Raw genomic sequence first — 57671 nt, 5'->3', positions numbered from 1 at the left:
TTACGGACCGCGTCCCGGTGCTTCTTCACGACGACTCGGCGCCATTTCAGGCCCCGTTTGTTTCGTCTTTTCTTCGGCTCGATCTTGCGAATGCGTACGTGGTTCAACAGCGCTGCGGCGAATTCCTCGATACGTGCCGCATCGAGGAAGGTTCTGTATGAACCGCACTGCTCGCACCACTGCCGACTCCGCCCTCTCGCGCAGCGGCGCCATCGGCTCCGGCCGCGACAGCCGTCGCTCGCAGGGAATCGCCCGCCACGGCGGACCGTCGCGCTCGGCCAAGACCGGGCATGCTCGTCGGGGACGCGCCACCGGCGCCCCGCGAGAGTTCGCACTGCCGGTCACCCACACTCCGCCGTTGCCGGCTGTCGAGACGTTCGCCGGCCTCGACATGCCCGACCGTTTGAGGACCACGCTCCGTGCCCATGGCATGAGCGCACCGTTCCCGATCCAGGCCGCCACGCTGCCCAACGCGCTGGCCGGCCGGGACGTGCTGGGCCGGGGCCGTACGGGCTCGGGCAAGACCCTGGCCTTCGGTCTCGCCCTGCTGGCCCGCACCGCGGGGCAGCGCGCCGAGCCGCGGAGCCCGCTGGCACTGGTCCTCGTCCCCACCCGGGAGCTGGCACAGCAGGTAACGGCCGCGCTCACCCCCTATGCCCGCGCGCTGCGGCTGCGGCTCACCACGGTGGTCGGCGGCATGTCGATCAGCCGTCAGGCACGCGATCTGCAGAGCGGCAGCGAGGTGGTGGTCGCCACGCCCGGCCGGCTCAAGGACCTCATCGAACGCGGCGACTGCCGACTGGACCGGGTGGCCATCACGGTCCTGGACGAAGCCGACCAGATGGCCGACATGGGCTTCATGCCCCAGGTGACCCACCTGCTCGACCAGGTACGCCCGGAGGGGCAGCGTCTTCTCTTCTCCGCCACCCTGGACCGCAACGTCGACCTCCTGGTCCGCCGCTATCTGACCGATCCGGTGGTCCACTCCGTCGACCCTTCCGCAGGCGCGGTCACCTCCATGGAGCACCATCTGCTGCACGTTCAGGGAGCCGACAAGCAGGCGACGACCACCCGGATCGCCGCCCGTGACGGACGAGTGATCATGTTCCTGGACACCAAGCACGCGGTGGATCGGCTGACCAGGGACCTTCTGGCGGTGGGGGTACGCGCCTCGGCCCTGCACGGCGGGAAGTCGCAGTCCCAGCGCACCCGCACCCTCGCCGGTTTCAAGTCAGGCCACGCGAACGTGCTGGTGGCCACCAATGTCGCGGCCCGCGGCATCCACGTCGACAACCTCGACCTCGTCGTCAACGTCGACCCGCCGAGCGACCACAAGGATTACCTGCACCGCGGCGGGCGTACTGCCCGCGCCGGCGAGTCCGGCACCGTCGTCACCCTCGTCCTCCCCGGACAGCGCCGCAGCATGAACCGCCTGATGTCGGACGCCGCCATCACCGCACAGGAAACCAGGATCCACCCGGGCGAAGCCGACCTGAGCCGCATCACCGGGGCCCAGGCGCCCTCGGGCATCGCCCTGACCGCCGCGGACACCCAGCCTCCCGAGCGCACCGGCACCGCGCAGCAGTCACGGCGCAGCCGCCCCGCCCGGCAGCGACGCCGCCCCTGAACCAGCAGCCACGGCTCCCTCACGCAGAAAGTGCCGACCAGCGGCGATGCCGTTCGTAGACGGTCTGCCAGGGACCGTAGCGCTCCGGCAGGTCCGGCCGGGGTACCCGGTGCGGGCCCGGAACAGTACCCCGTTGACCACCGTCCGGTGATCCGACCACTGCCCACCCGGCAGACCGTTCGCCGGCAGCAACGGCCTGATCTTCTGCCACTGCGCGTCGCTCAGTTCATGTCGTCGCACCATGCCGGACGCATGCCCTCACCACAGCCTGGTTCACCCTGCTGACAAGAGCCATCAGAAACGACCTAGTCCTTGAGGAAGGCGAGCAGGTCCCTGTTGAACGCCTGCTCGTACTCCCCGGTGAGGCCGTGCGGCGCGCCGGGATACACCTTCAGCGCCGCGTCCTTGACGATCGACGCCGAGTTCTTCGCGGCGGCCTTGATGGGCACGATCTGGTCGTCCTCGCCGTGGGCGATCAGCGTGGGCACGTCGATGCGCTGCAGGTCCGCCGTGAAGTCCGTCGCCGAGAACTGCTCGATGCAGTCGTACGCCGCCTTCATCCCGGCCGCCATGCTCATCAGCCAGAACGCGTCCCGGGTGCCCTGCGAGACGGTCGCGCCCGGCCGGTTCGCGCCGTAGAAGGGCTCGCTCAGCTCGCGGTAGAACTGCGCCCGGTCGCGCAGCAGCCCCTCCCGGAGCCCGTCGAACACCTCGATGGGCGAGCCCTCGGGGTTGGTGTCCGTGCGCAGCATCAACGGCGGTACGGCGCCGAGCAGGACGACCTTGGCGATCCGTGACGTGCCGTGCCGGCCGAGGTAGCGCGCCACTTCGCCGCCGCCCGTGGAGTGCCCGACCAGGACCACCTCGCGCAGGTTCAGGATCTCCAGCAGCCGGGCGAGGTCGTCCGCGTAGGTGTCAATGTCGTTGCCGTGCCACGGCTGTCCGGAGCGGCCGTGGCCGCGGCGGTCGTGCGCGAGGCCGCGGTAGCCCTGCTCGGCCACCAGGCGCAGCTGGCCGTCCCAGGCGTCCGCGTGCAGCGGCCAGCCGTGGCTGAAGACGACGGGCCGCCCGCTCCCCCAGTCCTTGTAGAAGATCTCCGTGCCGTCGGTCGTGGTGAACGTCCCCATGACTGCCTCCAGTTGTCCGGTCCACCGACGTGCGCAGGCAGCACCGAACCTAGACGGCGGTGGGCCCGCTGCCCACGGCCGGACACCGAAGGGCGCGGCGTACTTTGCCTACGCCGCGCCCTTCCGGATCCCGTACCGTCGGCTAGGTCGTTTCTGATGGCTCTTGTCAGCAGGGTGAACCAGGCTGTGGTGAGGGCATGCGTCCGGCATGGTGCGACGACATGAACTGAGCGACGCGCAGTGGCAGAAGATCAGGCCGTTGCTGCCGGCGAACGGTCTGCCGGGTGGGCAGTGGTCGGATCACCGGACGGTGGTCAACGGGGTACCGTTCCGGGCCCGCACCGGGTGCCCTGGCCGGACCTGCCGGAGCGCTACGGTCCCTGGCAGACCGTCTACGAACGGCATCGCCGCTGGTCGGCGGATGGTACTTGGCAGAGGATCCTGGCCGAGCTGCAAATCGAAGCCGATGCCACCGACCCCGACGGCGCCTTGGCCCGCAGCCTGGAACGGGAGTGGGCGGTCAACATGGACTCCACCTCCTGCCGGACCCACCAGCACGCGGCCGGGGCCCGGCACCGACCGCCGCGCGACTTCCCGGAAAAGGGGGCGGGACGCGCGTGGAAGCCGATGGACGAGAAGCGCTGGGACGCTCCAGGGGCGGACTGACCACCAAGATCCATCTGCTGGCCGACGACCGGGCCCGCCCGCTGACCTGGCAGACCACACCAGGTCAGCGGGGCGACAGCCCGATTGCGGTCTGTGCATCGCGCATGTCGGCCACGACCGAATTCTCACTCGGCCTGTCCGCGTCCTTGCACGGCATGACCGCCTCCTTGCTGCGCCATCATCCGCCACCACCTGCTCTTGGGCACTTTCGTCCTTCCGCTGATGCTTCGTGCGGAACTTCGAGAGACTCCTCCCCGGAACAGGCCCGAGGCATGAACCGCGGGTCGGCTCGGATCGACGAGAGACGATCATGAAGACGACGAAGCCGCTGCGGCGGATCGGGAATCTGCCCGCTGAGACGACACGGCTGGTCGGGCGGCAGGCGGAGCTCGTGCAGGTACAGGAGGCGTGCGGGCGGGCGCGGCTGGTGACGCTCACCGGCGTCGGCGGGGTCGGCAAGACCCGCCTGGCCGTGGAGGCAGCGCGGGCCATGCAGCCCCGATTCCGGGACGGAGCCTGGCTGGTGGAACTGTCGCCGCTGCGGCAGGACACGCTGCTGGCACACACCATCGCCGAGGCCCTGCCGCTGGCCGACCAGACGACCCGCCCCATGATCGACGTACTCGCCGACTACCTCGCCGACCGCGAACTGCTGCTCGTCCTGGACACCTGCGAGCACCTGATCGACGGCTGCGCCCTGACCGTTCAGCTGCTGCTGGCGGCCGCGCCGGGGCTGCGCGTGCTGGTCACCAGCCGCCTTCCGCTGGGCCTGCGCGCAGAACGGGTGCTTGCGATCGGCCCGCTGCCGGTACCCGAGGGCGACGGTGGGGACGACGATCCGGCGGCATGGCAGTCCGACGCGGTGGTTCTGCTGAGCGAGCGGGCGGCCGAGACCGTATCCGGGTTCGCGGTCGCCGACGCCGACCGGGCGGATCTGGTACGGCTGGTCCGGCGGCTGGACGGGCTTCCCCTGGCCATCGAACTCGCCGCGGCACGGCTCGGCGAGCTGTCCGTGACCGAGCTGACCGCACGGCTGGAGGACCGCTTCGCCGTCCTGGGCACCACCGACGAGGTGGTGTACGACGCCGATCCTCCGTGGCACCAGGCGCTGCGCACCGCTATCGGGTGGAGTCATGAGCTGTGCACCCCGCGCGAGCGGTTGCTGTGGGCGCGGCTGTCGGTGTTCGCCGGGGGCTTCGATGCGGAGGCGGCGCGCCGGGTGTGTACGGACGAGCGGCTGCCCGACGAGATGATCCCGGCCCTGCTGTCCCGGCTGGCCGCGCATTCCCTCCTGACCCGGCAGCGGATCGGGGACGGGGAGCGCTACGGCATGCTGGACACCATCCGCGAGTACGGCGCGGGCTGGCTGCGCGGCCTGGGCGAGGAACGCACCCTGCGCCACCGGCACCGGGACTGCTTCCACGCACTGGCCCACCGCGCGGATGCCGCCTGGATGGGGCCCGGCCAGATCGCCTGGCGCGACCGGATGACCGCCGAGCACGACAACCTCCGCGCCGCGCTGGACCTCTGCCTCGCCGAGGAAGACGGGCACACCGCACTGGAGATCGGCGGGGCACTGTGGTTCTTCTGGATCGCCTGCGGCTTCATCCGGGAAGGCCGCTACTACCTGGAGCGGGCCCTGGCGATCGACGCCGAAGCCGGACCGGCCCGTGCCAAGGCCCTGTGGGCCTGCGGGTGCGCCGCCTCCGTCCAGGGTGACGACGAGACCCGCCGCCGCCTCGCCGTCGCCTTCGGGCAAGCCGTGGCCGAGGACACCGACGAGACCGCCCGCATCGCCGCTGTCTGCCTTGAGGGCATCGGCCTGACGGAGAGCGGTCGGCAGGCACGGGCGGCCGAGGTGCTCGACGCGGTGCCGCACTCCCCGCCGCCCGGCGGGCGTTACGGCGGGGCGTGGTTCATGGCACGGGGCGGCCGGGCCTTCGTCCACATCCACCTCGGGCAGTTCGACCGGGCCGCGGCCGTCGCCGACGAGCTGTGCGCCGAATGTGACCGGCGCGGCGAGATCTGGTGCCGCGCGTGGGGCGACTACCTGCGCGCCCTCGCCGCGCTGGGAGTGGGACGCACGGAAGAGGCCGCGGTCCATGCCCGCACCGCTCTCGACTGCAAGCACCGTCTTCACGACAGCATCGGCATCGCCATGGCCATCGACCTGCTCGCCTCCACGGCCATCGCCTCCCGGCACGCCGAGCGGGCCGCCCGGCTCCTCGGCACCGCCGAGCATGCCTGGCGCACCCTCGGCACCCCCCAGAAGGGCATGCCCGAACTCATCGCCGCCCGCGAGGCGTGCGAGCAGCAGGCCCGCCGCCTCCTCGGCGACGACGCCTACCAGGCCGCCTTCCGCACCGGCTACGACACCGACACCGGCATCGCCTACGCCCTCAACACGCCCGGCATCGCCCCGCCGCACGCTCCGTCCGACTGACCCGTCGGACAATGCGCGTCGGCCGGGCGCGGGCCCACTGAGAGGTCCGGCTCGATCACCCCGGGCGGGCCGAGGTCGTCCAGATCGTGGTCCGGTATCCGCACCGGACCGCTGTCGTCGGCGGAGCGGGTGGCTGTCACCCGTCCGACCTCAAGGCCGCCCTGTATCCACTCCCCGAACTGCGGTGAGAGACGGCCCGCCTCGACTCCGCCGTGCCGTGACGCTGTCGGTGCGTCAACTTGCGGTGGCGTCCTGCTGGTTGTTGGCGTCGGCAGTCTACGGAAGTCCCCGGTGAGCACGGTCAGCGCGTGGGCCGCGCCCCGGTCCTCAGTGGCGGGATCGTCGCCTGGTTCCGGTCGGCGAGGGAGGAGGCGACGCCCGAGTCGTGGGGTAGGCACCTTGCGAGGGCGGCCTGTTGGTGTGTGGTGAGGTGGCCTGCGGCTCGAACTTCCCGTAGGAGGACTTGAGTTGATGGCGTCTCGCGGCGTGCCTGCCGGCCACGGGGAGAGTGCCGGCTCGCCGCTCCGTTTTGTCGGCTTCGCTCCTGCGCATTCGTAAAGGGATGACAAATTAACTACGGACAGCTCTCAGGTGGCTACGGAAACGGGACCGGCGTTCGGCCGTGGTAGCACCAAGGGACTCGCGCGGTTGTGCGGCGTAGTGCGGACGCGAAACTTCGGAATCAGTTGATCATGAGGGCTTGTGGTGGGCTTTTCGCGCTGCCAATCTCATTCGCGTCGCGACACACCACCACTGGCCGACGCAGCAGCGAAGGGTCGAACGTGCATTTCGAGACACTCAAGGCCAAAATCCATCGCGCCACCGTGACTCAGTCGCATCTCAATTACGTGGGTTCGATCACCATTGACGCGGATCTCATGGAGGCCGCCGGTATTCGCCGCCACGAAAAGGTGGACCTGGTGAACGTCACCAATGGCGCCAGGCTTTCGACATATGTCATCGAAGGCCCCCGGGGATCCGGTGTCATAGGCGTGAACGGGCCATCGGCGCGGCAGGCCCAGGTGGGTGACATCGTACTGATCGTTTCCTACGCCAATGTCACGCCCGAAGAAGCCGAGACATTCGAACCCAAGGTCGTCTTCGTCAATGGCGAGAACAAGATCACAGGGTTCGGCGGAGATCCGGCCGAAGTGCCTCCCGGGAGCGGTCTCGTGCGTGGAGACCAGGTGGCCGGCGCCTGAGACACCGGCCCCGTTCCGCACGCCGTACGGCGTGCGGAACGGGGCCCGTCCTTGTCGGGGCCGGCCGATGCCCTGGTCCGGCTCCCGCACCGTCTTCTGCTCCGTCCCGGCGGCCGCCCTCGTCCTGCCGCCCCCACGTCTCGTATCGAAGGCCCCTACGCCTCGCATTGAATGGGAACCCAGTGGTCTCACCCCCTCCCGCGACCGTGATCGCGAAGAACGCACTGACGCAGTACCACGCCGAACTTCACAGGGCTCTGGCGGTGCTGGAACACGATCGAGCCGAAAGCCTCGAAACGTTCTCGCCCGCCTTCCGGCTGCCGGAACCCAGCCCGGCACTGGAGGAGTACTTCTCGGTCTCGGACGTTGCCGTCACTGACCTGCCCGCGTACCGCGACCGCCGCCTGAGGCTGCTCGACCTCATGCGCAACCCGGGGACGCATACCACCAAGACACTCGCCTCATTGATCATCGTCGCTCGGGCCGTCCGGCACATCGCCGAGACCGGTGAGCGCGTCATGATCGTCACCCCGTCGTCCGCGAACAAGGCCACGGCCCTGCGCGACGCGGTAGGACGTGCCATCGCCGCCGGACTGGTGACCGAGGACCAGCTGCAGATCGCAGGCATCGTGCCCGCTGTGTCCACCGCGAAGCTGTGGTCGTCGCCGTTGAGCGAAAGCGCCCCGCTCCGTGACCGTAACCCCTTGGTGACGCACGAGTCCGACGAGCCGGCGAAGGTCAAGGAGCTCGCCTCTGCATTCATGGCCGAGCACGCCGAGCGCCTGCACGGGAAATACGGCGTCCGCTTCTGGTACACGCTGGATCTGGACAATTACCGGGCCGCCGACATGGTCCGGGCATTCATCGAGCGCGACCTCCTGCCGGCCTCGGACACCCGGGTTCATGTGCACTCGGTGTCGAGTGCCTTCGGTCTCCTCGGCCACGATCTCGGCCACCGTTGGCTCACCGGAGAGTGCGGCCACGAGCTGCCACAGGCACGCTATTTCCTCGTACAGCACCTGGGCACCCCTGACATGGTGCTCAGCCTCCGCCATGGCACACACGACCGCCGCAACCTGCCCGCATACCGGCTGGACACCGCGGACGGCCTGTACCGGCAGGACGAGGACCCCCACTTCCCGGCCACCACATTCGACCCGGACGAGCAGCTCGACCCCACCTTCTATACGCGCCGCCCGCAGACCTCCGCCCGCATGGACCCCATCATCGCCCGGCACGGCGGAGGCGGCATCGTGGTCTCGCTGCACGAGTGCCTGAAGCGGTACGGCGAAGTCCGGCGGCTGCTGGCATCGGCCGTGGAACTCCCGTCCGACCCCCGGCGGCTGCGCGAGTGGTCCCTCGTGATGGCGGTCACCGGCACGCTCAATGCCATCGACCGCGGACTCCTCCCGGACGGCGACGACGTGCTCATCCATGGCTCCGGCAGTTACGCGGACCAGGACTACCGGCCGGTACCCGACGCACACCGCCGCACTGCCGACACCGCTGACGAACTCGCCGGCCACATCGAGGCAGCGATCCGGGCGGCTTCGGTCCGCTGAACACCCTCCACCGGACGACGACCAGAGCAGAAAGGAACAGCCATGCCCAAGCAGCCGGACAGCCTGCTTTCGCTCACCACATTCAACGGGACGCCGCTCTCCGACGACATGGCGCTCACGACATTCCACAGCCTGATGGACCGGCACGGGTACGTTCTCATGAGGAACGTACCGGAAAGCTTCGACCCCGTGGCATTCTGCAAGGGGCTGGGTGACTTCGTTCCCCAGTACACCGGCGTGCTGGTCGGTGACGTCACTCCGGAGCCCGGAATGGACGAGTTCTACCACGCTGGAAATACCAAGCCTCTCTACCCGCATTCCGAGGGCTACGACTTCGAGGGGCTCCCGCCGCGCTACCTTGCCTTGTGGTGTGAAACGCCCAATACCGGAGCCGGTGGCGAGACCACGCTAGCCGACGCCCGCACCTGGGCTGAATCCCTCGATGAAGAAGACCGGACCTATCTGCGTGAGCGCATCTTTGAGTGGCAGACCACGGACGCCATGCGGAACCTCGGCCTGGACCTGCACCCGGAGCATCCGGTGATCGAGGACCATCCCGACGGCACCATCGTCCGGTATTCCTTCAACAATCTGAACCGCGGGGACGACGAGCGCATCGGGCCGCTGCTCGCGAGCGCGAAGGAATATTTCGAGCGCGAGCACGTGGCCATTCAGTACGAGCGCAGGGACATGCTCGTCTTCGACAACTGGCGGATGCTCCACGCCCGTAACGCATTCACCGACACGGGCCGCCACCTGCGCCGCATCCAGATCGCGCACCGGTCCGCCGCATGACCGGCACCGCTCTTCGGGGAGCCGCCGTGGTCGGCGGCGGCTCCCTCGCCCGCACCATCTGCTATTCACTCGCCACACAGACCGAGCAGCCGATCGCCGAGGTCACCGTCGCCGCGCGCTCCGCGCAAGCGGCCCGAGAAATCGCCGCGATTGCGAACGCAAGGGCAGCCGTGTCCTCGTGTCCCACCCGTTTCACCGCCGACGTCCTCGACGCCGCGCAGCCCACGGCGGTGGCCCGGTTCCTGGAACACGTCCGGCCCGGCATCGTGGTCAATTGCGCCTCCCTGCAGTCCCCGTGGGAGAGCGCGCAGGCCGCCTCCGCCTGGACCCGGCTGCTCGCCGAGGGCGGATTCGGCATCGGACTTCCCCTTCATGCCGTCCTCGCCAGGGAGCTGGCCTCCGCGATCAGGCGGAGTGGCCTGCCGACCGCATTCGTCAATGCCTGTTATCCGGATGCCGTCAACCCACTGCTGGCTGCCGAGGGGCTACCGGTGCTGTGCGGCGTGGGGAATGTGGCCACCCTGGCGGCCACACTGCGCGCCGCTCTGCGGACGCGCGACGGCGAACAGCTGCGGGTGATGGCCCACCATCTCCATCTGCACCGGCCCGCCGATCCCGCCGACGAAGTGCGCGCGTGGCTCGGGAAGGACCCGGTGCCGGATGTCGGGGAGCTGCTCGCCGTTCATCGGTCCTGTTCCCGGGCTGAACTGAACGAGGTCACCGGACATGCGGCAGCCCAATTCCTGGCCCGGTTGTCGGCCGGCCAGGACATCCGCACGGACTTGCCCGGCCCGCTGGGGCTTCCGGGCGGTTACCCCGTCCGTGCTCAGGGGCGGCAGATCACCCTCGACCTGCCGGACGGAGTCACCCGGAGTGAGGCCGTCTCCTGGCAGCAGCGCATGGCGGAACAGGACGGCGTCGTGGTGAGCCCCGCCGGCGAGATACGGCTCGGCCCGCAGGCCGCCTCGGCCGTCGCCACTCATTTGCCGGGCCTTCCCGAGCACTACGACATCCGGACGTTCCGGAAACTGACCCGTGAACTCCTCCTGCTTCGCGAGAAGTTGAGGACGACTCCCGCGTGAGGCCGGGGGTCGCATTCCCCGCCGGGGCGCGAATGCAGCCCGCGCCCCGGACGGGATGACAGCGAAGAACGATCTACTGCGGCCCGCTCCGGCGCGCCAGAAGGATGGAGGGTCTCACATCAATCAGCTCACTGCCCGCCGCGCGAGGACGGCGGAAAGGATCGGCCGTGGCTTGACGGCGGTACCAGCGCCGGGCCTCGTCATCGGCGGGATGGTCGGATTGCAGTGCGGGGCCGCGCTCACCACCTCTTTGTATCCCGTCGTGGGGCCGGCGGGCGTGGTCACCCTGCGGCTGGCCATCGCAGCGGTCGTACTCATCGCCCTGTGGCGCCCGGGACTGCGCTGGGACCGAGGGACATGGGGGATCGTGGTGGCCTCCGGGACCCTGCTGGCCGGCCACCACCTCAGCTACTACGAGGCGGTCGACCGCATTCCGCTGGGCGCGGCCACCACCGTGGAATTCGCGGGACCGTTCCTGATCGCGCTCGCCGGCTCCCGCCGCGTCACCGACCTGCTGTGGGCCTGTGCGGCAGCCCTCGGCGTGGTGCTCCTCAGCTACTCCGGAACCGACCTGAGTCTGGCCGGCCTGGCGTTCGCCGCGTTGGCGGGCTGCTGCTGGGCCGGTTACATCCTGGTCGGGAAGCGCCTCGCCGAACGCGTCCCCGATGGCCGCGGCCTCGCACTCGCCGTGGCCTGGGGCGCCCTGCTGAGCCTCCCGTACGGAGTCGCCCAGGCGGGTTTCCGGCTGCTGGACCCGAGCGTCCTCGCGCCGGCCGTGGCGGTGGCCGTCCTCTCCAGCGTGCTGCCGTACTCCTTCCAGCTGGAAGCCCTGCGACGCCTTACACCGCGGGTCTTCGGCGTGCTCACCAGCCTCGAACCCGCCGTAGGGGCCCTGGTGGGCCTGCTGTTCCTGGGCCAGCACCTCGCCCTGCTCCAGTGGCTGGGCATCGCCGCAGTGGCCCTGGCGTCGATAGGCGCCAGCCGCGGCACGTCCGAACGCGGGCAACGGCCAGCGACCACCGATGTAACGGAACCGCAGATCACCGTCGGAAACATCGACCCCTGACGAATTTTTCTGAACAGCCACCACATATGCCCGCACAGAGGAGTCACGTGAACACCATGACGTCGGAAGTGGACCTGTCCACCCGTCTCGCAGAGCTGCTCACCGAGCGGTTCTCCCCGTTCTTCGGAACCCCTTGCGGCATCCTCGCACCGCTGTACGAGTCCCTGGAACGGGACGCGGCGTTGCAGACCATTCCCCGCGAGGACACGGCAATCGGCGTGGCCGCGGGAGCGAGTATCGCCGGACACTCTCCCGCAGTGCTCATGCAGAACTCCGGACTCGGCCAGTCGGTCAACGCCCTCGCATCGCTCGCGATTCCGTACGAGATTCCCATGCTGCTCGTCGTGAGTCTTCGCGGCATCGCCCCTGACCCGACCCCGGAAAACCGCGTCATGGGACGGATAACCGAATCCCTGCTGAGCGACCTGGACATCCCGGCAGTCCGGCTCGACGCCGCACAGTCGGCCGCTCAGGTCGACTGGGCCCACCGCATGGTCAGCGAGCAGCGTCGCACGGCTGCGCTGCTCGTTTCCCCGGAGCTCTTCGGATGGAGCGCATGAACAAGACTTCCGCCATCAAGACGATCATTTCCGTCACGTCCGATCAGCCGGTTGTCTTCACCACCGGCTACGCCTGCCGCATCGCCAAGCATCTCGCCGACCGGCCGGGCCACTTCTACATGACCGGCTCCATGGGGCTGTCGGCCTCGATCGCCACGGGCATTGCCTTGTCCACCGGGAAGACTGCCGTTGCCGTCGACGGCGACGGCAGTCTCCTCATGAATCCCGCATCTCTCATCACCGCAGGTGCGATACCCGACCTGCCGCTCGTGCACGTCGTCCTCGACGACTCCGCCTACGCATCGACAGGCGGCCAGGCGGCTCCGTCTGCCGGCACCGACTTCGCCGACTGGGCCCGGGCCTCCGGATATCCGGCGGCATCTCGTGCGACCGATGGCGACGAACTTACGCAACTGCTCCGCGGCGCGATCTCACGTTCCGCCCCGACACTCATCCACTGCACTCTGAACGCGCCGGACGACGAGGTGCCGCCACGTATCGATCTCGACCTCGCCCGACACCGCCGCCGAGTCAGCCGGCACATCCGTGCCCACAGCCGACCGAACCCCCGGCTGGGGCATCGCACAGTGCAGTGCCCCAGCGCGCGGTAGATCGCGCGTGGCCAGGGTCGGCGAAGTCCTCGGGGCGCAGCCGGCCTGATGCAGGCGCCCGGCGTGCTTGACCTTCGGCTGGCCGAGACCGCTCACCGGCCGCTGGAGCGGTGAGGGCGGGCCTCGTGAGGTGACGGCCCGTCATGTCGGCGGGCCGTCGCATCGGGAGCCGGTCGGGTGCGCCCGTTCCGGTATGGGCGTCGAGAAATTCCGTGCATGCCTCTTGCCCGTTGACGGTTACCGGCTAGTACTCTCACGCCACCCCTCGATGACACCGGTGTTCCTCCCCGTGCGACCGCGACGAACCAGTCACTCGGTATGCCGCCGCACGTCCGTAGACACGGCTCCCGTGATCCGGGAACGCCCCAGCGCTGCCCTCTGTCAGAACGCGCCATCGAGCGCTGTCCCGAACTCACTCGAGGTCCCTCATGAACAAGACCCTCGCGAGCGCAGTCGCGGCCGTGGCCGGTGCCCTACTCGCCGTGCAGATGCCCCTTCCCGCCCAGGCGGCGAGCACCTCGGCCTTCAACTCGGCCAGCAACCCCGTCCTGTTCGTGCACGGCTACACCGGTGACGCCAGTAACTGGAACACCATGGCGGGCCGCTTCAGAACCGACGGCTGGCCGTCCTCGTACCTCGACCAGTGGTCCTACGACTGGCGCCAGTCCAACGCCACGACCGCCCAGCAGCTGTCCACCGAGGTCGACCGTCTCCTCGCGGCCACCGGCGCCGGCAAGGTGGACATCGTCAGCCACTCCATGGGAGGGCTTTCCTCGCGCTACTACCTGAAGAACCTCGGCGGAGCCTCGAAGGTCGACGCCTGGGTGTCACTGGGAGGGCCGAACCACGGCACCGACAGCGCCAACACCTGTTTCGGCACCTCCTGTACAGAGATGCGGATCGGTTCCAGCTTCCTCGCCGACCTCAACTCCGGTGACGAGACGCCTGGTTCACCCCGTTACGCCACCTGGTGGTCGCCCTGCGACACGGTGATCAACCCGGACACCTCTGTCTCTCTGTCCGGCGCGGCCAACACCCGGACCGCCTGCATCGGTCACACCGACCTGCTCACCGACGCAACGGTCTACGCCCAGACCCGGGACGTCATCAACTCCTGATCCGAACTCGGAAACGGCGGGCGCCGCCCCTCCCTGGGACGGGGAGGAGCGGCGCCCGGTGATGCGGTTCCGTCAGACGAGCCAGCCCACGAAGTGGATGACGCCGGCCAGCACGTTGGTGAGGAAGTCCATCGGGTTGTTCTCCTTGTACATGGTGCTTTTCTGGGACACGCTCCCGCTCCGGAAAGGGACTTCGGCCGGGAGTGGCGCCGTTACGGTCTGCAGCCCGTCGCTTGCGCCCCGTAAGAATCGCCTGCCTCAGGCAACCAAGGGAAGCGCTTTGGGGGTTGATCACGCGTTTCGGGGAACAACCGCTCCCGTGTTCGTGTGTTCGGTGCTGGAGGGGTGGAGCGGGGTGCGGAGGCCCCGATCGGGGGCGGGGAGGTAGCCGAGGAGGACGTCTGTCGGGCCGTGGATCTCTACTCGGCCGAGCGCTGCGGGGAGCAGTAGGGTTTTGGCCCGGCCGAGTGGCTCGCTTCCCGTGGCGTGCACCACGGTTGTCGGCGGGCCCACGTTGCTCAGCACGGTGGCGGTGTTGAACGAGTGGACCAGCGGGGCCGGGGCGCTCCCGGTGCTCCCGGCCCGCGTTCGCCAGCGCTCCAGCGCGAAATAGGGCCCGGCGCAGAGCAGCCGGCGCTCGACGTCGTCGGGTGACGGCAGCCGCACTCCCGGGTGGAACTCCGGTCGCGGCTCCGGCTTCCACTCGTCCAGCAGCGCCTCGATGTTCGCCCGCCACTCCGCCTCGGTCAGCGGCGAACCGTCCTCCATGCGGTGCCGCATCGCGTGCTGCTGCAGGTCCGAGGTCTGCTCGATCTCGTACACCAGCGTGTCGGGCCCGAAGCGGTGCAGCGTCCCGGCCGGTACGTACAGGGTGTCGCCCGCGCGGACCGGCAGTCGGCGCAGTACGGAGGCGAAGTCCTGGTCGAGCAGCGCCTGCCGCAGCCGTGCGCGGACCACCCCTGGGTGCACGCCCGCGAACGCGGTGGCGCCGGGCGGGGCGTCGAGGACGTGCCACGCCTCGGTCTTGCCGTTCGGCTCGCCCTCCCTCTCGCGGGCCGCGGCGTCGTCGGGGTGGAGGTGGACCGGGAGCGGGTGGTGGCCGTCGATGAACTTGGTCAGGAGCGGGAAGCGCGGGCCGCCGCGCCAGTCCCTCCCGACCAGCTCGCCGGGGTGCTCGAGGGTCAGCCGCCGCAGGGACCACCCGGCGAAGGCACCGTTGCCGATCCGCGCGCCCTCCCCGTCCACGTCGCTGACCTCCCAGGTCTCGGCGACCGGCCCCTCGGGCAGCCCGCCGCGCCCGAGCCCGTCGGGGATGGCCCGGCCGCCGAAGACGTGCTGCTTCACGGGCGTGGTCAGCCGCAGGGGGTACCAGTCCATGTGCCCAGTGTCACGCCGCGGCCATAGCCCCGCACGGCCGGGTGCCGCCGCCCCGCACAGCCAGGTGCTCCCGTCCGGGGAGGCCGCCCGGCCTTCCGCCGACACCCGCCGATACACCCTCCGACACCCCCTTCCCGCGGCATTCGACGCCGCACCCCATAGCCCCCTAGGGTCGTCCCCTACAACGTGTAGGAGGGAACACCGCGGTCATCGCCGAGGAGGTCACGTGGGGCAGCGCTCGCCGGACACGCAGGGGGACACGCAGGGCACGGGACGCGATCCGTTCTTCGACAACGCGAAGCTGCTGGCCATGGTGCTGGTGGTGGCCGGGCACGCCTGGCAGCCGCTCAAGGACAGCCACGCCGTGTGGTCCGGCTATCTGTTCCTTTACATGTTCCACATGCCGCTGTTCATCGTGATCTCCGGCTACTTCTCGCGGAGCTTCGCCTTCAAGCCCGAGCAGGGCAAACGGCTGATCACCGGGGTCGCCGTGCCGTACCTCGTCTTCGAGGCCGCGTACACCCTCTACGGCAACGCCGTCGACGGCCGTCACAACGACCTCAGCCTGCTCTCCCCGTGGTACCTCACCTGGTTCCTCGCGGCGCTCTTCGTATGGCGGCTCACCGCCCCGGTGTGGCGTGCGATGCGCTGGTACCTCGCGGTCGGCCTGGCCCTCGCCGCCGCGCTGATCGGCGCGGCCACCCCGTTGAGCGGCGTGCTCAACCTCGCCCGCGTGCTGCAGTTCCTGCCGTTCTTCGTGATCGGGCTCGTGCTGCGCCCCGAGCACTGGCAGCTGCTGCGGGCACGGTGGGTACGGATCGCCTCGGTGCCGGTACTGGTGGGCGGCGCGGCCATGGCGTACTGGGTCAAGGGCCGGATGACCGCGCAGTGGGCCATGCACAACCACAGCTGGGAGGATCTGCACGTCTCGTGGCCGGTCGGGATGGCGATGACACTGGCCACGACCGCCTGCTCGCTGGTCCTCGCGGCGGCGTTCCTGGCCTGGGTCCCGCGCCGCCGCACCTGGTTCACCCAGCTCGGCGCCGGCACCCTCTGCGCCTACCTGCTGCACGGCTTCTTCGTGCGCACGGCCGCCTGGAAGGGCTGGTTCGACGCGCCCTTCTGGCACATCCCGGCCGGCGAGCTGACCGTCACCGCCTTCGGCGTCGCCCTCGCGCTGGCACTCACCTCGCCCCCGGTCCGCCGCTTCTTCCGGCCGGTCATGGAGCCGCGGCTGGACTGGGCGTTCCGCCTGCCCGGGGCCGCGCCCGACCGCCCCAGGTCCCGCCCCGCCCCGGATCACGCACCCGAAGAGGCCCGGGTACCGGCCGCGAGCCAGGGGAGCCGCACGACGTCCGGCTGAGGCCGGCGGCGTTCGCGCACGTTCGGCCGGGCCACAACTCCCCGGTATGTCCGCGGTGTTGCGGCCGCGTGGCCGGTATTGCAGGTTCGTGGCCAACTGCCGTACGGCCTTCCAGGCGTACCGCACCGCGTTCTACGGTCCGTGGCACCGGTCCATGAACGAGTGCGGCAAGGGCCCTGCCGCCGCCGGTTCCGCCCCCGAGCGTGCGAGGCCAGACATGAGCAGCCAGCCCATCGATTCCGTGACCGCGGGACACACCCCGAACGACGGCTCCCGGCAGGAGGACCCCGCCGCCGGCTGGTCCTTCGAGACCCGGCAGATCCACGCGGGCGCCGCGCCCGACCCGGCCACCGGCGCCCGCGCCACGCCGATCTACCAGACGACGTCGTTCGTCTTCCGCGACACTCAGCACGCGGCCGACCTGTTCTCGCTCGCCGAGCCCGGCAACATCTACACCCGGATCCACAACCCCACGCAGGACGTGCTGGAGCAGCGGATCGCCGCGCTGGAGGGCGGTGTCGCCGCCGTCGCGCTCGCCTCCGGACAGGCCGCCGAGACCCTCGCGATCCTGACCCTGGCCGGCGCCGGGGACCACATCGTCGCCGCCAGCTCGCTCTACGGCGGTACGTACAACCTCTTCCGGCACACGCTCCCGCGGCTCGGCATCGAGGTGTCCTTTGTCGACGATTCGGATGATCTCGACGCCTGGCGGGCCGCCGTCCGGCCGCACACCAAGGCGTTCTTCGCGGAGACGCTGGGCAATCCGCGCGGCAACGTCCTGGACGTCCGCGGTGTCGCCGACGCGGCGCACGAGGCCGGGCTGCCGCTGATCGCCGACAACACCGTGCCCACCCCGTACCTCCTGCGGCCCATCGAGCACGGCGCGGACATCGTGGTGCACTCGGCGACCAAGTTCCTCGGCGGGCACGGGACGACGATCGGCGGTGTCGTGGTCGACGCCGGTACGTTCGACTTCGGCGCGCACGCCGAGCGGTTCGCGGACTTCCAGGCGCCCGACCCCAGCTACCACGGCCTGCGGTACTGGCCCGACCTCGGCCCCGGCGCGTTCGCCGCCAAGCTCCGCGTCCAGCTGCTGCGCGACCTCGGCCCCGCGCTCTCGCCGCACTCCGCCTTCCTGCTTCTGCAGGGCGTCGAGACGCTGAGCCTGCGCCTGGAACGGCACACCGCCAACGCGCTCGCGCTCGCGGAGTGGCTGGAGCGGCGCGACGAGGTGTCCGCCGTGCACTACCCGGGCCTGCCGTCCAACCGCTGGTACGAGGCGGGGCGGCGCTATCTGCCGCGTGGCGCCGGAGCCGTGCTCGCGTTCGAGCTGCGGGACGGCGTCGAGGCGGGCAAGCGGTTCGTGGACGCGGTCGGCCTCTTCAGCCACCTCGCGAACATCGGCGACGTCCGCAGCCTGATCATCCACCCCGCCTCCACGACGCACAGCCAGCTCGACGAGGAGCAGCTGGCGGCGACGGGCACCGCGCCGGGGCTGGTGCGCCTGTCGGTCGGGCTGGAGAACGCGGATGACCTCAAGGCCGACCTGGAGGCGGGGTTCCGGGCCGCGAAGGCGGCGTCCTGAGCACGGCCGCGGCCACCGTTTCCCTCCCGCCGGCCACAGGCGCCTGGCGGGAGGGGGACCCGCCCGGCCGCCGCGCCTGGGTGACGCTGCCGCGGGCGCTGCCCCTGGAGGCGGGCGGGACGCTGGCGGGCGTACGGATCGCGTACGAGACCTGGGGGCGGCTCGCCCCGGACGCGTCCAACGCCGTACTGCTCCTGCACGCGCTGACCGGCGACAGCCACGCCGCCGGTCCGGCCGGTCCCGGACACCCGTCCGCGGGCTGGTGGGACGCCCTGATCGGGCCCGGCGCGCCGCTGGACACCCGCCGCTGGTACATCGTGGTGCCCAACGTGCTGGGCGGCTGCCAGGGCAGTACCGGCCCGGCCTCCCTGCGCAACGCCACCGAGCGGTGGGGGCCGGACTTCCCGTACCTGACCCAGCGCGACCAGGTGGCCGCCGAGGCGGCGCTCGCCGACGCGCTGGGCGTCCGGCGCTGGGCCGCGGTCATCGGCGGCTCCATGGGCGGGATGCGCGCGCTGGAGTGGGCCGTGAGCCGCCCCGAGCGCACGGGCGCGCTGCTGGCGCTCGCCTGCCCCGCCGCGTCCTCCGCCGAGCAGATCGCCTGGGGCTCGATCCAGACCGCCGCGATCCGCGCCGACCCGGGGTGGCGGGACGGGCGGTACCACGACGCGCCGCCGGGCGGCGGGCCGCACCGCGGCCTCGGCCTCGCCCGCCGCATCGCCCATGTGACGTACCGCAGCGAGCCGGAGCTGGCAGCGCGCTTCGGGCAGACCCCGCAGCCCGGCGAGAACCCCTGGCGGGGCGGGCGGTACCAGGTCGCCTCCTACCTCGACCATCACGCCGCGAAGCTGGTCCGCCGCTTCGACGCGGGGAGTTACGTCACGCTGGTCGACGCGATGAACGGCCATGACATCGGCCGCGGCCGGGGCGGCACGGCGGCCGCGCTGCGCCGGGCCCGGATGCCGGCGCTGATCGCGGGCGTCGACTCCGACCGGCTCTACCCGCTCGCACAACAGGCGGAGCTGGCGGCCGCCCTGCCCGGCGCCGACCACCTGCGCACCATCGAGTCGCCGTACGGCCACGACGGCTTCCTCATCGAGACGGAGCAGGTGGGGGCGCTGGTGACGGAGCTGCTGAGCCGGGCGTGACGGCGCCGGGACGCGCTCAGCCCGTGGTGCCCACATTGCGGCCCGACACCGGGACCTCCAGCGGGCGGGCGAGGCCGATCACGCCCTCGTCGAGGCGCTGGAGGTGGCGCAGGACGCGGAAGGTGACCGTGCCCGAGGCGGGTCCGGCGGTGCCGTTCGCCTCCAGTACCGAGGCGATGCTCGCGCCGGAGGAGACCTCGCCGCGAGTGCTCTCGTCCACGACGCGCGCGACGATGATGTCGATGTTCCGCGCGATGCGCTTGCCGGCCCGCTCCAGCCGCGGATCGGCGGCGACGTTCTTGCTGTACGGCACGAGCTCGGCCGTCGCCGCCAGCGAACGGGCGTGGTACGCGCAGGTCTCCAGCAGCGCCACCAGATAGCGGGCCGTCTGCCGGCGCCCCCGCAGCGGCGTGATCGGGTGCGTCAGCGGCTGCGTGGAGGCACGCAGATCGTCCAGCGCCGAGTCCAGGTCGCGCGCCATGTCCAGCAGGTCGGCGGCGGGGCCGCCACTGAGCTGCGACACCGCGGCCGTCACCACGTCGCGCAGCCGCTCCAGCACCGTGCCCAGCAGCTCGTCCGTGCGGCGGTCGGTGTGCACCGGCAGCACCAGCACCGCGGCGATGATGCCGCAGGCCGCGCCGAGCGCCGTCTCCTCGATGCGCAGCACCAGCACGGCCAGGCTGTAGGTGTTCAGCAGCGTGTAGAGCAGGCCCAGCATCGCGGTGACGCAGAAGGACATCAGCGCGTACGACAGCGGCGCCGTGAAGAACATCCCGAAGATGAGGAGCAGTACGAGGGCGAACGCGAGCCAGGTGTTGTTCCCGACGAGCCCCGCGAGCGCGACACCGGCGACCACGCCGAGGACCGTGCCCACCAGCCGGCGGTAGCCCTTGACCAGGATCTCGCCCGTCGAGGCGGTGTTGAGGAAGACGACCCAGCAGGTCAGCACCGCCCAGTACCAGCGCTGGCTGGAGAGGAACTCACCGCCGATGATGGCCAGCGTCGAGCCCACCGCGACCTGGAAGGCGGCCCGCGTGGTGGGCCGCTGCAGTCCGGTGCGCTCGTCGGCGGCCTCCTCGGCCGCCTCGTCCAGACCGGCCATCGCGACGTCCTCGGCGTCGAACTCCTCGCGGGAGCGGGCCGTCGCGGGCGTGTCGTCGGACGCGTCCTGCGGACCGTCCAGCGCGAGCCGCAGACCCAGCACGGCGCGCGCGGCCTCACCGATGCCGCGGAAGACGTCCTGCACGGCGGGCGAGGCCGCGGGCAGCTTGTCCTCGTCGCGGTAGCCGAGCAGTCGGTTCCGTACGTGGGCCAGGGCCATGCCGCGGTCGTCGGCACCGCGGCGCGCGATCAGCAGGTGCAGCGCGCCCAGATCCCGGCGCAGGGTGCGGGTCGCGGCGTCCTCGCTCGGCAGCCGCTCGGCGGCGACCTGCACCGGCGCGTGCGGCAGATGCATCGTGATGGTGTCCGCGCGCTCGGCGCTGCGCGCGTTGAGCAGGATGACGCCCAGCCGCTCGGCGGCGATCTCGGCGTCGGCGATACGGCGCTGCAGCCGCGCCGCCGTGGCCTCGTCCCGGGTCCCCTCCTCCAGCCGGCCCTGGATCATCAGGGCCGCCTCGTGCAGCCGGGCGGTGCGCCGCCGCAGACTGTCCAGGACCTTGTCCAGGTCGTCGTCCGGAGTGGCGTCGAGCAGCTCCATCTGCGCCGCCACCAGCTGCGCGAGCCGCGCCCTGAACGCCTCGCGGAGCCGCCGCAGGGTGCGCTGGGGCGTCTCCGGTACGAGGGCGAAACGGGCGACCGCGCTGCACGCGAACGCGACGGCCAGCGTCAGATACAGCTCCGGCAGCGCGCCGACGGTGGCCTGCACGAACAGTGACACGAAGTAGACCTGGAAGCCGATCAGGCCGAGGGCCGTGCCGCGGTCGCCGAACCGCCGCCCGTACACCGCACCGAAGATCAGCAGGACGAAGAAGATGTCACCGGCGATGATCCGGGTGTGCAGCAGCGCCCCCAGCGACATCGCGGCGAGCGCGACGAGCAGGCCGCACGCGAGCGTGACGGCCTGGCCGCGCACCTCCTTCTCCTTGATCGCGAAGGTGGCGACCATGGCCGCCATGGCGCCCGCCACCATGTGCGTGACATCCGTGCCGAGCAGCGCGAGGACGGCCAGGGCCAGCACGATCGCGCCGACCGTCCGCAGCCCCGCCATCAGCCGCAGCAGTCCCGGGTCGGACGCCGCGAAGCGGTCCCAGGTACGAATGCCGGCCCGCCGTGTCGCTGCTATCACGCTGCCGTACTCTCCCGATGCTCGCCATGATCCAAGGAGGCCCCAGCATCGCATGAGTCACGCCCCGGTACCGAGGTCGGCGTTCCGGCGACCGCCGACGGCCGCGAGCATCAGGAAGGTCGGCGGAGGGCCGGGCATTTTCGTTCGGATCATCGGGCTGACCGCAGGAAGATACCGGCGATGTGGAGTCCGGCCTGTTGGCCGGCCCGTTCCGGAATCACCGCGCGGACGCCGCGCTTGCGTGGATGACCGCCCCGGACTGTCACCCGGAACGACCGTGACCTCGCGCCTGCCGGCTCACACAAAACCGCCTAGTCGTGGAAGGCCGTGGTCGACTCGAGTGGGGCCCGCTCGGCCTTGACCCGATTCACCGGCGCCGTCTCGTCGGCGTACCCGAAGGAGATGCCGACGAGCAGCTTCCCTCCAGTGACGCCGAGTTCGGTGCGGACGGTGTCGGCGTAGAAGCTCAACAGTCCCTGCGGGCAACTGTCCACGCCGTAGGCGGTCATCGCCAGGAGCAGTGTCTGCATGTAGGCGCCGACATCCGCGGCCAGTCGGGCCTCTCCGTCACCGTGGACGAAGAGGAAGGCCGCGTGCGGCGCGCCGTAGAAGCGCAGGCTTTGCGCGTCGTAGGCCGCACGTGCCGTGTGATCGTCGGGGCCGATGCCCAGCGCCCCGTACAGTTCGGCGCCGAACGCCGCCCGACGGGTCTGGTGCACCGGCGAGTACATCCCCTCGGAATACGGGAAGTCCACCGAGGTGCGCCGTTCGGCGTGGGCCGTCTGCAGGGCACCGGCCAGGCGCTGACGTGCCGCGCCGCTCACCACCTCCACCTGCCACGGTTGGGCGTTGGAGTTGGACGGCGCGGTGCCGGCCAGCGAGAAGATCCTGCGCATCGTGTCCTCGGGCACGGGTTCCGGGCGGAACGCGCGGGTCGCGTGACGGCCGCGTATCAGCTTCTCCGCGCAACTGCTCAGCTCAGTGGGGACGGACCTGCTCATGGAACTCCTTGATGACGAAAGAGCTTATGTAAACGGTTGCGTTTACATGCGAGGTCACCGTAACGCGCCAGACCGACCTAAGTAAACGCGTGCGTATACTTACTTCATGAACACGACCGTGAGTACGACGGCCACGGGAGCCCGGCGGCGAGGGCGCGGCGGGCGGGAGCGCATTCTGGCTGCCGCCGCCCGGCTGTTCGCGACCCAGGGCATCAGCGCGACCGGCATGGAACAGGTCGCCGAGGAAGCGCCGGTGTCCAAGCGGACGCTCTACCTGCACTTTCGGACCAAGAACGATCTGGTCGTCGCCCACTTGCAGGGCCTCGCACTGTCGGGGGCCACCCTCGAAGGCGTGCTGACCCGCGAGGACATCCCTCCGCGTGAGCGGATCCGCAGGTTGTTCGATCCGCCGGTGGCGGACGCGGCTCCGGTGCGTGGGTGTCCGTTCATCGATGCCGCCGCGGAGTTCCCCGACCCGGAGAGCGCGGTGCACTCCTACGCCCGGGAGCAGAAGCTGCGCATGGTGCAACTGATCGTCGCGGTGGTGACGGAGCTGGGCTGCCGCGAACCCCTCCCACTCGCCGAGCAGCTGGCCACCCTCGCGGACGGGGCGGCCAGCCGTGCCATGGTGCTGGACGATGCGGACTACGGTCGGCATGCGCGGGCGGCGGCGGAAGTCCTCCTCGATCAGGCTCTGCAGGGAAAGACGGGAAAGGGCTGACGCGGAAGACGGCGGGGCAGGCGGCCGGGGCCCGCAAAGGGGGCCCCGGCCGGCGAACCGGCCTGAGAAGACAGCCACGGTCTACCTGGCCGGTCTCCACGTCGCAGGCGTCTTCCTCCGGCCCGCGCGGTGAACCGAACGAAAGCCCCTAGCGGGTGTCCCGCCGCGTCAGGACCGTCCGGCGGACGCGGTGGGCCGCCGCGACCAGGTGCTCCAGTGACGTACGGGTCTCCGGCCAGCCCCTGGTCTTCAGGCCGCAGTCGGGGTTGACCCACAGCCGCTCGGCGGGAACGGCCGTCAGCGCCGCGCGGATCAGGGCCTCGATCTCGTCGGGGTCCGGGACGCGCGGCGAGTGGATGTCGTAGACACCCGGGCCGACCTCGCGCGGGTACCCGGCGGCGGCCAGCTCGCCCGCCACCCGCATATGGGAGCGCGCCGCCTCCAGGCTGATCACATCGGCGTCGAGGTCGTCGATGGCCGGCAGGATGTCGCCGAACTCGGCGTAGCACATGTGCGTATGGATCTGGGTGTCGGGCCGCACGCCGCCGGTGGCGAGCCGGAACGCCTCGGTGGCCCAGGCCAGATACGCCGCGTGGTCGGCGGCGCGCAGCGGGAGCGTCTCGCGCAGCGCCGGCTCGTCCACCTGGATCACCGAGGTGCCCGCAGCCTCCAGATCGGCCACCTCGTCGCGCAGCGCCAGCGCGACCTGGCGCGCGGTGTCGGCGAGCGGCTGGTCGTCGCGGACGAAGGACCAGGCCAGCATGGTGACCGGGCCGGTGAGCATGCCCTTGACCGGCCGCCCGGTGAGCGACTGCGCGTACCGGGTCCAGCGCACCGTCATCGGCTCCGGGCGCGAGACGTCACCGGCCAGCACCGGCGGGCGGACGTAACGGGTGCCGTAGGACTGGACCCAGCCGTGCCGGGTGGCGAGGTAGCCGGTCAGCCGCTCGGCGAAGTGCTGCACCATGTCGTTGCGTTCCGGCTCGCCGTGCACCAGGACGTCGAGCCCGGCCTTCTCCTGGAAGGCGACGACCTCGCGGATCTCCGCCGCGATGCGCTCCTCGTACGCGGCGTCGTCGATCCGCCCGGCGCGCAGGTCGGCGCGCGCGGTGCGCAGCGCGGCCGTCTGCGGGAAGGAGCCGATGGTGGTCGTGGGCAGCGGCGGCAGGCCGAGGTGGGCGCGCTGTGCGGCGGACCGCTCGGGGTACGGCTGGGAGCGCCGGCAGTCGGCGGCGGTGACGGCCGCGGCGCGGGCCCGGACGGCCGGGTCGTGGGTGAGCGCCGCGCCGCTGCGGGAGGCGAGGTCGGCGCGGTTGGCGGCGAGTTCGGCGGCGATGACGCCGGTGCCGTGCGTCAGCCCGCGGGCCAGGGTGACGAGCTCGGCGGTCTTCTGCCGGGCGAAGGCGAGCCAGCGGCCGATCTGCGGGTCGATGTCGCGCTCGGCGGCCGCGTCCAGCGGGACGTGCAGCAGCGAGCAGGAGGCCGCCACGTCCACCCGGTCGGCCAGGCCCAGCAGCGTGCCGAGGGTGGCGAGGGACTTCTCGTGGTCGTCGATCCAGACGTTGCGGCCGTTGACGACGCCCGCGACCAGCCGCTTGCCGGGCAGCCCGCCGGCCGCCGCGAGGTCGTCCAGGTTGCCGGCCGCCGCCTCGGTGAAGTCCATCGCCAGCCCCTCGACGGGGGACTTGGCCAGTACGGGCAGGGCCTCGCCGAGGCGGCCGAAGTAGGTCGCGACGAGCAGTTGCGGGCGGTCGGTGAGGGCGCCGAGGTCGCGGTAGGCACGGGCCGCCGCGTTGAGTTCGGCCGGGGTGCGGTCCTGCACGAGCGCCGGCTCGTCCAGCTGGACCCACTCGGCTCCGGCTGCCCGCAGATCGGCGAGGACCTCCGCGTACACGGGCAGCAGCCGGTCGAGCAGGGTCAGCGGCTCGAAGCCGGGGTCGACACCGGGGGCGGGCTTGGCGAGCAGCAGGTAGGTCACGGGACCGACCAGGACGGGCCGTGCGGTGTGGCCGAGCGCGCGGGCCTCACGCAGCTCGCCGGCCTGCTTGCGCGAGTCGGCCGAGAACACCGTGTCCGGGCCCAGTTCCGGCACCAGGTAGTGGTAGTTGGTGTCGAACCACTTGGTCATCTCCAGCGGCGCCGCGTCCTGCGTGCCGCGGGCCATGGCGAAGTACCCGTCCAGGGCGTCCGTTTCGACGGCGGCGCGGTGCCGGCCGGGGATCGCGCCGACCATGACGCTGGTGTCCAGCACATGGTCGTAGTACGAGAAGTCGCCGGTCGGCACCTCGTGCAGGCCCGCCTCGGCCAGCTGTCCCCAGACGGAACGGCGCAGGTCCGCGGCGGTCTCCCGGAGCGCGTCGGCGGTGACGCGGCCCTTCCAGTACCCCTCGACCGCCTTCTTCAGCTCCCGGTCCGGACCCTGCCGGGGATAGCCGTACACGGTGGCCCGTACGGCCGTGGCGGTGTTCTTGCTGGTCACGTTGCTCTCCTTCGCGAGCGTGTCTCCGAGTGCCCGGCGACGGGCACGAGAGCGCGAAGGGAGTGCACAGCGGACGGGCCGTCACGCACTCGTGTGCCGCGTCCCTGCTGTACGCCGACCCGCCCTCGAGGTCACCGGGAGGCCGCACACGACAGGTCGCGTGCGGGCAACGGGCAGGTCTTCGGACTCACGAGCACGTCCGCGCCCAAGGCACGGACACCTACTGGCCGTCGCTTCCCGGACCCGGTCGGTCCAGTGCGTATGACGGCGGTCGTTCCCGCTCACCGCTGCGGGGCAGTCCCGGATTCCCACCGGGTTCCCTCTTGCGACGCGCCTGTCTGGCGGACAGGGCGAACCAGCTGCACGGGTCAGGCTATGCCCTGCCCCCGTCCGCGTGCCATCACCCCCCCGGTCCGGGCGGCGCACGCCTCGCCGCCCGGCGCGCCACCCGCCGGGCCGACTGTCCGACAAGCTGACCTGACGTGTCGTCAGGCAGAGTGCCGGAATATGTCGCATGTCCCCCTTATCTTGCGCGTATGAGTAGCGTGCCTGATTCCACCTTTAATGACCGGATCGCCATCATCGGTATCGGCTGCCGCCTGCCCGGCCATGCCAACGACCACCGGACGTTCTGGCGGAATCTGGCCGAGGGCCGGGACTGCATCGTCCCGACCCCGGCCGACCGGTACGACGTCACCACCCTGGGCAGCCGGGACCGGGCCAAGCCCGGGCGGCTGGTCGGTGGCCGCGGCGGGTACATCGACGGCTTCGACGCGTTCGACCCGGCGTTCTTCGGCATCAGCCCGCGCGAGGCCACGCACCTCGACCCGCAGCAGCGCAAGCTCCTGGAGGTCTCCTGGGAAGCCCTGGAGGACGGCGGGCAGCGCCCGGCCGGCCTGGCGGGCCGCGACATCGGCGTGTTCATCGGCGCCTTCACGATGGACTACAACATCCTGCACTACGCCGACCTGGACTTCCTGACGGCACACACCACGACCGGCACCATGATGACGATGGTGTCGAACCGCGTCTCGCACGCCTTCGACTTCCGCGGCCCCAGCGTCTCCCTCGACACCGCCTGCAGCTCTTCCCTCGTCGCCGTGCACCTCGCCCGGCAGAGCCTGCTGCGCGGCGAGACCGACCTCGCGCTGGCCGGCGGCACGCTGCTGCACTGCGCGCCGCACTTCACCATCGCCGAGTCCAAGGGCGGCTTCCTCTCCGTCGACGGCCGGTCGCGCGCCTTCGATGCGGCGGCCGACGGCTACGTACGCGCCGAGGGCGTCGCCGTCGTGGCACTGAAACGGCTGGCCGACGCGGTGCGCGACGGCGACTCGGTGCACGCCGTGGTGATCGGCAGCGGGGTGAACCAGGACGGGCGGACCAACGGCATCACCGTGCCGCGCGAGGACGCCCAGGTGGACCTCGTACGGAAGGTGTGCGCCGAGGCGGGCATCGCGCCCGGCAGCCTGCAGTACATCGAGGCGCACGGCACCTCCACCCCGGTCGGCGACCCGATCGAGGCCCGGGCGCTCGGCCGCGTCCTGTCCGCCGGACGACCGCCCGGCGCTCCGTGCTACGTGGGCTCGGTCAAGACCAACATCGGGCACACCGAGGCCGCCGCCGGCATCGCGGGGCTCCTCAAGACGGTGCTCGCTCTGAAGCACGGGAAGATCCCGCCGCATCTGCATCTGGAGCGGCTCAACCCCGCCCTCGACGCGGCCGCGCTGCCCTTTGACATTCCGGACCGGCTGGTCGACTGGCCCGCGCACGACGGGCCCGCCCGGGCGGGCGTCAACTCCTTCGGCTTCGGCGGCACCAACGCCCACGTACTGCTGGAAGAGGCACCGGCACCGGCGCCCGCAGCCCGCCCCGAACCGCCGCAGCGCGACCAGACGATCCTGCCGCTGAGCGCCCGCCACCCGGAGGGGCTGCGCGCACTCGCCACCGGCATCCGGGCCGAGCTCTCCGGCGCGCACGGCACCCCGCCCGCCCTCGCCGACCTCGGCCACACCCTCGCCCACCGTCGCGAACACCACGCGCACCGCCTCGCGGTGGTGTACTCGCCGGCCGCGCCCGACTCGCTGGACGAGGCGCTGGCCGCGTACGAGCGGGACGAGCAGCACCCCCGCGTCGTCACCGGCCACTGCCGCGAGCGCCAACACGTGGGAGCTGCTTGGGTGTTCACCGGAATGGGGCCGCAGTGGTGGGGGATGGGCCGCAGACTGCTGGCGGCCGAACCGGTGTACCGCGCGGCCGTCGAGGCGTGCGACCGCGAGATCCGCGCCCAGGCCGGCTGGTCCCTGCTGGACGAACTCGCCAAGGACGAGGCCGAGTCCAGAATGGGCGAGACCTGGCTCGCGCAGCCCGCCAACTTCGCGCTCCAGACCGGCCTCGCCGCACTGTGGCGCAGCCACGGACTCCGGCCCGACGCCGTCGTCGGCCACAGCACCGGCGAGGTCGCCGCGTGCTACGAAGCCGGGGTCCACACCCTCCCCGAGGCCGTCACGGTGATCCTGCACCGCAGCCGTCTCCAGCACCGGCTGGCCGGCACCGGCACGATGCTGGCCGTCGGGCTGACCGAGGCCGAGGCGGGCCGCCGCGTCCGCGCGCTGCGCGACCGGGTGTCGGTCGCGGCGGTCAACAGCCCCCACGGCGTCACCCTGTCCGGGGACGCGGACGCGCTCCGCGCCCTCGCCGCCGACCTGGAACAGGAACAGGTCTTCGCCCGCTTCCTGGCGGTAGACATCCCGTACCACAGCGTGCGCATGGACCCGATCAGGGACGAACTGCTGGTGGCACTGGCGGATCTGAAGCCGCGCCCGCCCGAGGTACCGCTGTACCTGACGGCCCGCCAGGACGCCACGCCCAGTGACGCGCCGGACGCCGCGTACTGGTGGGAGAACGTCCGCGAGCCGGTCCGCTTCCGGGCGGCCGTCGACCGGCTGGCCGAGGACGGCCACCGCCTCTTCCTGGAGCTCGGACCGCACCCGGTGCTCGGCCACTCGATCACCGAGTGCCTGGAGGCCACGGGCATTGAAGGCCGGACGCTGGCCTCGATGCACCGCCGGGAGGACGAGACCGAACGGTTCCACCGCACGCTCGCCGAACTGCACACGCTGGGCGTCGAGTTGGACTGGGACGGCCTCCAGCCGGGCGGCCGGGTGGTCCCGCTGCCCCGCTACCCCTGGCGCCAGGAGCGGTACTGGTCCGAGCCCGAGGGCATCGCACAGCTCCGGCTCGGCCGCCTCGACCACCCGCTGCTGGGCCGCCGCACCACACACACCCGGCCCACCTGGGAGGTCCGGCTCGACACCGAACAGCTGCCGTACCTCGCGGACCATCGCATCCAGGGCAACGTCGTCTTCCCCGCCGCGGGCTATCTGGAGATGGCGGCACAGGCGGTACGGGCCCTGACCGGCGGCGGCCCCGCGGTGCTGGCCGACATCCGGCTGGCCAAGGCGCTCTTCCTCGACGACGCGCGGCCGACGGCGGTCCAGCTCTCCTTCGCCCCGGATGGCGCGGACTTCACCGTCGCGACGGGCGCGACCGAATCCGCCGTGCACGCCACCGGCGTCGTCCGCGCAGGCCAGCGCCGTGCGCCCGGCCCCGCACTCGACCCGGACGAGGTCCGCTCCCGCACCCGCCGCAGGCTCTCCGGCCGCGAGACGTATGCGGCGCTGGCCGGGCAGGGGTACGAGTACGGCCCGGCGTTCCAGGGCATCGAGGAGGTCTGGACCGGGCCCGGCGAGGCGCTGGCCCGCATCCGGCCGCCGGCCGCGCTCGACGGCGGCGCGGCGGACAGTCACTGCCACCCGGCCCTGCTCGACGCCGCCTTCCAGACCCTGCTGACGACTCTGCTGACGGAGGACGACCGTGCGTCCGGCGGCATCCGTCTGCCGCTCGCGATCGCCGAGGTACGCCTCGACCCGGTCGGCGACCGCCCGTTCTGGGTGCACGCCACCCTCACCCGCCAGGACGCCGACGAGATCACCGGCGACCTCGCGCTGTACGCCGAGGACGGCACCCCACTGGGCGGGATCACCGGTTTCCGAGCGGCGGACGTCGAACGCGCCGCGGCCTCGGTCGGCCTCGGCACGATCGACAACTGGCTGGCCGAGGTCGTCTGGACCGACGCCGAAAACCTTCCGGAGAACACCGACAGCCTTCCGGAGGACACCGACAGCCTTCCGGAGGGCACCGGCAGTCTTCCGGAGGGCACCGACAGCCTTCCGGAGGGCACCGGCAGTCTTCCGGAGGGCACCGGCAGTCTTTCGGAGGACGCGGATCGCCCCGGTGACCTGCTGGTCTTCGCCGACGAGGGCTCGCTCGCCGAGCAGTTGGCCGGGCTCACGCGGGACCGCGGCAAACGCTGCCACCTGGTGCGGCCCGGTACGCACTACACCCACGGCCCGACGGAATCCACCGTCCCGCCCGACTCGGCCGAGGACCTGACCCGCCTCTTCGCCGACCTCGACACCCCCTTCGACGCCGTCGTCCACCTGTGGAACCTGGACCTGCCGGCGCTGGACGGGGCCACCCGTACGGAACTGGACCGGTACGCAGAGATCGGGACGTACTCGCTGGTCCGCCTCGCGCAGCTGCTGCCGGACGCGCAGCCCGGCGCCCGGCTGCACATCGTCACCCGCGGCACCCAGGCCGTGGCCGCAGGCGACCCCGTCGAACCGCTGGGCGCCGCCGCCTGGGGACTCGGCCGGGTCCTGTGGCAGCAGGAACTCACCGCGCAGCGCGGCAAGTTGATCGACCTTCCGGCCGAGCCCGCCGAGGGGGAGGCCGAGGCGCTCTGGCGCGAGCTGGTGGACACGGGCGACGAGGAAATCGCGCTGCGCGGCGGCCAACGACGCACCAGCCGGCTCCGCCCGCCCGCCGGCCTCTCCCGCCCGCTGCCGCTGCGGCTGCGCCCCGACGGTGACTACCTCGTGACCGGCGCGTTCGGCGCACTCGGCCGGGTGCTCTGCCGCACCCTCGTGGAGCGCGGCGCCCGCCGGCTGATCCTGGTGGGCCGCACCCCGCTGCCCGACCGCACACAGTGGCACCGCACCGACCCCGGCACCCCCGCCGGTCAGCGGATCGCCTTCCTCAAGGAGCTGGAGGCGCTCGGCGCCCAGCCGGTCCCGGCCCCGCTGGACATCACCGACGAGGCGGCGCTGACCGCCTGGCTGGCGGACCGTGCAAGCCGCCAACTCCCGCCCATTCGCGGGGTGTTCCACCTCGCGGGCGAGGTCAGGGACGCACTGGTACCGGAGATGGACCGTGCGGCATTCGACGCCGCGTACGCGCCCAAGGTGGCCGGCGGCTGGCTGCTCCACCACCACCTGCGCGACGAACCGCTGGACCACTTCGTCCTCTTCGGCTCCATCGCGGCCCTGCTGACCACCGCCGGGCAGACCAACTACGCGGCCGGCAACGCCTTCCTGGACGCGCTCGCCCACCACCGCAGGGCCCGCGGCCTGCCCGCGCTCAGCCTGGCCTGGGGTCCCTGGGAGGCCGGCATGATCGAGGAGCGCGGCCTCGCGGAGCACTACCGCACGGCACGCGGCATGAGTCCGCTCTCGCCCGCCGCCGGCATGGCCGTACTGGAGCGCACCATCGGCCAGGAGCGGGCGCAGCTCGCCGTCGCCACCGTGACCGACTGGCGGACCGCCACCGCCTGGTACGCCGCGCCGCCCCCGCTCGTCGCCGACCTGGCGGCGGCCGCCGCCGACACCCCGGCGACCGAGGCGCGCGGCACCTTCCTGGAGACCTTCCACGCGACGGAGGGCGAGGAGGCCCGCCGCCACCTGATCACGGAGCGGTTCAGTGAGCTGGTTGCCGCTGTGCTCGGCGTACCGTGCGAAAGCGTCGACCCGGCGGCCGGGCTGCTCGCGCTGGGCCTGGACTCCCTGCTGGCGATGGAGCTGCGCGCCAGGGCCGGCACGGAGCTGGGCGTCACGGTCCCGGTGGTGGCGCTGCTCAGCGGCGAGCCGGTCGAAGCGCTGACCACCCGGCTGTACGAAGGGCTGCTGGCGGCCGGCGGGCCCGAGGCCGCGCCCGCGGCGGAGCAGCACATCGACGAGGAGCGGTACCCCCTCACGTACAACCAGAAGGCGCTGTGGTTCCTCCGGGAACTCGACCCGGACGCGTACGCCTACAACATCGGCGGCGCGACGCTGGTGCACAGCGAACTCGACCCGGACCTGTTCGTCACCGCCTTCCGCCTCCTGGTGGAACGGCATCCGTGCCTGCGGACCACCTTCGTCGCGGAGGAGGGACGTCCCGTGCAGCGCGTCTCCCCGGAGGCGCGCGTCGACGTGGCCGTGGTCGACGCGCAGGGCGAGGACTGGGACGCCGTACGCGAACAGCTGATCCAGGAGTACCGCAGGCCGTACGACCTGACGCGCGGCCCGCTGGTCCGGCTCCGCCTCTACAAGCTCGCCCCGGACCGCTGGGTGACCCTCAACGGCGTCCACCACATCATCTCCGACGCCCACTCCGTCTTCACCTTCGTCGAGGAGGTGTTCGCGCTCTACGACGCGCTGCGGCACGGCAGGCCGGCCGAACTCCCGCCGCTGCCCGCCCGCTACCTGGACTTCCTCAACCAGCAGAACAGCCTGCTCGCCGGACCCGAGGCGCAGCGCATGCTCGACTACTGGCGGGCGCATCTGCCGGCGCGCATCCCTCACCTGGAACTGCCCACGGACAAGCCCCGCCCCGCGGTGGCCACCCACCGTGGCGCCTCCGAGTTCTTCGAGATCGACGCCGCGCTCGGCGCCCGGGTGCACGCGCTGTCGCTCCGTCACGGCGTCACGCCCTTCATGGTGCTGCTGAGCGCGTACTACCTGCTGCTGCACCGCTACTCGGGCCAGGACGACCTCATCGTCGGCAGCCCCGTCAGCGGCCGCACCCGCCCGGAATTCACCCCGGTGTACGGCTACTTCGTCAACCCGCTGCCGCTCCACGTCAGCCTGGCCGGGGACCCTTCGGTGGCCGAGCTGCTCGCCCGTACCCGCGACACGGTGCTGGGCGGCCTGGACAACGGGGAGTACCCGTTCGTCCTCCTGGTCGAGCAACTGGGGCTGCCGCACGACGCAAGCCGCTCGGCCGTGTTCCAGTCGATGTTCGCCCTGCTCACCCACCAGCTCGGCGAGGAGCTGTCGGGATACCGGGCGGAGAACATTCAACTCCCGGAGCAGGAAGGGCAGTTCGACCTGACGCTGGTGGCCTGCGAGGAACCCGCGGACGGGCGCTTCACCTGCGCGCTGAAGTACAACACCGACCTGTTCCACGCGGCGACGGCCCACCGGATGGCCGGGCACTACCTGAACCTGCTGGACGCGCTGACCCGCGCCCCCGCCGAGGCACCGGCCGCCCGGCTGCCCCTGCTCGGCCCCGAGGAGCGCGACCGCATCCTGACCCGGTGGAGCGGGACGGGCCGGACCGCGGACCACGATGTGCCGGTACCCGACCTCATCCGGCGGCGCGCCGCCGAACGGCCCGGAGCCGTCGCCGTCGTGGCCCCCGTGGCAGCCGGCGAAACCCACCGGCTCACCTATGCCGAGCTGGACGAACGGTCCCGCGGGGCGGCCCGCCGGCTGCGCGCACTGGGCGTGCGCGACGGCGCCGTGGTGGCCGTCCGCATGGCCAAGTCGCCGGAGCTGATCGTCACGCTCCTCGCGGTGCTGCGGGCGGGCGGCTGCTACCTGCCGCTGGATCCCGGGCACCCGGCCGACCGGACGGCCCGCCTGGTCGCGGACGCGGGCGCCGTCCTGCTCGTGGCGGACCGGGCCGCCGAGCCCGGCGGGAACGGGCCCGCGGTGGTCACCCCGGACGACCTGGACGCGCCGGCGCCGGAGGACAGCGGTACCTCGGCAGCCACCGAGCCGCCGATCGACCTGGACGCGCCCGCCTACGTCCTCCACACCTCCGGCTCGACCGGCCGCCCCAAGGCCGTCCGGGTCAGCCACCGCAACCTCGCCGCCGTGCACGCCGCCTGGCGCACCGAGTACGGCCTCGACGACGGGGCCGGCGTCCACCTCCAGATGGCCGCCCCCTCCTTCGACGTCTTCACCGGCGACCTGGTGCGCGCGCTGTGCTCCGGCGGCACCCTGCTCCTCGCCGACCGCGATCTGCTCTTCGACACCCACCGGCTCTACCGGACCATGGCCGAGGAGCGGGTCGACTGCGCGGAATTCGTCCCGGCGGTCGCCCGCGGCCTGATCGGCCACTGCGAGGCGGCCGGACTGCGGCTGGACTTCCTGCGCCTGCTCATCGTCGGCTCGGACACCTGGCGGGCGGGCGAGCACCGGCGGCTGCACGCCCTGTGCGGACCGCGGACCCGACTGATCAACTCGTACGGGCTGACCGAGGCCACCATCGACAGCGCGTACTTCGAAGGCCCGGTGGACGGCCTCGCACCGGGCGCGACCGTCCCGATCGGCCGCCCGCTGCCCAACAGTGAGCTGTACATCCTCGACCGGTACGGCGAGCCGGTGCCGCCCGGCGTGACCGGCGAGCTCTTCATCGGCGGCGCCGGCCTCGCGACCGGCTACCTCGGCGACCCGGAGGAGACCGCGCGCCGCTTCCCGGTGTGCGTGCTGGACGGCACTCCGCGCCGGCTCTGCCGCACCGGCGACCTGGCCCGCTGGTCGGCGGACGGCACGGTCCATCTGCTCGGACGCGTGGACCGCCAGGTCAAAGTGCGCGGCCACCGCGTGGAGACCGGCGAGGTCGAGGACCGGCTGGCCCGCTGCGCCGCGCTGCGCCAGGTCCACGTCACGACCCGCCGGACCGACGGCGGCGACAACACCCTGTGCGCCTACTACGTACCGGACGAAGGGGCCCGCGTGGACCGGGGCGAGCTGCGCCGGCGGCTCGCCGAACACCTCCCCGCCTACATGATCCCCTCGCACTTCGTGGCGCTGCCCGCACTGCCGCTGACCGCGAACGGCAAGGTCGACGCCGCCGCACTGCCCGCTCCCGTCCACGAGCCGGAGACCCGGGCCCCCGAAGCCCCGGCCACTCCCTACGAGGTACGGATGGCCGTGCACTGGCAGGCCCTGCTCGGCCGCGAACGCCTCGGCCCGCACCACGACTTCTTCGAGGAGGGCGGACACTCGCTCGCCCTCATCGAGCTGATCCACCACCTGCGCATCGAGTACGGCACGGAGATCCCCGTCGGCCCGCTGTTCAAGGACACCACGCTGCGCGGCATGGCCCGCACGGTCGAGCGGGTGGTCGCCGGCACATCGGGCGAGGCCGTGCCGTACGTCTGCTTCGGCCCCGACGACCCGGTACCGGACCGGACGCTCTTCTGCTTCCCGCCCGCGGGCGGCCACGGCGCTGCCTACCGCGAACTCGCCACTCACCTCCCTGACTTCCACGTCGTCGCGTTCGACTACCTCCCCGGCGAGGCCAAGGTCGCCCGCTATGCCGATCTGATCGAGGGCCGGCAGCCGGAAGGGCCGTGCGCTCTCCTCGGCTACTCGCTCGGCGGCAACCTCGCCTTCGAAGTGGCCAAGGAGCTCGAACGCCGGGGGAGGGAAGTGTCCCGGCTGGTCCTGCTGGACTCCTATCGCTTCACGGAGGCCGGGCCGCTGGGCGCCGAGCAGCTGGCCCGCTTCGAGGAAGGGCTGCGCGACCGGCTGGGGGAGCGGGCCGGCGCCGGCCCGCTCGCCGAGGAGACCATCGGCCAGGCCCGGGACTACCTCAACTTCTGCTGCCGCACGCCGAATCTCGGCACCGTCGCCGCACCGATCACGGTGATCGCCGCCGAGCGGAGCGGACTGCCGTACGTACTCGGGAAACGGGCCGGCTGGCAGGAGAGTTCCCGTTCCGGCGCGGTCCGGCTCGACGGCTCCGGCACCCACGACGAGCTGCTCGATCCCGCGCACCTCGGCCACAACGCCCGGCTCGCCCGCGAGGCCCTGGCGGGCGCGGAGTGCGGGGTGCCCGCGTGACGCGCCGTACACCGCCGCTGATCCCGGGCCGCAACACCGCGGCGACCACCGGTGACCTGGTCGTCTTCGTCGTCGGCATGCGCATCAACAGGTTTCGCTCGCCGCGGGACTGGGTGCCGGTGAGCCGGGCGACGGGGCCGGTGATCAGAGAGCTGATGACCGCCCGGGACAGTGGCCTGCTGGGCTCCCGGACCCGGCTGGGCCTGCCCCGGGTGATCGAGGTGATCCAGTACTGGGAGTCGCAGGAGAAGCTGCTCGCGTACGCCTCGGACGCGCGGCGGCAGCACCGGCCCGCGTGGGCGGAGTTCAACCGGCGGGTCCGGGAGAGCCGCGGCGCCGTGGGCATCTTCCACGAGAACTACACCGTGTCGGCGGGCGCGTACGAGACGATCTATGTCGACATGCCGCTGTACGGGCTGGCCGCCGCCACCGGAATCCGCCCCGTCGGCGAGCGCGGCGACACGGCGGCCGCCCGGCTGGGCCTCCGGTGAGCCTCGAGCGGTAAGCCTTGAACGGGTCTCCTACCGCCCGGCCTCGCCGAGCAGCGCGGTGGAGAGCCCGCACAGCGCCGTGATGAGGTCCTGCCCCAGCAGCCGCCAGCGCGCCTCCGCCTCCCGCTGCTCGATCCGGCCGTTGGCCAGGTCGTACTCCAGCTCCGCGAAGGCGTGCACGCTGAGCTGCCGCACCATCGCGCTGTACCGCTGGAACAGCCCGGGCGGGAAGTCCTTCCGCCGCACCGCGCCGTGCGTGTTGAGCATGCGGATCGACGGCGTGTTCAGCTGCTCCTGGATCACGTACTCCCGCAGCGCCGGTTCCACGATCGCCTGGGCGAAGAAGCGCGCGCCCCAGGTCGGCGCGGCCGCTTCGATGTGGTACTCGACGCCCGGCAGGATGAGGCACGCGTAGTGCTCCTCCCGCGTCACCGGCCGCTCCGTGGCGAGCAGCGTCTCCACCATGGCGATGCGGCGCTCCTCGATGACGTCCGTGTAGCTCGACAGGATCGCCTTGATGAGCTCGTCACGGCCGTTGAAGTGGTACTGCACCGCGGAGTTGTTGCGCTGGCCGGCCGCCTCGCTGATCTGCCGGACCGAGACGTTCGCGAAGCCCTTCTCGGCGTAGAGCCGCTCCGCGGTGCGCATGAGCTTCTGCCGCGCGACCGCGGAGCGGGAGGACGGCGGGGCGGCCGGTGCTGGCGTCATCATTCCGCGAGTCGGATGGCTCCGGTCGGGCACCCCGCGGCCGCGGCGCGCACCTCTTCGAAGTCCTCGGGCGACGGCGCTTCCGCCAGGAGCATCACGACACCGTCCTCCTCCCGCTGGTCAAAGACCTGATCGGCCCTGAGCACACACAATCCGCTGCCGCAGCACGCTTCCTGGTCCACGGTGATCTTCATGCTACCTCCTCGTTCCCCGCCGCCCCGGTGCTCCAAAACCTCACCAGGTGACCCACAGTTCCTCCAGGCCGCCGGCCGCGACGCCGTCCCGGGGGCGCAGCTCCTCCGGCTTGTCCCGCAGCCGCAGGCCGGGCAGCCGCCTGGCGAACGTGCCCAGGACGACCTGCAGTTCCACCCGGGCCAGCGTCTGGCCGACGCAGAAGTGCGGACCCGCGCCGAAGGTGACGTGCTGGCTGTTGTTCTCGCGGCGCGGGTCGAACCGGTCGGGCTCGGGGAACTTGCGCGCGTCCCGGTTGGCGGCCGCCATGTTGACCAGCAGGTTGCTGCCCGCGCCGACCGGGACCCCGCCGACCTCGGTGTCCTCCGTGATGAACCGGGGAATGCCGACGCCCGCGAGCGGGTCCATCCGCAGGGACTCCTCCACCGTGCCCCGGATCAGCTCCGGGTCGGCGACCACCGCCTCGTAGCGCTCCCGTTCGGCCAGCAGCAGCGCCGTCATCTTCATGATCATGTTCGAGGTGGTCTCGTGGCCGGCCAGCAGCAGGCCGCGCGCCGTGGAGACCAGCTCGTCGTGGCTGAGCCGGCCGTCCTCGCTGTCCGAGATCAGCGTCAGCTCGCTGAGCAGATCGTCACCCGGGTGCGCGCGCTTCCGCTCGACCAGGTCCGAGGCGTAGTCCAGGAACGCCTGCTGCGCCGCGTCGACCTCCTCCTGCGTGTACTTGGTCAGCGTCAGCGCCACCTCCGACCAGTACGCGAACTTCTCCTGGTCCTCGCTCGGCGCGCCCAGCAGGGCGCAGATGACCTGGACCGGCAGCGGCAGCGCGAGGGCCGTGCGGAGGTCGGCGGGGGAGCCCCCGGCCAGCATGGCGTCCACCAGCTCGTCGGCCATGCCCTGGATGCGCGGCCGCCACGCCTCCATCTTCTTCACCGTGAAGGCGCGACTGAGCAGCCGGCGCCAGCGCTGGTGGCCCGGGCCCTCCTGGATGTCCGTGGCGCCGGGGTTGCGCCGGCTGAACATCCCGCCGTCCTCGGTGTTCGACAGGCGCGCCCCGCCCTCCCGCGCGAGGTTGCGGCTGAACCGCGGGTCGGCCAGCAGGGTGCGGACCTCGTCGTATCCGGTCAGCAGCCCGACGACGTCGCCGCTGGGCATGCGCACGTGCGCCACCGGGCACTTCGCGCGGTTCTCGGCCCACTCCTGCGGCGGCTCCAGTACGTGGGGCTGGGCGAACGGGTAGTCGGGGATCGGTGTGGCGGCCTCGTCGGTCATGGGGGTCTCCTCCGGGCATCGGCAACCCGGCCACCGTAAGACGCGTGTCTTACTAAGGCAATCGTCTTAAGTTCGATTGGCTGATACCGAACGCCAGTTGAGTGGTAGAGACCACTTGTCGGCGACCTTCGGCGCCCATATGATCCCGCCAGGTTGTGCAGAGCGAAACGTCCATTGCGTATGTTGCAATGACGCGGGCTCCGGTCCGCCATGTGTGGCAGCGCTCGATCTGTAGGGGTGCCGATGACCGCGTATGCCCGAATAGCCGCTCCACTGGCGGGGCTTGTCCTCGCCGGCCTCGCCGTCACCGGCTGCGCTCCGCAGACCTCGGCGAGCGGCGGGACCAAGGACGAGAAGAGCGGGACGCTGCGCGTGTGGCTGTTCCGGGAGGTCGGCAACAAGCCCAAGGAGAAGGTCGTCGACGCGGCCGTCGCCGCGTTCGAGAAGCAGCACAAGGGCACCGACGTGCAGGTCGAGTACATCCCGGTCGACACCCGCGCCCAGCGCATCAAGGCCGCGTTCAACGACCCCGCGAGCGCGCCGGACCTCATCGAGTACGGCAACACCGACACCGCCGGCTACGTCAAGGACGGCGGCCTCGCCGACGTCACCGCCGAATACACCGCCTGGAAGGAAGCGAAGGACACCGACCCCACCGCGAAGCAGTCCGTGACCGTCGGCGGCAAGGTCTACGGCGCGCCGCTCTTCGTCGGCGTGCGCGCGCTGTACTACCGCACCGACGTCCTGAAGGACCTGGGCATCGCCCCGCCCGAGTCCCAGGCGGAGCTGGTCGCCGCCGCGAAGAAGATCCACAAAGCCCGGCCCGGCCTCTACGGCCTCGCGGTCGGCGGCGCGTACACCTACGGCGCCCTGCCCTTCCTCTGGGCCCAGGGCGGCGAACTCGCCGTACAGCGCGGCGACACCTACCGGGCCGCCGTCAACACCCCCGAGGCCCGCAAGGGCATCGAGACGTACGCCGCCCTCTTCGGCGACGCCAACTGCCCGGCCGACAAGTGCGCCTCCATGGGCGGCAACGCCACCGTCACCGCCTTCACCTCCGGCAAGGCGGCCATGGCGATCGGCGGCGACTTCAGCCACGCCGCCGTCGAGGCGAGCAAGGCCAAGGGCAAGTACGCGGTCGTCCCGCTGCCCGGGGCGAAGAAGGGATCGATCGCCCCGGCCTTCGCGGGCGGCAACAACATCGGCGTCCTGAAGAGCACCTCGCACCGCACCCTCGCGGTGGCCCTCATGAAGTCGCTGACCGGCAAGGAATCCCAGCGCCGGCTCTTCGACGCGATGGGCTTCCTGCCGACGTACACCGACGTACTGGACGAGGCCGCGAAGAAGCAGCCGTACGTCGCGCCGTTCGTCAAAACCCTGCACGCCGGCGCCAAGTTCGTCCCCGCCTCACCGGCCTGGGGCCAGATCGACGCCTCGCTGATCCTCCCGACCATGTACCAGGAGATCGTCAGCGGCCGTAAGAGCGTGGCCCGGGCGTCCGACGACGCGGCGAAGAAGATGGACGCCGCGTTCTCCGCCGCGCAGTGAGGACGCACCGTTGACCGCCCTGCGCCGCCCCGGCTGGACCCCCTGGCTCTACCTGCTGCCCGCGCTCGTCCTGCTCGCCGGACTGCTCGTCTACCCGATCTACCAGCTCGGCCTGATCTCCTTCCTGGAGTACACCCAGGCCCAGGTCAGCGGCGGGCAGCCGACCTCCTTCCAGGGATTCGGCAACTACGCGGCGCTCTTCGGCGACGGCGAGTTCTGGCGGGTGCTCCTCGCCACCGTCCTCTTCGCCGCCGCCTGCGTGCTCGCCACCCTCCTGGCCGGCTGCGCCCTCGCCGTCCTGCTCACCCGCGTCCGCGCGCTGCCCCGGCTCGTCCTGATGCTGGCCGCGCTCGGCGCCTGGGCCACCCCCGCCATCACCGGCTCCACCGTCTGGGTCTTCCTCTTCGACCCCGACTTCGGCCCCGTCAACAGGGTGCTCGGGCTCGGCGACTTCTCCTGGACGTACGGCCGGTACAGCGCGTTCGTCCTGGTCCTCCTCGAAGTCGTGTGGTGCTCGTTCCCGTTCGTGATGGTGACCGTGTACGCGGGCATCCGCGCCGTCCCCGCCGAAGTGCTGGAGGCGGCCGCGCTCGACGGCGCCTCGCAGTGGCGCACCTGGCGCTCGGTCCTGGCGCCGATCCTGCGGCCGATCCTCGTCGTCGTCACCATCCAGTCGGTCATCTGGGACTTCAAGGTCTTCACCCAGATCTATGTGATGACGGGCGGCGGCGGCATCGCCGGACAGAACCTCGTGCTCAATGTGTACGCGTACCAGAAGGCGTTCGCCTCCTCGCAGTACAGCCTCGGCTCGGCCATCGGCGTCGTCATGCTGCTGATCCTGCTGGCCGTCACGCTGGTGTACCTGCGCATCGTGCGGCGCCAGGGGGAGGAACTGTGAGCCTGCCGATCATGAGGGCGGTCCGGCGGCCGGGACGGCTGGCCGCCGAGGCCGCCGCCCTGGCCATCGCCGCCCTCGTCGCCTTCCCGCTGTACTGGACGGTCCTCTCGGCCTTCAAGCCGGCGAACGAGATCCAGTCCACCGACCCCCGCCCCTGGACCCTCGCCCCCTCCCTCGACGCCTTCCGCCGCGTCTTCGAGCAGCAGGACTTCGGCCGGTACTTCCTCAACAGCCTGTTCGTGGCCGGTACGGTCGTCCTCGCCTCCGCGCTGATCGCCTTCCTGGCCGCCACCGCGGTCACCCGCTTCCGCTTCCGGTTCCGCACCACCCTGCTGATCATGTTCCTGGTCGCGCAGATGGTGCCGGTCGAGGCGCTCACCATCCCGCTGTTCTTCCTCATGCGGGACTTCGGGCAGCTCAACACCCTCGGCTCGCTGATCCTGCCGCACCTCGCCTTCTCGCTGCCGTTCGCCATCTGGATGCTGCGCGGCTTCGTCAGGGCGGTGCCGGACGCGCTGGAGGAGCAGGCCGCGATCGACGGCGCGAGCCGCACCCGCTTCCTCTGGCAGATCCTCTTCCCGCTGGTCTTCCCCGGCCTCGCCGCGACCAGCGTCTTCTCCTTCATCTCCACCTGGAACGACTTCCTGTTCGCCAAGTCCTTCCTCATCAGCGACACCTCGCAGTCCACCCTGCCCATGGCACTGCTGGTCTTCTTCAAGCCCGATGAGAACGACTGGGGAGGGATCATGGCCGCCTCTACCGTGATGACCCTCCCCGTCCTGGTCTTCTTCGTACTCGTACAGCGCCGACTGGTCTCCGGACTGGGCGGCGCGGTCAAGGACTGATGCCATGAACGCCCAACTGCTGCCTATTCCACGCCACTTGGATGTCACCGGCGGTGCCGGATGCGTCCTGGAGGCGTCCACCACGCTCGCGGCCGGTCCCGGCACCGAAACCACCGAGCGCTGGCTGCGCGGCACGCTGGGCGCCGCGCTGGGACTGACGCTCCCGCCGGGCCCGGCCGACGCGTCCGGCACGATCACCCTCGCCGTCGAGGACGGCTTCCCGCCCGAGGACTATCGGCTCGACACCACCGGCGGCGCCGTACGGATCACCGGCGGCGGCCCGGCCGGCGTCTTCTGGGGCGCCCAGACCCTGCGCCAGCTCCTCGGCGCCGACGCCTTCCGTCGCGCCCCCCTCCACGCCGAGGCGACCTGGGGCCTGCCCGCCGTACGCATCGGGGACGGCCCCCGCTTCTCCTGGCGCGGCATGATGCTCGACGTCGCCCGGCACTTCCTCCCCAAGGACGACGTGCTGCGCTACCTCGACCTGCTCGCCGCGCACAAGCTGAACGTCTTCCACTTCCACCTCACCGACGACCAGGGCTGGCGCATCGAGATCAAGCGCCACCCGCGCCTCACCGAAGTCGGCTCCTGGCGCGCCCGCACCAAGTGGGGCCACCGCGCGTCGGAACTGTGGGACGAGACGCCGCACGGCGGGTACTACACGCAGGACGACGTCCGGGAGATCGTCGCGTACGCCGCCGAGCGGCACATCCGCGTCGTCCCCGAGATCGACATCCCCGGCCACTCGCAGGCCGCCATCGCCGCCTACCCGTGGCTCGGCAACACCGACGTCGTCGACACCGCTGCCCTCCAGGTCTGGGACAACTGGGGCGTCAGCCCGCACATCCTCGCCCCCACGGACGCCACCCTCCGCTTCTACGAGGGCGTCCTGGAGGAGGTACTGGAGCTCTTCCCGGCCGACGTCTCACCCTTCGTGCACATCGGCGGCGACGAGTGCCCCAAGGACCAGTGGCGGCGGTCCCCGGCCGCGCAGGCCCGCATCGCGGAGCTGGGCCTCGCCGACGAGGACGGACTCCAGTCCTGGTTCATCCGCCACTTCGACCGCTGGCTGACCGCGCGCGGCCGCCGCCTCATCGGCTGGGACGAGATCCTGGAGGGCGGCCTCGCCGAAGGCGCCGCGGTCTCCTCCTGGCGCGGCTACGCGGGCGGCATCGCCGCCGCCGAGGCCGGGCACGACGTCGTGATGTGCCCGGAGCAGCAGGTGTACCTGGACCACCGCCAGCACGGCGGCCCCGACGAGCCGATGCCCATCGGCTACGTACGCACACTGGAGGACGTCTACCGGTTCGAACCCATCCCGCCGGGCCTTTCCCCCGAGGCCGCCGGGCACATCCTCGGCACCCAGGCCAACGTCTGGACCGAGGTCATGCAGAACCGCTCCCGCGTCGATTACCAGGTCTTCCCCCGGCTCGCCGCGTTCGCCGAGGTCGCCTGGTCCGCGCTGCCGAGGCCGGCGGAACGGGACTACCCGGCCTTCGAGGCGCGGATGGCCGGTCACTACGCGCGACTGGACGCACTCGGCGTCGACTACCGCCCGCCCGGCGGTCCGCTGCCCCGGCAGCGCCGGCCCGGCGTGCTCGGCCGGCCGATCGAGGGCGCACCGCCGGAGGTGTGACACCGGCACCGCTGTACGACGTGACGTACCGGCACACCGCTCTACGGCCTGATGTACCGCACACCTCAGAAGGGCATACGGGAGCGGCCCCTACGGCCGGCGCGGCCGCTCTTCCCCACCGCCCGGTTGCTGCTGCGGAACGGCGCGCTCAGCAGCCGCCCCACAAAGCCGGGAGCCTTGCCCGCCCCACGCGCGCCCGCACCGAGCGACTTCTGCGTGCCCCGCTGCGGGCGCCGGGACAACCTCGGTACGACGAACCCCAGGACCAGCATGAGCACACACACGACAGCGATGACCGCTACCACCATCACGCTCTCCTCTCCGCTGCGGGCTGTCCCACCCCTCCCGACTACCCCCGGGAACGGACCTCACGGCCATTACCGCGCCGACGGCCGGTTTCGCCCACTGGCCGCCGCTGCCGGAATTACCGGCTCCGTCTTTCGGTGATCCGGCCGAACATCGCCTACGCTCGACGGATGGCGAAGTACTTTGACGTGCACCCCGAAAACCCGCAGCCGCGCACCATCGGCAGTGTGGCCGACAGCATCCGCTCGGGCGCGCTCGTCGCCTACCCGACGGACTCCTGTTTCGCCCTCGGCTGCCAGCTGGGCAGCCGGGACGGCATCGACCGGATCAAGTCCATCCGGAACCTCGACGACCGCCACCACTTCACCCTGGTGTGCCAGAACTTCGCGCAGCTCGGCCAGTTCGTCCAGATCGACAACGACGTGTTCCGGGCCATCAAGGCCGCGACGCCCGGCAGTTACACCTTCATCCTCCCGGCGACGAAGGAAGTGCCGCGCAAGCTGCTGCACGCGAAGAAGAAGACGGTCGGCGTCCGCATCCCCGACCACGTCGTCGCGCAGGCGCTCCTCGCCGAACTGGGCGAGCCGCTGCTCTCCAGCACCCTGCTCCTGCCCGACGAGGACGAACCGCTGACGCAGGGCTGGGAGATCAAGGAACGGCTCGACCACGTGGTGGACGCGGTGGTCGACTCGGGCGACTGCGGCACCGAGCCGACCACGGTCATCGACTTCTCCGGCAGCGAACCCGAGATCGTCCGCCGGGGAGCGGGCGACCCGACGCGGTTCGAGTGAGCGCTGTTACCGGCTGAGCCCCCGCACCTCAGCCCGCGCCGGCCGGGGACGCCCCCGGCCGGCGCTGCGACGCAGCCCGGCTCAGCCGATCTTGACGGACCGGATTTGAACGATCGGCCACCACGTCTCACTGGACGTTCCCGTCGCACCCGGCAGTACGGCATGGCCCTCGTCCCCCGAGCAGTTGTCGAAGGCGTACCAGTGGATCGTCCTGTTGGTGTTGTTGGTGACTCTCTTGTCGCCGTAGTCGCCGACCACGACGTTGTAGCACTGGCCGTCCTTGGGGTCGGTCAGCTTCTGCACGCCCGGTCCGTAGAAGTCCAGGGTGCCCGTGGCCGCGTGCGCCGTGCCCGAACCGAGGATCGCGAGGGAGACGGCGGCCGCCCCCATCGTGACCTGCCGCACCACGTTCTTGACTCGCATCGCCATCGCCATGTCCCGTCTCCAGAAGATGAGTTGTCCGGAGGGAAAGGTAGACGGCGGCTTTATGCAGCGCGTATCGGGCTGTTGTCGCGACGCCCGGAACTCGCCTCCGCCGGACGGACTCCGGACGGGAGCCCTGCGGCCCTGCCCGCCCTCGGCTCCAGCAGCTGCCGGATGTCGCGTGCGGCGGCGCGGCCCGCCCGGTTCGCGCCGATGGTGCTGGCCGAGGGGCCGTAGCCGACGAGGTGGACCCGGGGGTCGCGGACGGTGCGCGTACCGTCCATGCGGATGCCGCCGCCGGGGTCGCGGAGGCGGAGCGGGGCGAGGTGGTCGATGACCGGCCGGAAGCCGGTCGCGAGCAGGATGGCGTCGGCCGCGTAGCCACTGCCGTCGGCCCAGCGGACGCCGTCCTCCGTGATCCGGTCGAACATCGGCCGGCGCACGAGCACGCCCCGCTCCCGGGCCCGCCGCATCGCCTCGGTCATCGGCAGGCCGGTGACCGAGACCACACTGCGGGGCGGCAGGCCCTGGCGGACGCGGTCCTCGACCTGGGCCACGGCGGCGCGGCCGCGCTCCTCGTCGAAGGGGCCCTCCCGGAAGACCGGCGGCCGCCGGGTCACCCAGGCCGTGTCCGCCGCGACCTCGGCGATCTCCATCAGGTGCTGTACGGCGGAGGTGCCGCCGCCGACCACGACGACCCGCTGCCCGGCGAACTCCTGCGGGCCGCGGTAACCGGCGGTGTGTAGCAGACGCCCGCGAAACCGCTCCTGACCAGGGAAGTGCGGCCAGAAGGGACGGTCCCAGGTGCCGGTCGCATTCACCAGCGCCCGGGTCGCGTACGTCCCCTCGGAGGACTCCACGAGCAGCCGGCCGCCGGGCTCGGAACTGTCCGGCTCGGGGCCCTCCGGGCGTACCGCGGTGACATGCACCGGCCGGTGCACCCGCAGCCCGAAGGTCTCCTCGTACGTCGTGAAGTAGTCCCCGATCACCTCGGCGGAGGGCCGGCCGGGGTCGGCACCGGTCAGCTCCATACCCGGCAGTGCGTGCATGCCGTGAACCCTGCCGTACGTGAGCGTCGGCCAGCGGAACTGCCACGCGCCGCCCGGTCGCGGCGCGTGGTCGAGTACGACGAAGTCCTGATCCGGTACGTAGCCCAGCCGCCGCAGGTGGAAGGCGGCGGCGAGACCGGCCTGACCTGCACCGATCACCACGACCTCGACGTCACGCACCCCGCTGGTGTAGTTCATATTTCTACTAACGGTGCGGGGCGCCGCCGTCTTCCCGACGCCGTGCTGCCGCCGTGGCTGCTACCACGGTTGCTGTGCCGTGATTGCTGCCTCAGCCGGGCCCCTCAGCCGGGCCCCTCAGCCGGGCCTCAGCGGGTCCTCGGCCGAGCCTCAGCCGTCCTTACCGTACGTACGCGGACGCGTGCTCGACGGCGGCAGATCACCGTTGAACCGCGTATCGACGAAGTCGGCGAAGGAGTACTTCCGGGGGATCAGCCCGATGTCCGCGAAGGTGTTCACGATCTGCTGCTCGGAGGCGACGGCGGCCTTGTCGACCGCGACCGGCACGGCCGTACCGCGCGTCCGCTTGACCGCGTCCAGCGCAACCTTCTCCGGCAGCCCGGTCTCCTTCGCCCACACCTCGGCCCACTTCCGCGGGTGCTTGAACACCCAGTCCTGGGCGCGCCGCAGCCGGTCGTTGTAGTCCTTGACCACCTCGGCCTTCTTCTTGTCCTTCAGCGCGGCGGGCGCGGCCACCTGGAAGCTGAGACCGTTGACGACGCCCTGCCCGGTGGTCAGCAGGCGCGCGTCGGCCTGGTCCAGGGCCTGGGCGGTGTACGGATCCCACACCGCCCAGGCGTCCACCCGGCCGCGGGTGAACGCGGCCAGCGCGTCCGCCGGCTGCAGATAGCTGAGCTTGACGTCCTTCGTCGTCAGCCCGGCCTTCTTCAGAGAGGCGACGAGCTGGTAATTGGCCGAGCTGCCCTGTGCCACCGCGATCGTCTTGCCCTTGAGCTGGGCGGTCCGCTTCAGCGGCGAGTCCTTCTTCACCAGGATCGCCTCGCCCTTGGAGGAGCTGTGCGAGGCGGCGATCACCTTGAGCTTCTGTTGCGCGGCCGCGGCGAAGACGGGCGGTGTGTTGCCGACCCCGCCGATGTCCACGGCGCCCGCGTTCAGCGCCTCCAGCAGCGGCGGCCCGGACGTGAAGGTGGACCACTTGATGCGGTACGGCAGGTCGTCCAGCTCGCCGGCGGCCCGCAGCAGCGCCTCGGAGCCGCCCTTCTGGTCACCGACGTTCAGCGTCACGGAGCCCTTGCCATCGGTGCCACTGCCCGTACCACCGGCGGAACCGTCCGCCCGGGACGCGCCGCCGCACGCCGTCAGCAGCAGCGCGAGCGGGAGCAGCAGGGCGGCACCCGGTACGAGGGCGCGGGCCGGTCGGCGTGGTCTCATCACAGTTCCGTTCGTTGTGTTTCGGTGGATGGTTCTCTGGGTGGTTCGTTGGGTGTTTGTTCGGGGTGTTCAGGCCGCGTCGGCCAGCTCGTCCGCCGCCTCCGTGCCCTCCACTCCCAGCTGGTCCAGGAGCCGGGCGCGCAGCGCCGCGAAGCGCGGGGACGCGATGTCCCGCGGCCGCGGCAGATCGATGGGCGTCTCGTACGCGATGACGCCCTCGTCCATCACCACCGCCCGGTCCGCGAGCAGCAGCGCCTCCTCGACGTCGTGGGTGACCAGCAGCACCGCGCAGCCGCGCCGCCGCCAGAGCTCGCCCACCAGTCGCTGCGCCTTGATACGGGTCAGCGCGTCCAGCGCGCCGAACGGCTCGTCGAGCAGCAGCAGATCGGGCTCGCGTACCAACGCCCGGGCGAGCGAAGCGCGTTGGGCCTCGCCACCGGAGAGCGTCTTCGGCCAGGCGTCGGTACGGTGCGAGAGGCCGACCTCGCTCAACGCCTGCTCCGCTACCGCCCGTTCGGGGTGCCCGGGCAGCCCGAGGAGGACGTTCCGCCACACCTTCTTCCAGGGCATCAGCCGCGGCGCCTGGAAGGCGACGGCCGACCGGCGCGGCACCGACACCTCGCCCTCGATCTCCCGGTCGAGCCCGGCCAGCACCCGCAGCAACGTCGACTTCCCGCACCCACTGCGCCCGAGCAACGCAACGAACTCGCCCGGCCGCACGGTCAGTTCAAGACCGTCAATCACCGCCCGCCCGCCAAAGGAACGGGTAAGCCCGGCCACCCGCACAGCGGCGGAGGCATCGCGAGAGGTACTACCGTCAGCAATCTTCGGGCTCACTGCCCCGTGAACGTCGGTCGCCATTGCAGCAACAGCCTTTCGAGAGTACGGACGAGGAAATCGGCGAGCAGTCCGAGCAGCGCGTACACGATCAGGCAGACCACGATCACATCGGTACGGAAGAACTCCCGCGCCTGATTCATGAGGAAGCCGATGCCGTCATCGGCGTTGACCGACTCGCCGAAGACCAGTGCCAGCCACGCGGTGGCCAGCGAGTACCGCAGCCCGGTCATCGCACCCGGCAGCGCGCCGGGCAGTACGACGTGCCGGACCAGTCCCCACCGCCCGAGCCCGAGCGAGGACCCCGCCTCGACCAACTGCGCGTCCACGCCCCGGATCCCGGCGTACACGTTCAGGTAAAGGTGAAAGGCAACCCCGAGCGCGATCAACGCGATCTTCGGCGCCTCGCCGATCCCCAGCCAGATGATGAACAACGGGATGACGCCCACCCACGGGATGGACCGCAACATCTGCACGGTCGCGTCCACCAGGTCCTCACCCAGCCGCGACAGCCCGGAGGCAAGCGCCAGCGCAACACCGGCGATACCGCCCAGCACCAGCCCGACCAGAACGCGCTGCACGGACACCAACATGGCCGACGGCAGCGTCCCATCCGAGACGAGCCCCGCAGCCGTACTCGCGATCGTGCCGGGCGAGGCGAGCACATCAGGATGCAACACCCCCGACGCACTCAACACCTGCCACAACACCACCAGCCCCACCGGCCCGGTCGTACGCCGCAACCACCGCGGCACCGACCGCCGCCGACCCGAAACCGGCACCAGAGTGACCAGCTCGGGCCCCTGCGAGCCATCGGGCGGTGGCGAGGATGACGATGATCGATATCGATCAATTACAGCCTGATCAGGCGTCATGAAGACTCCGCAAACGGAAGAAGGCCACACCGCACGCAAGCACGGCAAACCACGCGCAACGACAAGAGGCGCACGCGAAAGAAAATGGGTGAACCGAAGAGATGAACCGAAGAAGAGGTGAAACGAAAAACCCTCGTCAGCAGCCGTGGCCGCAGCAGCAGCAGCGGCAGCCGTCGCCGCGGCGACAGGCGGCAGAAGCCACCCGCAGCAGGTCGATATGACCGCGCGTGGTGAGCAAGGCTGACGTAGACATGTCGCTGAACGTAGCCGCGTGGCCGGAACCAGGTCAATCGCCGTCTCGGCCAGTGGTCCTTTATTGCGGCCGTGTGTCAGGTTCCGCGCCCCTCCACCGATCGTCGATCATGGTGGTATGTCGAACCCCTTCACCACCCGCGTACTGAACATCACGACCGGCTCCCACGAGACCGTCCACGACCTCACGAGCGACTGCTCGGCCTTCCTCACCGAGGCGGCGGCCGGCCGCGACGGCCTCCTGAACGTCTTCGTCCCGCACGCCACCGCCGGCATCGCGATCATCGAGACCGGAGCCGGCAGCGACGACGACCTCCTCACCGCCCTCGGCGACCTGCTTCCCGCCGACAACCGCTGGCGCCACCGCCACGGCAGCCCGGGCCACGGCCGCGACCACGTCCTCCCCGCCTTCGTCCCCCCACACGCCACCCTCCCCGTGGTAAACGGCCACCTGGAACTGGGTACGTGGCAGTCGGTATGCCTGGTCGACACGAACACCGATAACACGGACCGTCGGGTTCGATTGAGCTTCCTGGGGTGACTTTCCGGTCTTCCGAGGAGCAGTCCTCCTGCGCATGATGCGAACCATGTGATGAGGGCCTGTCACGCCAGCGTGGATGTGATCCCACAGGTGTACCGGTGACGGTAAGCCATCGCGTCCCGCTGCACGTCCGCGAGCACCTCGCACACTGGCAACGTCTGCGTCGGCTATTGCAGTCTCCTCCTGACCAACACCAGCACCTGATTTCCCGGCGGTTACGCAACGCCCCGTCCGTGCCCCTCGCGCGCCCCCTGTGCGCACTTAGGCGGCCTGTTCGCCTCCAGCAATCTGTGTCTGCGGTGATCCACCGAGAGACCACAGTCTGGAGGGGGACAAGGTGCTGGATGAGTGGGTACGAGCTCGCGTGGCGGATTTCGGATCCGAGTGCAGGGAGCGTCTGCGGGTCAGCGACACGGAGGCGTCCATCAGCCTGCCGGTGGCGAAGCTGGTGGAGGCTTTCGGTGCGCGCTGGAAGCTGAGTCCTCGCCTTCACCCCGAGTACCCCTTGCCCGAGGCCCGGGTGCGTCCGGACTACGCGGTGGAGACCGCGGGGCGCATCACCGGCTTCCTGGAGCTGAAGGCCCCTGGGCACGACGTCACACCCGACGGCTTCACGAAGCGGGACCGCGAGCAGTGGGAGCTGATGCGTCGGCTACCCAACGTGCTGTACACCAACGGCCACACCTGGTGCCTGTACCGAGGTGGTTCGCGGCCTCTCCGCATGGTCCGGCTCGACGGTGATCTCTACCGGTCCGGCAGGCGGTTGCGTACCAGTGAAGCCGCCGGCGGTGCGGCGTTTCGGCATCTGCTGCGGGAGTTTCTCGGATGGCAGCCGCAACGCATCACCACCGTGAGTCAGTTGGTGTCGTCCATTGCTCCACTGTGCCAGTACCTGCGCGAGGAGGTGCTGGAGCAGCTTGCCCTCGAACGCAGAGCACCAGACGGTCCCCACAACCGACAGCGTGTACCCAAGCCCTTCACCGCTCTTGCGCACCACTGGAGCAAGGTGCTCTTCCCCTCGACCGATGGACAGGACCCCGAACACCTCTTTGCCGACCGCTATACCCAGACGATCGCCTTCGCCCTGCTGCTGGCCCGTATCGAGAACGTACCGCTGGCCGGCCGTAACTTCGGTGACGTTGCACGTGAGTTGAAGGCCGAGAACACGGTCATGGGCCGAGCCCTGCAGCTGCTGACGGAGACAGTGGACGCCGAGTTTGCCCGCCGCATCGACACGCTCGTGCAGGTCATCGACGCTGTCAACTGGGAGGCGATCCGAGCCCAGAATCCCGACGCCCACGTTTATCTCTATGAGAATTTCCTCCAGGAATACGACCGTGAGCTGCGTAAGCGCTCTGGCACGTACTACACCCCGCCCCGTCTCGTGAAGGAGATGGTCCGCTTCACCGACGCCGTACTGCGCACCCGCCTGGGTTGCCTGGAGGGGTTCGCCGACGAACAGGTGACGATCGTCGACCCCGCCATGGGCACGGGCACATTCCTCAGCGAGATCATCGACAGGGTCGCCGAAGAACGTTCCCGCCGCGGAGAGGGATTCCGCGGCGAAGCGGTGGAACAGCTGGCGGGTCGGCTGATCGGCTTCGAGCGTCAGATGGCCGCCTACGCGGTCGCCCAGATGAGGATCACCCAGACTCTCCGCGACCAAGTCACCGATACTCAACTCGGCGATCTGCGACTCCATCTGGCCGACACCCTCGCAGACCCCTTCGAGAGGGCCACGCTCTTCACGTTTCTGCCCGATGGCGATCCTCTGGTCGAGAACACTCGCAAGGCAGACTGGATCAAGCGTGAGCAAAAGGTCACCGTCATGATCAGCAACCCCCCGGACCGGGAGAGAGCCGAGGGGGAGGGCGGCTGGGTGGAGAAAGGCCGCGAGGGCGAGGACAAAGCACCTCTGCTCGATGACTTCCGCCTCGGTGGCAGAAACGGAGTGCACGAGAACAAGCTCAAGAACCTGTACGTCTACTTCTGGCGCTGGGCCACCTTCAAGGTCTTCGAACAGCATCGTTCCGAGTCGGACCGCGGAATCGTCGCCTTCATCAGTACCGCGGGCTTCCTCAACGGGCCCGGTTTCCGAGGGATGAGGAAGTACCTGCGTGAGACTTGTTCGGAGGGCTGGATCATCGACCTCAGCCCGGAAGGCATCCAGCCACCGATGCGGACACGCCTCTTCGAAGGCGTCCAGCAACCACTGGCGATCGCCGTGTTCGTTCGCAGCAGGGCTGAGACCGAACTCGCCCACATCAGGTACGTCGCCCTGGATGGCAGCACCCGTGAGGAGAAGTACACGCAGCTCGAGACTCTCGGGCCGGACAGCGACCAGTGGCGGTCGGTGCGTCAGGACGCCCACGCCCCGTTCACGCCCGCGGCACAGGGGGCATGGGATACATATCCCGCATTGGATGATCTGCTGCCATGGACAGTGCCCGGCATCTTGCCGAAGCGGACGTGGGTCTACTCCCCGGACTCCGACATGCTGCGCTCCCGGTGGCGGAGGTTGACCGCCGAGACGGATATCGCCGAGAAGCGTGCCTTGTTCAGGGAGACCCAGAGCCGTACCGTCGACCGGCAGGTCAAGCCGCTCCCGGGCTCAGCGCAGCGACGGCGGTCGATGCTAGAGGCGGGCTCCGAGTGCCCGGAACCGGTACTTTTCGCCTTCCGTCCCTTCGATCGGCAGTGGATCATTCCGGACAACAGGGTCCTCGACAGATGCTCGCCACAGCTGTGGGAGAACCGGTCGGAGGGGCAGATACACATCGTGGAGCATCACTCCGGACGTTTCGGCGACGGCCCCGCTACTTTGTTCACCGCGCTGATGCCGGATATGGATCACTTCGCTGGCTGGGGTGGGGGTAGGGTAATCCCCCTCCTGCAGAGGGATGGCACCCCCAATGTGACCCCCGGTCTTCTCCAGCACCTTCGCAACTCCCTCGGTGGTCTGCCTGTCACCGCCGAGGACTTGGCTGCGTACATCGCCGCAATCACGGCCCACCCCGGCTTCCGCTCCCGCTTCGACGACGAACTCACCACCAACGGCGTCCGCGTACCACTCACCGGTGACGTCACACTGTGGTCGCAGGCGCTGCATATCGGGCGAAAGGTGATCTGGGCCTCGACCTTCGGAGAGAGGCTCGTGGACCCGGTGGCGGGGAGGCCCGGTGGGCCCCGGCAGGTCTGGGCCACCGCGCAGCCGGCGATCACGTACCGGAGACAGGTTGGCAGGGACGAGCTCCCCGAGGGCTTCGTCTACGATCCCGAAGGTCTCGAACTCCACTTCGGTCAGGGCGTCTTCGGGCCGGTGACTCAAGAGATGCGGGATTACCAGGTCAGCGGCCAGAACGTTCTTGACGGCTGGTTGAAACGCAGGACGGGACCGCCATCTCGCAGGGCCGTCAGTCAGCTGGACCACATTCGGCCCGACCGGTGGCGCCCCGCCTGGAGCGAGGAACTCCAGTACGTGCTCGCCGTTCTGTGGCATCTGGTCGAGCTGCAGTCGGCTCAGAATGAGCTGCTCGACCGTGTTCTCATGTCACCGCTGGTCAGTATCTCCGAGCTGCAGCGTCGGAATATCCTGCCCGTCCCGGACACTGCACGACGTTCTGCTCCCGCACCGATACAGCCCGACGCCATCCCTGGGACCGAGGGGATCGATGCGCGCGAGCCACACGCCGTCAGGCCACTCACCGCGGAGAGGGACTCTTCGACCATCGCTTCGATGACGCGGTCGCGGGCGAGCCGGAAAGCCGGCGCTAGGCAGGCACCCCGCAAGAAGCGACAAGAGCCGTAGAACTGTTGCCTGAACCACTGCCATGGACGAAATCGTCGGGACATCGCCCGAGAGAGCTTGCTCTGGCGAGCCGCCCCCGGGAGGTGACGGAGCTTCCGGTCTGGCCGCTGCCTGCTTGCTCCCGATCGCCGCGGGCCTCACGCCTTTCGCCGCACGATCTCGAAAATTGTCGACGAGTGCATGGCTCGGTCTCGGCGAGCTACGCTCACGTCACCGTCGGCATGTGTGAGTGCCGCATGCTCGGTTCGACCTGCATTGGGAAACGGCCCTCGATGCCTGACTGGCGATGTGCCTGACATCGCCAGTCAGGGTGGTTGATGCTCTTTTGTGGGAAGCGTTTGCCGGCAGCCTCGGCTACGTCTGGCTCATTTGGTCTCCAGAATGCACCTGGTGGTGGAGTGCTTCGGCTGCCGACCATTGATGTCCAAGTGCACGGATGCGCTGCCCGGCAGTATGCACACTGGCGGTACAGCGATAGCCACGCTCGGACCGCTGCAGTACGCCGATCCGGCCCGAGGCCAGGAACGCAAGAGCTTCCTCGACTGAGTCCTCCCCGACGTGGTAACCGCGACTACGAAGCTCGCGCCGAATCGAGATAAAATCGAGCCAGCCGCCCTCCTCAAAAGGGTTTTCCGCTTCCGCATTCAAGATGTCGACGAGTGCGTACTCGAGCTCACTGCGGGCTTCCTGTGCCTCCCAGTATCCGCGGATGGCATCTCCGCGCTGAGCTGCCCGCAGCGTAGGATCCACGAGTGGGGCCAATTGGGTCAGTGTGAGCGGAGTCTGCTCCTGACGGCGGACGACCTCGGCCAGCAACCCGGTTTCGATGACAGCGATGGCCTGGTCCTCATCGGCCTCCTTAAGCATGCGGCGTTCGAAACTTGGGCCGATGAGGAGAGTGACCCGAGCTCCGATTTCCGCCCGGTGTTCTGCCAGTCCGAACAGTGACTGATCCAAAACGCGCCCAGTGGACGAAGACTTCGTCTCCACAGCCAGCACTGAGGCGTCCGTACCAACGCCGAATCGGACGCGCCCGTCCACGCGTCCGTTGCCACCAAGGTGTTCGCCAGGCATGCCCAGGTGCCCCAACGCGGCGATGGCGGCCTTCTCTAAACGCTCGTGGATTGCGCTATCATGTGCGGCACTTACCAATTCTGCTGCGATTTCGGACCCGGCCGGGCTGGACTGCGAAGCGATACGGGCGTGATCCCCCAGGTAGTGGTCGACACGGTCTTCGGCTGTCCCGAGAGTCATGGCATCGTCCGAGCTGAGGCACGGAAGTGAGTCCTTGAAGGCTCGCCCAAGAGGAGTCGTGCGATAAGTGGTCTGTGAGAGGCGGGTGACGAGGCCGCACGCCTCCAGCAGATTGAGGCGTGTGTTGATTGTGGCTCGAGAGAGCGGATTCTTCCGGTTGCGAAGGTAACGCACGCTGCGCTCCGCTAGCGTTCCGGAGGTAGGCCGAGTCGCCTCGTCGAGCTCAGCCAGTATTTCGCCGAAAAAGGAAATTGCGGCATGTACGGTGCGTGCGAGGTCCAGCACTTCCCCGGACTCGACCCATGCGATGGCGGCTGGTGTCGCGCTCCAAGTATCGGACGATATTCGCTGAATGAGTCCGAGTGCCTTCAGGGTGTCTTTCGCTGTGCGCGCCGTGGCTGCCTTCTGAGCCTTGGGGAAGTTTTCCTGCACGAACCGAACGAAATCTGCGTCTGTGATTGAAGGGATCGCTGCTTCGGTAAGCGTCTGAAGTGCATCCAGTTTGCCGCTGTTTGCAGATGTTCCCGGAATATAGAGATTTGCTCCGTCTGCCCGAGAGCGGAGAGTGTTCTCATCCAATGAGCCGATGAGATCAGCCACGGCCCCCACAGCCGGCGCGAGCGGTATGGCCATGTCGATGTCCCTGGACTCAGGCTTTCCCAGCGCGAGGCGCGGCAAGACAGTACGGCCGAGATCTGTCAGATGGAGACGGCGGTCGAAAAGGTCAACCATCCCTGTGATCGCGAGCCACGCCGTTCGGTTGTGTACCGGTCCCGTTGTATCCCATGGTAAATCGTACTCTTCGCGGGCCAGAGTCAGCAGTTGCTCGTGTGTGCGAGGCTCAGAGGCGAGGGCCTCCATGACCTCGCCAACAAATCTGACGTTGACGTGGAGGGTCTCGATAAGAATGGCTGTGTCGCTGTTGTGATACCAGGTTCGAGCTGCAGCACTTGGCAGGAGTGCTGAACCCTCGCGTGAGAGTAACCCCGCTCGAACAAGCTGCTGCAGCTGGTGTCGGTCGAGTCCACCGGCCTGCGGCAGTGCATGACCGTTGGAGGAGAGTGCCTGGTTGGTGGACAACTCCTCGATCAGCTCTCGGAGCCTGCTGATCCACTGGGATCGCGCCCCTGGCAACAGAGGCATGCTCATTGTCCGCTCGGCCCATGCTCGTGGGTATATCAGGTGTCCCATGGTGCGTAGATTACATTTCGTATGGCATCGGTTTCTCAGTTATTAGCGATCGTGCTAGCAGAGATGGCAGGCATTGTCTCCTGCATCGGACTGATGTTGGAGGAGCGATGCAGGAGACCCTGCACCGTTCCCTGCTGCCCGCGTGGCATGGCGCGGCGCCGGTGAGGGGGCCCGCGTCGGACCATGTGCCGCCGGTTACCTTTTTGGGCTGCAGGTCGTGCAGTCGGCGATGGTGCGGACGAGCAAGCGGAAGCTGATGCCCTGGTCGTCGGGTCCGCCTCGTTACTGCTGGTGGGAACGGGGTGGCGTCAATGTGATGGAGCTGGTGGTCGGCAGGGGGCGGTCTCGGTGGGGGCGGGCATCGGTGAGTTAACGCTGGGCGTCGTTCTGGGCGGCTGAGCTCAAGTGCCCGCCGTACAGGAGCTAGGTGCCTGGGACGAGTGGTGGATGTGGAGAAATGCGGCTGTCGGCCCGGGTGAGGGCGGCATCGGCGGTGATGCGCGGAATTCCTTGCTCCAAGGTGGGCCGGCATCGTCATCAACGAGGGCGAGGGGCGAGGTAAGGGCGAGTAGTCGAGGTGTGTGTCGATGTAGGCGGTCAAGTCAGTGGTCTGCGCGATGGCACGTCGAACACCTGGTGCATGCCGGAGACAAGGTTGTCGCGAGTGAGCTGGGGCCCCGGCCTCCTGGCAGGCTCGGCTTGAAGTTCCTCCGGAGTGGTTGGGTTGTCCTAACGGACTTTGGCGGACACGAATGCCGACAATCCCAACCGCCAGGTCCGGTTGAGCTTCCTGGGGTGACTCGGCAGCCCACCCCGCCATCAAGAGGGGGTCCCCGAGGCGGCGCTCGATCGCTGACCCGTGCTCGTCGAGGGGGGCGCTCTTGTGTCGCCGTCGGAGGCGTTCCGTCGGTGGCTGTTGGTCGCCCGCTATCGGCTGTGCGCAGCCCGGCCGGTGCGGGTCTTACGGATCGATGACGGGTGGGCGTGGTCCTGCGTTGCGGCGGGGGATTCGTCCTAGCGTGGAGGCATGCGGGTACTGGTCACCGGCGGCGCCGGGTTCATCGGGTCTCATGTCGTCGATGCGCTGATGGCGCACGGACACGAGCCCATCGTTTTCGACGTGCGCGAGGACCCGGGCGCGGACGTGCGGGACCGGGAAGCGGTCGCACGCGCGCTGTACGGGGTCGACGCCGTGTGCCATCAGGCGGCGATGGTCGGGCTCGGCAACGGCTTCGCGGACGCCGGTGAGTACGTCTCGCGCAATGACCTCGGCACCGCCGTCCTGCTCACCGCCATGGCGGACGCGGGCGTACGGCGGCTCGTGCTGGCGGGGTCGATGGTGGTGTACGGGGAAGGACGGTACGCGTGTGCGCGGCACGGGGTGGTGCGGCCGGGCCCGCGGGCGGTCACCGATCTGGCCGCGGGACGGTTCGAGCCCGCCTGCCCGGCGTGCGGCGAGGACCTGACCCCCGAGCTGGTGGGCGAGGACGCCCCGGTCGACCCCCGGAACGTGTACGCAACGACCAAACTCGCCCAGGAGCACCTGGCGGCCGCATGGGCCCGTGCCACGGACG

At 70.4% G+C, this 57671-nt stretch carries 39 protein-coding genes, 3 pseudogenes and 1 riboswitch (1 of these 43 only partly in view); of the genes and pseudogenes, 25 read left to right on the top strand and 17 right to left on the bottom strand.

Annotated elements, in window-relative coordinates; all coding sequences use genetic code 11:
* Positions 1–157 precede the first annotated feature (157 nt).
* Positions 158–1627: a DEAD/DEAH box helicase gene (locus tag ACIGXO_RS03095; protein ID WP_399779410.1), complete on the top strand. Its 1470-nt coding sequence runs from the start codon at positions 158–160 to the stop codon at positions 1625–1627.
* Positions 1628–1658: 31 nt separating this feature from the next.
* On the opposite strand, the pseudogene ACIGXO_RS03090 reads toward ACIGXO_RS03095, so the two are convergent.
* Positions 1659–1870, bottom strand: a pseudogene (locus ACIGXO_RS03090) (transposase); the annotation flags it as partial.
* Positions 1871–1932: 62 nt separating this feature from the next.
* Positions 1933–2754, bottom strand: coding sequence for an alpha/beta fold hydrolase (locus ACIGXO_RS03085; protein ID WP_399779408.1), 822 nt, complete (start codon positions 2752–2754; stop codon positions 1933–1935).
* 208 nt (positions 2755–2962) lie between these two features.
* Here ACIGXO_RS03085 and ACIGXO_RS03080 point away from each other — a divergent pair.
* The 10 genes and pseudogenes from ACIGXO_RS03080 to ACIGXO_RS03035 all read left to right on the top strand — a co-directional run bounded on the left by ACIGXO_RS03080 (position 2963) and on the right by ACIGXO_RS03035 (position 13859).
* A pseudogene (locus ACIGXO_RS03080) lies at positions 2963–3420 on the top strand (IS5 family transposase).
* Between the two features lie 310 nt (positions 3421–3730).
* Positions 3731–5863 carry an ATP-binding protein gene (locus ACIGXO_RS03075; protein ID WP_399779406.1) on the top strand — a complete coding sequence of 711 codons (2133 nt, stop codon included), beginning with the start codon at positions 3731–3733 and terminating at the stop codon, positions 5861–5863.
* A gap of 782 nt (positions 5864–6645) precedes the next feature.
* Positions 6646–7065 carry an aspartate 1-decarboxylase gene (panD, locus tag ACIGXO_RS03070; RefSeq protein ID WP_399779404.1) on the top strand — a complete coding sequence of 140 codons (420 nt, stop codon included), beginning with the start codon at positions 6646–6648 and terminating at the stop codon, positions 7063–7065.
* A gap of 182 nt (positions 7066–7247) precedes the next feature.
* A complete protein-coding gene (locus ACIGXO_RS03065) occupies positions 7248–8627 on the top strand; it encodes a DUF6002 family protein (protein ID WP_399779402.1) in 1380 nt (459 codons plus the stop codon).
* Positions 8628–8669: 42 nt separating this feature from the next.
* On the top strand, positions 8670–9422 hold the full coding sequence (locus tag ACIGXO_RS03060; protein ID WP_399779400.1) for a TauD/TfdA family dioxygenase: 753 nt from the start codon (positions 8670–8672) through the stop codon (positions 9420–9422).
* Positions 9419–10504: a hypothetical protein gene (locus tag ACIGXO_RS03055; RefSeq protein ID WP_399779398.1), complete on the top strand. Its 1086-nt coding sequence runs from the start codon at positions 9419–9421 to the stop codon at positions 10502–10504. The genes ACIGXO_RS03060 and ACIGXO_RS03055 overlap by 4 nt, the downstream gene beginning before the upstream one ends.
* Before the next feature lie 172 nt (positions 10505–10676).
* Positions 10677–11570 carry an EamA family transporter gene (locus tag ACIGXO_RS03050; RefSeq protein ID WP_399779396.1) on the top strand — a complete coding sequence of 298 codons (894 nt, stop codon included), beginning with the start codon at positions 10677–10679 and terminating at the stop codon, positions 11568–11570.
* A gap of 47 nt (positions 11571–11617) precedes the next feature.
* Positions 11618–12130: a hypothetical protein gene (locus tag ACIGXO_RS03045; RefSeq protein WP_399779394.1), complete on the top strand. Its 513-nt coding sequence runs from the start codon at positions 11618–11620 to the stop codon at positions 12128–12130.
* Positions 12127–12741: a thiamine pyrophosphate-dependent enzyme gene (locus ACIGXO_RS03040; protein WP_399779392.1), complete on the top strand. Its 615-nt coding sequence runs from the start codon at positions 12127–12129 to the stop codon at positions 12739–12741. The genes ACIGXO_RS03045 and ACIGXO_RS03040 overlap by 4 nt, the downstream gene beginning before the upstream one ends.
* 428 nt (positions 12742–13169) lie before the next feature.
* A complete protein-coding gene (locus ACIGXO_RS03035) occupies positions 13170–13859 on the top strand; it encodes an esterase/lipase family protein (protein ID WP_399779391.1) in 690 nt (229 codons plus the stop codon).
* A 291-nt stretch (positions 13860–14150) separates the two neighbouring features.
* Here ACIGXO_RS03035 and ACIGXO_RS03030 read toward each other — a convergent pair whose 3' ends face one another.
* A complete protein-coding gene (locus ACIGXO_RS03030) occupies positions 14151–15236 on the bottom strand; it encodes a class I mannose-6-phosphate isomerase (RefSeq protein WP_399779389.1) in 1086 nt (361 codons plus the stop codon).
* A 226-nt stretch (positions 15237–15462) separates the two neighbouring features.
* Between ACIGXO_RS03030 and ACIGXO_RS03025 the strand changes: the two genes are divergently transcribed.
* The 3 genes from ACIGXO_RS03025 (at position 15463) to ACIGXO_RS03015 (ending at position 19332) form a co-directional block, all read left to right on the top strand.
* Complete coding sequence (locus tag ACIGXO_RS03025) at positions 15463–16599, top strand: acyltransferase family protein (RefSeq protein WP_399779387.1); 1137 nt, start codon at positions 15463–15465, stop codon at positions 16597–16599.
* 217 nt (positions 16600–16816) lie between these two features.
* Entirely contained in the window at positions 16817–18184 is a 1368-nt protein-coding gene (locus tag ACIGXO_RS03020; protein ID WP_399779386.1) for a bifunctional o-acetylhomoserine/o-acetylserine sulfhydrylase, read from the top strand.
* Positions 18181–19332, top strand: coding sequence for a homoserine O-acetyltransferase (locus tag ACIGXO_RS03015; RefSeq protein ID WP_399779984.1), 1152 nt, complete (start codon positions 18181–18183; stop codon positions 19330–19332). Before ACIGXO_RS03020 ends, ACIGXO_RS03015 begins: the two co-directional genes overlap by 4 nt.
* Before the next feature lie 16 nt (positions 19333–19348).
* Here ACIGXO_RS03015 and ACIGXO_RS03010 read toward each other — a convergent pair whose 3' ends face one another.
* Both ACIGXO_RS03010 and ACIGXO_RS03005 read right to left on the bottom strand, forming a co-directional pair.
* Positions 19349–21541, bottom strand: coding sequence for an FUSC family protein (locus tag ACIGXO_RS03010; RefSeq protein WP_399779981.1), 2193 nt, complete (start codon positions 21539–21541; stop codon positions 19349–19351).
* Between the two features lie 389 nt (positions 21542–21930).
* Positions 21931–22620, bottom strand: a complete 690-nt coding sequence (locus ACIGXO_RS03005) for a nitroreductase family protein (RefSeq protein ID WP_399779384.1) — start codon at positions 22618–22620, stop codon at positions 21931–21933.
* 106 nt (positions 22621–22726) lie between these two features.
* Here ACIGXO_RS03005 and ACIGXO_RS03000 point away from each other — a divergent pair, with 106 nt between their 5' ends.
* Positions 22727–23341, top strand: coding sequence for a TetR/AcrR family transcriptional regulator (locus ACIGXO_RS03000; RefSeq protein WP_399779382.1), 615 nt, complete (start codon positions 22727–22729; stop codon positions 23339–23341).
* Positions 23342–23489: 148 nt separating this feature from the next.
* Here the strand turns inward: ACIGXO_RS03000 and metE are convergent, their stop codons facing one another.
* Positions 23490–25820: a 5-methyltetrahydropteroyltriglutamate--homocysteine S-methyltransferase gene (metE, locus tag ACIGXO_RS02995; RefSeq protein WP_399779380.1), complete on the bottom strand. Its 2331-nt coding sequence runs from the start codon at positions 25818–25820 to the stop codon at positions 23490–23492.
* A gap of 154 nt (positions 25821–25974) precedes the next feature.
* A riboswitch (cobalamin riboswitch) is annotated at positions 25975–26195 on the bottom strand.
* Between the two features lie 161 nt (positions 26196–26356).
* On the opposite strand from metE, the gene ACIGXO_RS02990 reads away from it, so the two are divergent.
* Positions 26357–35773: an amino acid adenylation domain-containing protein gene (locus ACIGXO_RS02990; protein ID WP_399779378.1), complete on the top strand. Its 9417-nt coding sequence runs from the start codon at positions 26357–26359 to the stop codon at positions 35771–35773.
* Positions 35770–36264 (top strand): DUF4188 domain-containing protein, encoded by a 495-nt coding sequence (locus tag ACIGXO_RS02985; protein ID WP_399779376.1) that lies wholly within the window; start codon positions 35770–35772, stop codon positions 36262–36264. Before ACIGXO_RS02990 ends, ACIGXO_RS02985 begins: the two co-directional genes overlap by 4 nt.
* Positions 36265–36294: 30 nt before the next feature.
* On the opposite strand, the gene ACIGXO_RS02980 is transcribed toward ACIGXO_RS02985, so the two are convergent.
* The 3 genes from ACIGXO_RS02980 to ACIGXO_RS02970 are packed head-to-tail and all read right to left on the bottom strand — an operon-like array spanning position 36295 to position 38433.
* The gene (locus ACIGXO_RS02980) at positions 36295–36975 is read right to left on the bottom strand and encodes a TetR family transcriptional regulator (RefSeq protein WP_399779375.1); all 681 of its coding nucleotides are present in this window, start codon (positions 36973–36975) and stop codon (positions 36295–36297) included.
* Positions 36972–37166, bottom strand: coding sequence for a ferredoxin (locus tag ACIGXO_RS02975; RefSeq protein WP_399779373.1), 195 nt, complete (start codon positions 37164–37166; stop codon positions 36972–36974). The genes ACIGXO_RS02980 and ACIGXO_RS02975 overlap by 4 nt, the downstream gene beginning before the upstream one ends.
* 40 nt (positions 37167–37206) lie before the next feature.
* The gene (locus tag ACIGXO_RS02970; protein WP_399779371.1) at positions 37207–38433 is read right to left on the bottom strand and encodes a cytochrome P450; all 1227 of its coding nucleotides are present in this window, start codon (positions 38431–38433) and stop codon (positions 37207–37209) included.
* Positions 38434–38676: 243 nt separating this feature from the next.
* Between ACIGXO_RS02970 and ACIGXO_RS02965 the strand changes: the two genes are divergently transcribed.
* The 4 genes and pseudogenes from ACIGXO_RS02965 (at position 38677) to ACIGXO_RS02950 (ending at position 43360) form a co-directional block, all read left to right on the top strand.
* A complete protein-coding gene (locus ACIGXO_RS02965; RefSeq protein ID WP_399779370.1) occupies positions 38677–39981 on the top strand; it encodes an extracellular solute-binding protein in 1305 nt (434 codons plus the stop codon).
* Positions 39920–40879: pseudogene (locus tag ACIGXO_RS02960) on the top strand (carbohydrate ABC transporter permease); the annotation flags it as partial. The gene ACIGXO_RS02965 and the pseudogene ACIGXO_RS02960, both read left to right, overlap by 62 nt.
* An 11-nt stretch (positions 40880–40890) precedes the next feature.
* Positions 40891–41724, top strand: coding sequence for a carbohydrate ABC transporter permease (locus tag ACIGXO_RS02955; protein ID WP_399779979.1), 834 nt, complete (start codon positions 40891–40893; stop codon positions 41722–41724).
* 4 nt (positions 41725–41728) lie between these two features.
* Positions 41729–43360, top strand: a complete 1632-nt coding sequence (locus ACIGXO_RS02950) for a beta-N-acetylhexosaminidase (RefSeq protein ID WP_399779368.1) — start codon at positions 41729–41731, stop codon at positions 43358–43360.
* A 65-nt stretch (positions 43361–43425) separates the two neighbouring features.
* On the opposite strand, the gene ACIGXO_RS02945 is transcribed toward ACIGXO_RS02950, so the two are convergent.
* Entirely contained in the window at positions 43426–43668 is a 243-nt protein-coding gene (locus tag ACIGXO_RS02945; RefSeq protein WP_399779366.1) for a DUF6411 family protein, read from the bottom strand.
* A 168-nt stretch (positions 43669–43836) separates the two neighbouring features.
* Between ACIGXO_RS02945 and ACIGXO_RS02940 the strand changes: the two genes are divergently transcribed.
* Entirely contained in the window at positions 43837–44457 is a 621-nt protein-coding gene (locus ACIGXO_RS02940) for an L-threonylcarbamoyladenylate synthase (RefSeq protein ID WP_399779364.1), read from the top strand.
* Between the two features lie 81 nt (positions 44458–44538).
* Here the strand turns inward: ACIGXO_RS02940 and ACIGXO_RS02935 are convergent, their stop codons facing one another.
* From ACIGXO_RS02935 to ACIGXO_RS02910, 6 genes are all read right to left on the bottom strand, one after another.
* Positions 44539–44886 carry a hypothetical protein gene (locus tag ACIGXO_RS02935; protein ID WP_399779362.1) on the bottom strand — a complete coding sequence of 116 codons (348 nt, stop codon included), beginning with the start codon at positions 44884–44886 and terminating at the stop codon, positions 44539–44541.
* 56 nt (positions 44887–44942) lie between these two features.
* The gene (locus tag ACIGXO_RS02930; protein WP_399779360.1) at positions 44943–46127 is read right to left on the bottom strand and encodes an NAD(P)-binding domain-containing protein; all 1185 of its coding nucleotides are present in this window, start codon (positions 46125–46127) and stop codon (positions 44943–44945) included.
* A gap of 150 nt (positions 46128–46277) precedes the next feature.
* A complete protein-coding gene (locus tag ACIGXO_RS02925; RefSeq protein WP_399779358.1) occupies positions 46278–47339 on the bottom strand; it encodes an ABC transporter substrate-binding protein in 1062 nt (353 codons plus the stop codon).
* Positions 47340–47408: 69 nt separating this feature from the next.
* Entirely contained in the window at positions 47409–48200 is a 792-nt protein-coding gene (locus ACIGXO_RS02920; protein ID WP_399779357.1) for an ABC transporter ATP-binding protein, read from the bottom strand.
* A complete protein-coding gene (locus tag ACIGXO_RS02915) occupies positions 48173–49051 on the bottom strand; it encodes an ABC transporter permease (protein ID WP_399779355.1) in 879 nt (292 codons plus the stop codon). Before ACIGXO_RS02915 ends, ACIGXO_RS02920 begins: the two co-directional genes overlap by 28 nt.
* 136 nt (positions 49052–49187) lie before the next feature.
* Positions 49188–49304 (bottom strand): putative leader peptide, encoded by a 117-nt coding sequence (locus tag ACIGXO_RS02910; protein ID WP_399779353.1) that lies wholly within the window; start codon positions 49302–49304, stop codon positions 49188–49190.
* Positions 49305–49421: 117 nt separating this feature from the next.
* Between ACIGXO_RS02910 and ACIGXO_RS02905 the strand changes: the two genes are divergently transcribed.
* Complete coding sequence (locus ACIGXO_RS02905) at positions 49422–49844, top strand: secondary thiamine-phosphate synthase enzyme YjbQ (RefSeq protein ID WP_399779351.1); 423 nt, start codon at positions 49422–49424, stop codon at positions 49842–49844.
* Between the two features lie 364 nt (positions 49845–50208).
* Complete coding sequence (locus ACIGXO_RS02900; RefSeq protein ID WP_399779349.1) at positions 50209–53652, top strand: type ISP restriction/modification enzyme; 3444 nt, start codon at positions 50209–50211, stop codon at positions 53650–53652.
* 354 nt (positions 53653–54006) lie between these two features.
* On the opposite strand, the gene ACIGXO_RS02895 is transcribed toward ACIGXO_RS02900, so the two are convergent.
* Entirely contained in the window at positions 54007–55986 is a 1980-nt protein-coding gene (locus ACIGXO_RS02895; RefSeq protein ID WP_399779347.1) for a hypothetical protein, read from the bottom strand.
* 1138 nt (positions 55987–57124) lie between these two features.
* On the opposite strand from ACIGXO_RS02895, the gene ACIGXO_RS02890 reads away from it, so the two are divergent.
* Positions 57125–57671 carry the 5' portion of an NAD-dependent epimerase/dehydratase family protein gene (locus ACIGXO_RS02890; RefSeq protein WP_399779345.1) on the top strand. The gene runs 455 nt beyond the window's last position, so 547 of the gene's 1002 nt are visible here — the first part of the coding sequence; its start codon is at positions 57125–57127; the stop codon falls past the right edge of the window.

The sequence above is a fragment of the Streptomyces sp. NPDC053542 genome, from assembly GCF_044544685.1.
Classification (GTDB): Bacteria; Actinomycetota; Actinomycetes; order Streptomycetales; family Streptomycetaceae; genus Streptomyces.
This window is presented reverse-complemented; position numbering and strand designations above follow the sequence as displayed.

Excerpts from the sequence above, each read along its gene's own strand:
- ACIGXO_RS03095 (WP_399779410.1), top strand. The coding sequence starts at position 158 with ATGAACCGCACTGCTCGCACCACTGCCGACTCCGCCCTCTCGCGCAGC.
- ACIGXO_RS03085 (WP_399779408.1), bottom strand. The coding sequence starts at position 2,754 with ATGGGGACGTTCACCACGACCGACGGCACGGAGATCTTCTACAAGGAC.
- ACIGXO_RS03075 (WP_399779406.1), top strand. The coding sequence starts at position 3,731 with ATGAAGACGACGAAGCCGCTGCGGCGGATCGGGAATCTGCCCGCTGAG.
- ACIGXO_RS03060 (WP_399779400.1), top strand. The coding sequence starts at position 8,670 with ATGCCCAAGCAGCCGGACAGCCTGCTTTCGCTCACCACATTCAACGGG.
- ACIGXO_RS03055 (WP_399779398.1), top strand. The coding sequence starts at position 9,419 with ATGACCGGCACCGCTCTTCGGGGAGCCGCCGTGGTCGGCGGCGGCTCC.
- ACIGXO_RS03040 (WP_399779392.1), top strand. The coding sequence starts at position 12,127 with ATGAACAAGACTTCCGCCATCAAGACGATCATTTCCGTCACGTCCGAT.
- ACIGXO_RS03035 (WP_399779391.1), top strand. The coding sequence starts at position 13,170 with ATGAACAAGACCCTCGCGAGCGCAGTCGCGGCCGTGGCCGGTGCCCTA.
- ACIGXO_RS03030 (WP_399779389.1), bottom strand. The coding sequence starts at position 15,236 with ATGGACTGGTACCCCCTGCGGCTGACCACGCCCGTGAAGCAGCACGTC.
- ACIGXO_RS03020 (WP_399779386.1), top strand. The coding sequence starts at position 16,817 with ATGAGCAGCCAGCCCATCGATTCCGTGACCGCGGGACACACCCCGAAC.
- ACIGXO_RS03010 (WP_399779981.1), bottom strand. The coding sequence starts at position 21,541 with ATGGCGGGGCTGCGGACGGTCGGCGCGATCGTGCTGGCCCTGGCCGTC.
- ACIGXO_RS03005 (WP_399779384.1), bottom strand. The coding sequence starts at position 22,620 with ATGAGCAGGTCCGTCCCCACTGAGCTGAGCAGTTGCGCGGAGAAGCTG.
- ACIGXO_RS03000 (WP_399779382.1), top strand. The coding sequence starts at position 22,727 with ATGAACACGACCGTGAGTACGACGGCCACGGGAGCCCGGCGGCGAGGG.
- ACIGXO_RS02990 (WP_399779378.1), top strand. The coding sequence starts at position 26,357 with ATGAGTAGCGTGCCTGATTCCACCTTTAATGACCGGATCGCCATCATC.
- ACIGXO_RS02980 (WP_399779375.1), bottom strand. The coding sequence starts at position 36,975 with ATGATGACGCCAGCACCGGCCGCCCCGCCGTCCTCCCGCTCCGCGGTC.
- ACIGXO_RS02975 (WP_399779373.1), bottom strand. The coding sequence starts at position 37,166 with ATGAAGATCACCGTGGACCAGGAAGCGTGCTGCGGCAGCGGATTGTGT.
- ACIGXO_RS02970 (WP_399779371.1), bottom strand. The coding sequence starts at position 38,433 with ATGACCGACGAGGCCGCCACACCGATCCCCGACTACCCGTTCGCCCAG.
- ACIGXO_RS02965 (WP_399779370.1), top strand. The coding sequence starts at position 38,677 with ATGACCGCGTATGCCCGAATAGCCGCTCCACTGGCGGGGCTTGTCCTC.
- ACIGXO_RS02955 (WP_399779979.1), top strand. The coding sequence starts at position 40,891 with ATGAGGGCGGTCCGGCGGCCGGGACGGCTGGCCGCCGAGGCCGCCGCC.
- ACIGXO_RS02950 (WP_399779368.1), top strand. The coding sequence starts at position 41,729 with ATGAACGCCCAACTGCTGCCTATTCCACGCCACTTGGATGTCACCGGC.
- ACIGXO_RS02945 (WP_399779366.1), bottom strand. The coding sequence starts at position 43,668 with ATGGTGGTAGCGGTCATCGCTGTCGTGTGTGTGCTCATGCTGGTCCTG.
- ACIGXO_RS02940 (WP_399779364.1), top strand. The coding sequence starts at position 43,837 with ATGGCGAAGTACTTTGACGTGCACCCCGAAAACCCGCAGCCGCGCACC.
- ACIGXO_RS02935 (WP_399779362.1), bottom strand. The coding sequence starts at position 44,886 with ATGGCGATGCGAGTCAAGAACGTGGTGCGGCAGGTCACGATGGGGGCG.
- ACIGXO_RS02930 (WP_399779360.1), bottom strand. The coding sequence starts at position 46,127 with ATGAACTACACCAGCGGGGTGCGTGACGTCGAGGTCGTGGTGATCGGT.
- ACIGXO_RS02925 (WP_399779358.1), bottom strand. The coding sequence starts at position 47,339 with ATGAGACCACGCCGACCGGCCCGCGCCCTCGTACCGGGTGCCGCCCTG.
- ACIGXO_RS02920 (WP_399779357.1), bottom strand. The coding sequence starts at position 48,200 with ATGGCGACCGACGTTCACGGGGCAGTGAGCCCGAAGATTGCTGACGGT.
- ACIGXO_RS02915 (WP_399779355.1), bottom strand. The coding sequence starts at position 49,051 with ATGACGCCTGATCAGGCTGTAATTGATCGATATCGATCATCGTCATCC.
- ACIGXO_RS02910 (WP_399779353.1), bottom strand. The coding sequence starts at position 49,304 with ATGTCTACGTCAGCCTTGCTCACCACGCGCGGTCATATCGACCTGCTG.
- ACIGXO_RS02905 (WP_399779351.1), top strand. The coding sequence starts at position 49,422 with ATGTCGAACCCCTTCACCACCCGCGTACTGAACATCACGACCGGCTCC.